We start from the raw sequence: 55,223 nt of genomic DNA, 5'->3' as shown, positions 1-55,223 counted from the left end.
AGACCAGCAGCAGTATGCCGCCGGACACCGTGCGGCGGCGAGGCGAGTGGCTCATGGTCCAACCGTAGGAAGGTTCCCGTGGGGCGGCCCGTGGGGTGACTGCAAACGGGTCACGCCGGCCCAACGCAAAGGCCCCGCACACTCCCTGAGGGGTGTACGGGGCCCGGAAAGCGGAACCTACTGGTTCTGGTTCTCGCCGCGGTAGAACTCGAAGACCCAGCCGAACAGGCCGACCAGGATCAGCGGAGCCGAGAAGTACAGCAGCCACCAGCCCATGGCGAGGGCCAGGAAGGCGAACGCACCACCGATGGCCAGCAGCAGCGGCTGCCAGCTGTGCGGGGCGAAGAAGCCCAGCTCACCGGCGTCATCGGCGACATCCGCGTTCTTGTCGTCCTGGGCCCCGGCGTCCACCCGGCGTGCGGTGAACGCCAGGTAGTAGCCGACCATGACGCACAGGCCGAAGGCGAGGAAGAGCGCGGTGGCACCCGCGGGTTCCTTGGCCCACACGCCGTAGACGATCGCCATCGCGAGGATGAAGACGGAGAGCCAGAGGAACATCCGGCCTTGGATCTTCACTTGCCGGCCTCCTTGCCACCCGCGAGGGCCTTGTCAGCGAGGTTCTCCTCGAGTTCGAGCGCCGCGATCTCGGGGTGGTGCAGGTCGAACGCCGGGGATTCGGAACGGATCCGCGGCAGGGTGAGGAAGTTGTGCCGCGGCGGCGGGCAGGACGTCGCCCACTCCAGCGAACGGCCGTAGCCCCACGGGTCGTCGACCTCGACCTTCTTGCCGTACTTGGCGGTCTTCCACACGTTGTACATGAACGGCAGCATCGACAGGCCCAGCAGGAAGGAGCTGATGGTCGAGATGGTGTTCAGCGTGGTGAAGCCGTCGGCGGCCAGGTAGTCCGCGTAACGGCGGGGCATGCCCTCGGCACCCAGCCAGTGCTGCACCAGGAACGTGCCGTGGAAGCCCACGAACAGCGTCCAGAAGGTGATCTTGCCCAGACGCTCGTCCAGCATCTTGCCGGTGAACTTCGGCCACCAGAAGTGGAATCCGGAGAACATCGCGAACACCACGGTGCCAAAGATGACGTAGTGGAAGTGCGCGACCACGAAGTACGAGTCGGAGACGTGGAAGTCCATCGGCGGCGACGCCAGGATGACACCGGTCAGACCACCGAAGGTGAAGGTGATCAGGAAGCCGACGGCCCAGAGCATCGGAGTCTCGAAGGACAGCGAGCCCTTCCACATCGTGCCGATCCAGTTGAAGAACTTCACACCGGTCGGGACCGCGATAAGGAACGTCATAAAGGAGAAGAACGGCAGGAGCACACCGCCCGTGACGTACATGTGGTGCGCCCACACCGTCACCGAGAGACCGGCGATGGAAATCGTCGCCGCGATCAGACCCCAGTAACCGAACATCGGCTTACGGGAGAAGACCGGAATGACCTCGGAAATGATGCCGAAGAACGGCAGGGCGATGATGTACACCTCTGGATGGCCGAAGAACCAGAAGAGGTGCTGCCAGAGCAGTCCGCCGCCATTGGCCGGGTCGAAGATATGGGCGCCGAATTTGCGGTCCGCCTCCAGGGCGAACAGCGCGGCGGCCAGCACCGGGAAGGCCAGCAGGACCAGCACACCGGTCAGCAGGACGTTCCAGACGAAGATCGGCATGCGGAACATGGTCATGCCCGGCGCACGCATGCAGATGATCGTGGTGATGAAGTTGACCGAGCCGAGGATGGTGCCGAAGCCGGAGAAGGCCAGACCCATGATCCACATGTCGGCGCCGACACCCGGCGAGTGGACCGCGTCCGAGAGCGGGGAGTAGGCGAACCAGCCGAAGTCGGCCGCACCCTGCGGGGTGAGGAAGCCGCCCACCGCGATCAGCGAGCCGAACAGGTAGAGCCAGTAGGCGAACATGTTCAGCCGCGGGAACGCCACATCCGGCGCACCGATCTGCAGCGGCATGATCCAGTTCGCGAAACCGGCGAACAGCGGCGTCGCGAACATCAGCAGCATGATCGTGCCGTGCATCGTAAACGCCTGGTTGAACTGCTCGTTCGACATGATCTGCGTGCCGGGACGGGCGAGTTCGGCGCGCATCAGCAGCGCCATCACGCCACCGATGCAGAAGAACGCGAACGACGTGACCAGGTACATCGTACCGATGGTCTTGTGGTCCGTGGTGGTCAGCCACTTGACCACCTGGTTGCCTGGTTGCTTGGTGCGTACAGGCGGTGCTGCCGTGGCTGATCCGGCGGCACCCTGGGGTTCGTTGAGGATGCTCACTTGTTCTTGGTCTCCGCGTTCTTCGCGTGATCCGTCTGCGCGATGCCGGCCGGGATGTACCCGGTCTGACCCGCCGCGGCCAGGTCCTTCAGGTGCTTCTGGTAGCGCTCAGGAGAGACGACCTTGACATTGAAGAGCATCCGCGAGTGGTCCTGTCCGCAGAGCTCGGCGCACTTGCCCCGGAAGGTGCCTTCCCTGGTCGGGGTCACCGTGAAGCTGTTGGTGTGACCCGGGAAGACGTCCTGCTTCATCAGGAACGGCAGCACCCAGAAGGAGTGGATGACGTCCCGCGAGGTGAGCACGAACTCGACCGACTCGCCCTTGGGCAGCCACAGCGTCGGGCCCGGCATGTTGTTCTGCGGGTTCCGGGTGCCCGGAATGCCGTAGTCGTAGACACCGTTCGCGTTGGCCGGAGCCTTGTTCAGGAACCGGTCGGGGACCGCGTCCAGCTGCTTGACCTGACGGAGCGGCTTGCCGGCGGGCTGACCCTGGACGTTCTCCAGGTAGTTGAAGCCCCAGCTCCACTGGTAGCCCACCACGTTGATGACGTGCTTGGGCTTGTCCGGATTGGTGAGGAGCTTGTTCTCATCGCGAGCGGTGAAGTAGAAGAGCACCGAGACGATGAGGATCGGAACCACGGTGTACAGCGCCTCAAGGGGCATGTTGTACCGGGTCTGGGTGGGAACCTCGATCTTGCTCCGGCTGCGCCGGTGGAAGACGACGCTCCACAGGATCAGACCCCACACCAGCACGCCGATCGCGAGGGCGGCGGCCCAGGAGCCCTGCCACAGAGAGAGGATCCGCGGCGCCTCTTCCGTAGCGGGAGTGGGCATTCCGAGGCGGGGGAAGTCCTTCGATGTGCAACCGGTTGCGGTCGCCAGGACAGCGCCCGCGGCCAGCGCCTGCAGCAGCTTCCGCCGCACCGGGCGCCGCGACGAGCGGTCGGAGCCGTTGGGACTCACGTAGCGCCTTCCCGAGAGTCTCGCCCGCACGGCCGGCTGCGGCCGTCTGATCGGTCGCCGGCCCGCTGCGGGCAGGGTTTGGATGTTTATGCGGACCAAACCCTACTGGACGCTATTTGGGGCCGCGCGGGGAGGGTGCCCAACGCGCCGGACCGATGCCCGAAGAGATGGAATGTCCCGCTCCGGGGGCCATCTGGAGGGTCGTCAGCAGGTGGGGCGACAGCCGTGACGTGGGGAGTTAGCGTTCCCACGTGCCTTACTTCGATGCCGCTTCCGCCGCTCCCCTGCACCCCGTGGCCCGCCAGGCGCTGCTCGCCGCCCTGGACGAGGGCTGGGCCGACCCGGCCCGGCTCTATCGCGAGGGGCGCCGGGCCCGGCTGCTGCTGGACGCCGCGCGGGAGGCCGCCGCGGAGGCGGTGGGCTGTCGCCCGGACGAACTCGTATTCACTCCTTCGGGGACGCGCGCCTTGCACGACGGGATTGCCGGGGCGCTGGCCGGGCGCCGCCGGGTGGGCCGCCATCTGGTGGTCTCGGCGGTGGAGCACTCCGCGGTGCTGCACTCGGCGGAGGTGCTGGAGGCGGCGGGCGGCACCGTGACCAGGGTGGGGGTGGAGCGCACCGGCCGGGTCGGGGTGGGCGCCTATGCCCAGGCGCTGCGGCCGGACACCGCGCTGGCGGTGCTGCAGTCCGCCAACCATGAGGTGGGCACCGAGCAGCCGGTGGCCGAAGTGGCCGAGGCCTGCCGGGCGGTGGGGGTGCCGCTGCTGGTGGACGCGGCGCAGTCGCTGGGCTGGGGGCCGGTGAGCGGGGACTGGTCACTGCTGACGGCCAGCGCGCACAAATGGGGCGGGCCTTCGGGGGTGGGGCTGTTGGCGGTGCGCAAGGGGGTGCGGTTCGCGGTGACCGGTCCGTCCGACGAGCGGGAGTCGGGCCGGGCGCCGGGCTTCCCCGACCTGCCCGCCGTCGTGGCGGCGGCGGCCTCGCTGCGGGCGGTGCGGCAGGAGGCGGCCCAGGAGGCCGCGCGGCTGCGGGAGTTGGTGGAGCGGGTACGGGTCCGGGTGCCGGAGCTGGTGCCGGATGTGGAGGTGGTCGGCGATCCGGTGCGGCGGCTGCCGCACCTGGTGACCTTCTCCTGTCTGTATGTGGACGGGGAGGCCCTGCTGCATGCCCTGGACCGGGCCGGGTTCTCGGTTTCGTCCGGATCGTCCTGTACGTCCAGCACCTTGACGCCCAGCCATGTGCTGCGGGCGATGGGGGTGCTGTCGGAAGGGAATGTGCGGGTCTCGCTGCCGCGGGGGGTGAGCTCCACGGACGTCGAGGCGTTTCTGGAGGTGCTGCCGGGGGTGGTGGCCTCGGTGCGGGAGCATCTGGGTGCGCCCACGGGTTCCGTCGTATCCCCCGCCGAGGGTTCGGAGCTGGTGCTCGACACGCTCGGGAAGCGGTGCCCGATTCCGGTGATCGAGCTGGCAAAGGTGATCGGTTCGGTGGCGGTGGGGGGTGTGGTGCGGGTGCTGTCCGATGACGCGGCCGCCCGGTTGGACATCCCGGCCTGGTGCGAGATGTGCGGCCAGGAGTACCTGGGCGAAGAGGCCGTGGAGGGCGGGGTCGGGTACGCCGTGCGGCGTCGCGTCTGATGCCCGCCGCTCCGGGGCGGGCGACGCCCCGGAGCGGCGTGCCCGCCCACCGGCGGTCAGGCGGTCAGCTCAGGTGGACCTGGACCTCGGCGGCGGCCTCCTGGCCGTACGCCTTGGCGAAGCGCTCCATGAAGTGGCCGCGCCGCAGCTCGTACTCCTGGGTGCCCAGCGTCTCGATGACCAGCGTGGCCAGCATGCAACCGACCTGGGCGGCCCGCTCCAGGGACAGTTCCCAGGTCAGCCCGGCCAGGAAGCCCGCGCGGAACGCGTCGCCGACCCCGGTCGGGTCGACCTTGGCCTCCTCCTGGGCGGAGCCGACCTCTATGTCGGGGTGCCCCACCCGCTCGATGCGCACCCCGCGCGCCCCGAGCGTGGTGACCCGGATGCCCACCTTGGCCAGGATCTCGTCCCCGGTCCAGCCGGTCTTGGACTCGGTCAGCGCCCGCTCGTACTCATTGGTGAACAGATAGGTGGCGCCGTCGATCAGCTGCCGGATGTCGTCACCGTCCATCCGGGCCAGCTGCTGGGAGGGGTCCGCGGCGAAGGGGATGCCCCGGGTGCGGCACTCCTCGGTGTGGCGCAGCATCGCCTCGGGGTCGTCGGCGCCGATCAGCACCAGGTCCAGGCCACCGACCCGCTCGACCACCGGCTGCAGCTCGATCTGGCGGGCCTCGCTCATGGCACCGGTGTAGAAGGACGCGATCTGGTTGTGGTCGGCGTCCGTGGTGCAGACGAAGCGCGCGGTGTGCAGCACCTCGGAGATATGCACCGAGGCGGTGTCCACGCCATGCCGGTCCAGCCAGGCCCGGTAGTCGGCGAAGTCCTGGCCGGCCGCGCCGACCAGCACCGGCCGCAGGCCGAGCACGCCCATGCCGAAGCAGATGTTGGGGCCGACGCCGCCGCGGCGGACGTCCAGCTCGTCGACGAGGAAGGAGAGGGAAACCGTGTGCAGCTGGTCCGCCACGAGCTGATCGGCGAAACGGCCGGGGAAAGTCATCAGGTGGTCGGTGGCGATGGAGCCGGTGACGGCGATACGCACGAGGGTCTGCTCCCTGCGGGGCGAGTCGGTGGACGACGGAGGAAAAATTCACCCCACGCTACAGCCTCGGCACTGGAGCAGCGCTCGAGGCTGCGGAACAGACTGCGGAACGGCTGCCAAGACTGGCCGATTCTGCCTGACGGGCGCCCTTTCTCCGGGCCGCGGGCGGTGAGTACGGTGCGCACATGCCGAAGCCTGTGAAGCACATCACTCCGGTCCTCGCCGAGCCCGAGTCGCTGGCGGAACTGCGCAGGGACTGTGCCCGGATGGCACCGCACTGGGGCCATGACGCCGGCCATGGCCCGTCCGCCCCGGCGGGCGCCCGTCGCGAGGGCACTCCGCTGTCGCAGATCCGGGGGGTCTTCGTCCCGCCGCGCTCGGCCCGGCTGCTGGACGGGATGTCGGAGTACGGCGACTGAGTCCGGCCGGGCCCTGGAACCGGCCGCTCCCGTCCTCCGTCCAACCCGCGTTCTGCACATGGGCGGAGTGAAGGAGCGATGCGGTGAGCACCGAGGGCGGCACCCCGGCGGAACGGCGGCGCAGGCACTCACCTTGGGTGGTGGCGTCGGTCACAGCGGCGGTGCTGCTGGCCGGGGGCGGCGGCGCGTACTGGGCCGCCACGGCGGACGGCGGTGCCGGCGGACGGGCCGCCGGCACCGGGGCGGCTCCCCCGCCGCTGGCGCTGGACGACTACGGCCGGGACGGCGGGCCGCGGGGCATCGCGGTGGGCGAGCCCGATCCCAACGGAGTGCGCTACCGGGCCGAGGGCCGGCTGCCGGACGGCCCGCGCAGCGCCCCGGTCTACCGGCCGGCCGGGGTGTCCCGGGAGGCGGTGGCGGCGCTGGCCAGGGCGCTGGGGGCGGAGGGTACGCCCCGGCAGGCGGCGGGCGTCTGGACGGTGGACGGCGGGTCGGGGCCGGTACTGCGGGTGGACGGGCGGGGCCACTGGTCGTACGCCCGTTCCGGTCTGCCCGCCGGCAAGCCCTGTGAGCATCCGCCGGGTGCCGGGCCGGCGGGGCGCACCGGGGACGCCTGCCCGGACCGGCATCTTCCGCCGGGCGGTCCCGCGGAGCCGGCGGCGGCCCGGCCGGTGAGCGAGGACCGTGCCAGGAGCGCGGCGCTGCCGGCGCTCAGGGCGCTGGGCCAGGACGGTGCCGCGCTGGACGCGCACCGTACCTTCGGGCCGGTGCGGCTGGTGGACGCGGATCCGGTGCTGGGTTCGGCGCCCACCCATGGCTGGCGGACCACGCTGGAGATCGGTCCGGACGGCCGGCCGTCCGGCGGCGGCGGGCAGCTGGGGCTGCCCCGGAAGGACGCGGTGTATCCGCTGGTCCCGGCGAGCCGGGCGCTGGCGGAGCTCAACGAGGGAGCCGGTACCGGACGGCCGGTGGGCATCGGTGGCTGTGCCACCCCGGTGCCGCTGGGGCAGGATCCCGGGGACGGCCGCCCGGCCTGCCCGGCCGTCCCGGACCCGGTCACGGTGACGGGCGCCCGGTACGCGCTGGCCGCGCTGGATGTCGGCGGGCGCCCGGCTCTGGTGCCGTCCTGGCTGTTCGAGGTGCGGGTGCCGGGCACCGCGAAGGGGGCGGGCACGGTCACCGTGGTGCAGCCCGCGGTGGACCCCCGGTACATACGACGGCCGTCCGCGCCGTCCTCCGCCCCTGGCGGCGGGTCCTCCCGGCCGCCGGAGGTGACCCCGATGCGGGTGGAGTCCTATGGCGTGGACGGCAGGCGGCTGACCCTGCGCTTCTGGGGCGGGGTGTGCGCCGACTACTCGGCCTCCGCCCAGGAGTCCGCGGCCGCGGCGCTGGTGCGGGTGACGGGGGTGCGGCAGCGGCCGGAGCGGCCGTGCGTCCTGATGGCCAAGCGGTTTGAGCAGGTGGTGAAGCTGGACCGGCCGCTGGACGGCCGGAAGGTAGTGGACGCGGAGACCGGGGAACCGGTGCCGGAGCGGGCCTGAGCACGCCCAAGGGCGGCCGCCCGGGGATCCGGGGGGCCGCCCTTGGGCGTGCTACGCGGCTTGGCTGGTGCGGCGCGGCTCAGCTGAAGGAGTCGCCGCAGGCGCAGGAGCCGGTGGCGTTGGGGTTGTCGATGGTGAAGCCCTGCTTCTCGATGGTGTCCACGAAGTCGATGGAGGCGCCGCCCAGGTACGGGGCGCTCATCCGGTCGGTGACGACCTTGACGCCGTCGAAGTCCTTGACGACATCGCCGTCGAGCGAGCGCTCGTCGAAGAAGAGCTGGTAGCGCAGGCCGGAGCAGCCACCGGGCTGAACGGCCACGCGCAGGGCGAGGTCATCCCGGCCTTCCTGCTCCAGCAGGCTCTTGACCTTGGCGGCCGCGGCGTCGGACAGGAGGATGCCGTCGCTCACAGTGGTCTTCTCGTCCTGAACGGACATCTGCTTCACTCCCGGGTTGTTGCGGACTGCTTGGGACTGCTTGCCCTCGGCTGCAACCGGCGGTGCCGCGGATTCATTCCGGGCTCGGACCGTTCTTCCGCAGTCGTTTTCCGTCGTCCATGCTCGCACACCAGGGCTGCGGACAGGAATGCGTCACATCGACGCAATGGCCATCGTCAAACTGACACGAAGCGGTTATGATAAATAGCGTCAAATTGACGACAAGGCCCTCTCGGCCGTCCCGCAGAACAGAAAGGGTGCGTGTCGTGACCACCGCCCACCCCTTGGATGTCCAGCCCACCCCCCTCGCCCTCCTGCTCCTGGGCCGGGAGTCCGACCCCCGGAGCGAGCGCGGCGTCGAGTGCCCCGGCGACCTGCCGGCGCCCTCCGACCCGGACCTGGTGGAGCGGGCCCGCGCGGCCAAGGCGAAGCTCGGGGACAAGGTCTTCATCCTCGGCCACCACTACCAGCGCGATGAGGTCATCGAGTTCGCCGATGTCACCGGTGACTCGTTCAAGCTGGCCCGGGACGCGGCCGCCCGGCCGGAGGCCGAGTACATCGTCTTCTGCGGTGTGCACTTCATGGCCGAGTCCGCCGACATCCTGACCAACGACCGCCAGCAGGTGGTCCTTCCGGACCTGGCGGCCGGCTGCTCGATGGCCGACATGGCCACCGCCGAGCAGGTCGCCGAGTGCTGGGATGTGCTCACCGAGGCGGGCGTGGCCGAGGTGACGGTGCCGGTCTCGTATATGAACTCCTCGGCCGACATCAAGGCGTTCACCGGCAAGCACGGCGGCACCATCTGCACCTCCTCCAACGCCGAGCGGGCGCTCAACTGGGCATTCGAGCAGGGCGAGAAGGTGCTCTTCCTGCCCGACCAGCACCTGGGGCGCAACACCGCGGTGCGCGACCTGGGGATGTCCCTGGACGACTGTGTGGTCTACAACCCGCACAAGCCGAACGGCGGGCTGACCGCCGAGGAGCTGCGCGGCGCCAGGATGATCCTCTGGCGTGGCCACTGCTCGGTGCACGGGCGCTTCTCGCTCGACTCGGTCAACGATGTGCGCGAGCGCATCCCGGGCGTCAATGTCCTGGTGCACCCGGAGTGCCGGCACGAGGTGGTGGCCGCGGCCGACTACGTCGGCTCCACCGAGTACATCATCAAGGCCCTGGAGGCGGCCCCGGCCGGTTCCAAGTGGGCCATCGGCACCGAACTCAACCTGGTGCGCCGGCTGGCGAACCGGTTCGCCGACCAGGGCAAGGAGATTGTCTTCCTGGACAAGACGGTCTGCTTCTGCTCGACCATGAACCGGATCGATCTGCCGCACCTGGTCTGGGCGTTGGAGTCGCTGGCCGACGGCAAGGTGGTCAACCGCATCGAGGTCGACCCGGAGGTGGCCGCCTTCTCCAAGCTGGCGCTGGAGCGGATGCTGGCGCTTCCGCAGGGCTAACCCCGAGGCCGCACCAGGCCCGACTCATAGGCGATGACGACGAGTTGGGCCCGGTCGCGGGCGCCGAGCTTGGCCATGGCCCGGTTGACATGGGTCTTGACGGTCAGCGGGCTCACCGAGAGCCGGAGGCCGATCTCATCGTTGGAGAGCCCGGCCGCCACCTGCGCCAGCACCTCGCGCTCCCGGCCGGTGAGCACCGTCAGCCGGGCGCCCGCCTCCTGCTCCACGGCCCGGTCGCCCTGGGCCAGGAAGCTGGCGATCAGGCCCTTGGTCGCGGCGGGCGAGAGCAGCGCCTCCCCGCCCGCCGCGATCCGGATCGCGGCCAGCAGCTCGTCCGGTTCGGCGCCCTTCCCCAGGAAGCCGCAGGCACCGGCGCGCAGCGAGCGCACCACATAGTCGTCGATCTCAAAGGTGGTCAGCATGACCACATGCACTCCGGCCAGTTGGGGATCGGAGCAGATCTCCCGGGTGGCGGTCAGCCCGTCCGTACCCGGCATCCGGATGTCCATCAGCACCACGTCCGGCCGCTCGGCCCGGGCCAGCCGTACCGCCTCCGCGCCGTCGGCGGCCTCCGCCACCACCCGCATATCCGGCTCGGAATCCACCAGGACCCGGAACGCGCTGCGTAACAGCGCCTGGTCATCGGCTAGCAGGACGCGGATGTGCGAGGGGGACTGGTCGGTCATGGGGTCAGCCTAGGCAGCCGGTGAGAAGGCAACTCCCCCGGGTCAGCGGCGGGTTGCGGCCGGAACCGGAAGACGTACTTCCACTTGGAAGCCGGGGGTGTCCCGGCGCGGACCGGTCTCGATCCGCCCGCCCAGCGCGGTGACCCGCTCCCGCATCCCGGTCAGCCCATGCCCGCCGGCCGGCAGCGCCATCGCCGCCCCGGCCTGCCCCCCGTCGTCCAGCACCATCAGCACCAGCTCCAACAGACCGCGCCGGATGGCGACTTCGGCCCGGGCGCCGGCGCCCGCGTGCTTGTGCGCATTGGTCAGCGCCTCCTGGATCACCCGGTAGGCGGTCAGGTCCACGGCCGCGGGCAGCTGGTCCATGGGCCCCTCGGTACGCACCGCCACCTCCAGCCCCGCCCGGGTGAACCCGTCCACCAGCTGCCCCAGCATGTTCAGGCCGGGGGCCGGTTCGGTGGGCGCCTCGGGGTCGCCGTACTGGCGCAGCAGCCCCACCGTGCTGCGCAGTTCCTCCAGCGCCGAGCGGCTGGCCTGGCGCACCTGGGCCAGTGCCTCCTTGGCCTGGTCGGGGCGGCTGTCCATGACATGCGAGGCCACCCCGGCCTGCACATTGACCAGCGCGATCAGATGGGCGACCACATCGTGCAGTTCCCGGGCGATGCGCAGCCGCTCCTCGGTCACCCGGCGGCGGGCCTCCTCCTCCCGGCCGGCCTCGGCCCGTAACGCCCGTTCCTGTATGGCCGCCACAAAGGCGCGGCGGCTACGCGCGGCGTCCCCGATCGCCGCGGCCATCCCGGTCCAGGCGACCAGGCCGATGTTCTCCTGCGAGTACCAGGGCGGCGGTCCCAGCAGCATCACCGCGGGGGTCAGCGTGCCGACCGTGAGCGCCGCGATCCACCAGGCGGCGGGCCGCTCGGTGCGCGAGGTGACGATGTACAGCGCCACCGCCACGGTGACCGCGATCTGGGTGTGCGGCCGGCCGTCCCCGGTGGCCACCGCGGCCAGCACGGTGCAGCCGCAGGTCAGGACCAGCACCAGGCGGGACGCCCGGCGGTGGGCGAGCAGACAGGCCGAGGCCGCCACGGACAGCGCCACAAAGGACGGGCGCAGCGGGTCGCCGGAGACACCACGGCCCAGCACCGAGCCCGCCAGCACGGCCGCCAGGACCGCCAGCGCCAGCAGGGCATCGGCGGCCGGCGGGTGGCGGCGCAGCCAGTTCATCAAGGTCCCCTCCGGGGCATACGGCAGCGCCCCCGCTCCGGGCGGAACACCGGAACGAGGGCGCGAGGGTGCGGGAGCCGGGTGGCCGGCCCGGGATCAGGCCGTCAGCCCGGAATCAGACCGTCAGCCCGGGATCAGACCGTCGTCGCTGAGCATCTCCCGGACCTCGTCCAGGGAGGCGTCCGGCGCGGGCAGGATCAGCTCGGAGGGCTCCAGGGCGTCGTCCGGCAGCGGGCCGCCCAGCCGGCGCACCGCGTCCAGCAGGGCGCCCAGGACCCGGCGGAAGCCCACCTCGTCACCGCTCTCCATCTCCGCCAGCAGCTCGTCGTCCAGCGCATTGAGCTCGGCGAAGTGGTTGTCGTCCAGCTTCCACTGGCCCTCCCCCATGATCCGTACGATCATGACGGTCTCCTGTCTGCTGTCGGCCGGAGGATCACTGCTTGTCGAAGTGCGGGCGGTCCTGGGGCTGGGCGGCGTGGTGCTGGCCGGCCTGGCCGCCCTCGATGGCGGGCTTGGCGGTGCTGCCGCCGGCCAGCTCGGCCTTCATCCGCTGCAGCTCCAGCTCCACATCGTTGCCGCCGGACAGCCGCTCCAGCTCGGCGGTGATGTCGTCCTTGCCCATCCCGGAGGGGTCGTCCAGGGCGCCGGACGCCAGCAGCTCATCGATGGCACCGGCACGCGCCTGCAGCTGCGCCGTCTTGTCCTCGGCGCGCTGGATGGCCATGCCGACGTCACCCATCTCCTCGGAGATGCCGGAGAAGGCCTCCCCGATCCGGGTCTGCGCCTGGGCGGCGGTGTAGGTGGCCTTGATGGTCTCCTTCTTGGTGCGGAAGGCATCCACCTTGGCCTGCAGCCGCTGGGAGGCGAGGGTGAGCTTCTCCTCCTCGCCCTGCAGCGTCTGGTGCTGCGTCTCCAGGTCGCTGACCTGCTGCTGGAGCGCGGCGCGGCGGGTGAGCGCCTCCCGGGCCAGGTCCTCCCGGCCCAGGGCCAGCGCCTTGCGGCCCTGCTCCTCCAGCTTGGACGACTGGCTCTGCAGCTGGCCGAGCTGCAGCTCCAGGCGCTTGCGGGAGGTGGCCACATCGGCGACGCCACGGCGCACCTTCTGCAGCAGCTCGACCTGCTTCTGGTACGAGTAGTCGAGGGTCTCGCGCGGATCCTCGGCCCGGTCCAGGGCCTTGTTGGCCTTCGCGCGGAAGATCATCCCCATACGCTTCATCACACCGCTCATGGGCTTCGCGCGCCCCCTTCTGACGGACTTCGGCTCCAGCACCATCTAACAGAACCCACAGTACGGGCCCTGTCCCCATTACCGCACTGTCCGGGCACCGATGCGCTCCTCCTCGAGGACGATCGCGGGTGCCCGCTTCTCCCGCCCGAGAAGTAGACGGCCCTGGCGGGGAGAGCCCGGTCACCACTCCGCGGGGCACGACCACGGCCGCACCCCGTACCCTTGGGTCCCGTGTTCCGAAGCCGTTCCAAGGAAGAGCGGTCCGCCAAGACCACCGATGCCAAGGTGACCGCGGACCAGCCCCAGCAGCCCCGTGACCCGCAGGCCCCCAAGGGCCGCCCCACCCCCAAGCGCAGCGAGGCCAACGCGCAGCGCCGCAGCACGGCCGGGACCCCGGCCAACAGCAAGGACGCCACCCGGCGGGCGCGCGATGTGCGGCGGGCCGAGCTGGCCAAGCAGCGCGAGGCCCTGGCCAGCGGGGACGAGCGCTTCCTCCCGGCCCGGGACAAGGGCCCCATCCGCCGGTACTGCCGCGACTTCGTGGACGCCCGCTATTCGGTGGCGGAGTTTTTCCTGCCGCTGGCCGTGCTCATCCTGGTGCTGAGCATGATCAACCGCGGTGCGTTCCAGTCCTATGTGCTGCTGGCCTGGCTGGTGGTGATCCTGCTGATCGTCATCAACTCGGTGATCACCGCCGTCACCCTCAAGAGCGCCCTGAAGAAGAAGTTCCCCCATGAGAACCTGCGCGGCGCCGTGCCGTACGCCCTGATGCGCACCCTGCAGATGCGCCGGCTGCGGCTGCCCAAGCCCAAGGTCGCGCGCGGGGAGAAGCACTGAGCGGCTTCCCGCCGGGCTACCCCCAGGGGCACTCACCGGGCGCCCCGTCGGGTTTCGGCGGCGGCGCCGAGGGCTGGCTGCGGGGGCTCGGAGGGTTACGGAACACCGTCCGCCAGGAGCTGGTGGCACGCCAGGTGGAGGAGCAGATAGCGGCCCGCTTCCCGGTGGGCCGCCGGCTGCGGGTGCTGGACGTGGGTCCCGGCCAGGGCACCCAGGCGCTGCGCCTGGCCCGGGCCGGGCACCAGGTCACCGGCCTGGAGCCGGATCCGCGGATGCTGGCCGTGCTGCACGAGACGCTGGCCGCGGAACCGGCCGGCATCCAGGAGCGGGTGCGGCTGGTCCAGGGCGACGGCCGGGACACCGGCGCGCACTTTCTGCCCGGCGCCTTCGATGTGGTGCTCTGCCATGGGGTGCTGATGTACCTGGCGGAGCCGGACGCCATGCTGGCCGGGCTGGCCCGGGTGCTCGCCCCCGGCGGGCTGCTCTCCCTGCTGGTGCGCAACGCCGACGCGCTGGCGCTGCGGCCGGGGCTGCTGGGCGACTGGGACACCGCGCTGGCGGCCTTTGACTCCCCCGCCTACACCAACCGCCTCGGTCTGCCGGTGCGGGCCGACCGGCGGGAGGTACTGACCGCCACCCTGGCCGGGATCGGCGCCCCGCTGCACGCCTGGTACGGGGTGCGGGTGTTCACCGACGCGGCCGGCGACGAGCGGCCGCCGCCGCACCCGGAGGAGCTGCACCGGCTGCTGGCCGCCGAGGAGCGGGCCGGGCGCACGGATCCCTATCGGGCGGTGGCGGCGTTGCTGCACCTGTGCGGGGTGCGGGGCGGTTGACCGGGGGGTTGCGTTTCCGGGTACGCCCTTAGGGGCGCGGGGAACTGCGCGATCAGCCACCCACGGCCCGCGGCCGAATGACGGCGGTGACTTGCGGTTTCCATGCCGGGTGCCGGCCGGCTGTAGCTCGTCGCGCAGTTCCCCGCACCCCCGGCGGCAGCCCGCCGCGGCGCTTGCGGTTTCTGTGCCGGGTGCGGGCCGTCTCTGGCGGCTCGCGCAGTTCCCCGCGCCCCTGAGGGGGCGCACCCGTACGGCTCCGTGGCGGGGACAAGGGGCGCACCGCGCCGGATACTCCGAGGCATGGATCTCCTCCGCCGGTTCCTGCCCTCACTGGCCGCCCTCGCGCTGCTGCCACTGGCCGGCTGCACCGGGCCGGCGGCCGGACCCGCGGCGCCGGCGAGGACCGGCTCCGCACCCGCCCCCTCGGTGAGCGGTCCGGCCGGCGATCTGCAGACCGCCTACCAGCGGGTGGTCAAGGAGGTGCTGCCCTCGGTGGTGCAGATCACCACCGCGCAGGGCCTGGGCTCGGGTGTGGTCTACGACGACAAGGGCGACATCGTCACCAACGCCCATGTGGTCGGCGACTCCACCGCCTTCAAGGTCTCGCTGGCCACCGGCGGCACCACGGTGGGCGCCCGGCTGGTCTCCAGCTATCCGGACCAGGATCTGGCGGTGGTGCGGCTGGACTCGGTGCCCAAGGGGCTGCACCCGGCCACCCTGGGCGACTCGGCCAAGGTGGAGGTCGGCCAGATCGTGCTGGCCATGGGCAATCCGCTGGGGCTCTCCAGCAGCGTCACCCAGGGCATTGTCTCGGCGGTCGGCCGCACCGTCAGCGAGGGGCGCGGCGGGGGCGGCACCGGGGCGACCATCGCCAACATGGTGCAGACCTCGGCCGCCATCAACCCCGGCAACAGCGGCGGAGCGCTGGTCAACCTGGCCGGGCAGGTGATCGGTATCCCCACCCTGGCGGCCGTGGACCCGGAGCTGGGCGAGGGCGCCGCGCCCGGCATCGGCTTCGCCATCCCGGCCGCCACGGTGAGCCGGATCGCCGGCCAGATCGTCAGCAGCGGCCGGGTCACCGACTCGGGCCGGGCCGCGCTGGGCATCACCGGACGGACCGTGGTGGGCCCGGACTTCAGCCCCAACGGGGTGGCGGTGGCGTCCGTCAACCGGGGCGGCCCCGCGGACAAGGCCGGGCTGCGCGCCGGCGACATCATCACCCGGGTCGGCCGGACGGCCATCACCACCCTGCAGTCCCTGTCCGAGGCGCTGGCCGGGATGAATCCGGGCGACCGCACCGAGGTGACCTACGACCGGGACGGGGCGGAACGGACCGCGAACGTCACCCTGGGCGAGATGTGACGCCCGCGGCCAGCCCGGCTAGCCCTCGGCGGCGGCGTGCAGGCTCATCGGCGCCGGGTAGATCTCCTTGCCGTCCTCGAACAGCCTGACCTGGTCGACCCCGCCGTCCAGCAGGGCCTGCCACTCCTCACCGATCCAGGACTCCGCGTCCCCCTGAGTGGTGAACTCCTCCGGCTCCACCGCCGGCGGGACCTCCGTGCCATCGGTCTTCTCGAACCGCCACACCCACGCCATGTCCGCCTCCCGTGTGCTGTCCTCTGCCAAGCCTCTGCTGATGTGGCGCAGCCTAACGGCCCGTCACCCGCATGGCAGGGGGATCCCCGCGCGCCCGCCCGGGCGGGACGCGAGACGATCGGGGCGTGGAACTGACACTGCTCGGCACCGGGGCCCCCGACGGGCTGCCGCGCCCCGGCTGCCCCTGCGCGGCCTGCGCCCTGGCCGTCGGCGAGGACGCCCGGGCGGCCACCGCGCTGCTCGTGGACGGCGCGCTGCTGCTGGATCTGACCCCGGGGCCGGCCTTCGCCGCCGCCCGCGCGGGGCGCTCGCTGGCCGGGGTACGCCAGGTGCTGCTCTCGCACCCCAACCATGGCCCGCCGCTGGAGTTCCCGGCCGGGCTGCCCGCGCCGGGGCGGGTGCCGGACGGCCGTGAGCTGTCGGTGATCAGCGGGCACCGGGTACGGGCGATGGCGCTGGACGCCCCGGGCACCGGCTACGAGGTGCAGGGCCCGGAGGGCGGCCGGCTGCTGTACCTGCCGCCGGGCGGGGCGCCGGCCGGGCTGGTGGCGGTGACCGCCCCGTACGACATAGTCCTGCTGGATGTGACCGGCCGGCCGGACGCGCTGGCCCGGCTGCGCGAGGCGGGCGCGGTGGGGGCCACCACCGATGTGCTCGCGGTGCACCTGGACCATGAGGTGCCGCCGGGCCGGGAGCTGCACCGCCGGCTGGCGGCGGCGGGCGCCCGGGCGGTGCCGGACGGGACCACGCTGACCGTGGGCGACTACCACGCGGTGCCCGACCTGCCGCGCCGCACCCTGGTGCTGGGCGGGGCGCGCTCGGGCAAGTCGGTGGAGGCCGAGCGGCGCCTGGAGTCCTTCCCGCAGGTGCTCTATGTGGCCACCGGCGGCACCCGGGAAGGCGACGCGGACTGGGCGGCGCGGGTGGCCCTGCACCGGGAACGCCGGCCGGCCTCCTGGCGCACCACCGAGACCTGCGACCTGGTGCCGCTGCTGGCCGCCGAAGGCCCGCCGCTGCTGATCGACTGCCTGGCGCTGTGGCTGACGCATGTCATGGACGAGGCCGGGGCCTGGTCCGACGCCACCTGGGACGGCGGCGGGCGGCAAGCGGTGACCGAACGGGTGCGGGAGCTGGTGGCGGCGGTACGGGCCACCGGCCGCACGCTGGTGGCCGTCAGCAACGAGGTGGGCTCGGGCGTGGTCCCGGCCACCTCCGCCGGGCGGCGGTTCCGGGACGAACTGGGGCGGCTGAACGCGGCGTTCGCCGCCGAGTGCGAGCAGGTGCTGCTGGTGGTGGCGGGGCAGGCGCTGCCGCTGCGGGGCTGAACGGCCGGCGGGCCGGGGGCTGGGAACAGGCACCGGCGACCCAGGGTTACCGCACCTCTCACGGCGGTAGTGTGTGGCGGATGAGCGGTCTGAATCTGGATGACTTCGCCACGCTGATCGAGCGCCCCGACCCGGGCGTGCGGCGTGAGGCCGAGGAGCGCCGGGAGCGGCTGGTGCCGCGGCCGGGTGCGCTGGGACGGCTGGACGAACTGGGCGAGTGGCTCGCCGCGGCACAGGGGACGGTGCCGGTCAAGCCGGTGGAACGGCCCAGGGCGATCCTGTTCGCGGGCGACCACCAAGTGGCCTCGCTGGGCGTCTCGGGCGGCCCCAAGGACGGGGCCGCCGAGCTGGTGCGGGCGGCGCTGGACGGCGGCAGCACGGCGGCGGTGCTGGCCCGCCGCTTCGGGGCCGGGCTGCGGGTGGTGGACATGTCGCTGGACTGCGACCCCGCTCTGCTGCCCGAGGAGGTCACCCGGCACCGGGTGCGCCGGGGCAGCGGCCGGATCGACATCGAGGACGCGCTGACCGCCGAGGAGGCGGAGCAGGCGTTCCGGGCCGGCATGGCCATCGCCGACGAGGAGGCCGACTCCGGCACCGACCTGGTGGTGCTGGGCGACCTCAGCGTCGGCGGGACCACCGCGGCCGGCGCCCTGATCGGCGCGCTGTGCGGCACCGATGCCTCGGTGGTCACCGGGCGCGGCGGCGCCGGCATCGACGACCTGGCCTGGATGCGCAAGTGCGCGGCCATCCGGGACGCGCTGCGCCGGGCCCGCCCGGTCCTCGGCGACCAGCTGGAGCTGCTGGCCACCATCGGCGGCGCGGACCTCACCGCGATCACCGGCTTCCTGCTGCAGAGCGCGGTGCGCCGCACCCCGGTCATCCTGGACGGCGTGGTCTCGGCGGCCTGTGCCCTGGTGGCCCAGCGGATCGCCTTCCGGGCGCCCGACTGGTGGCTGGTGGGCCAGGCCAGCGGCGATCCGGCGCAGGCCAAGGCGCTGGACCGGCTGGCGCTCAACCCTCTGCTGGACCAGGGCGTCACCGTGGGCGAGGCGACCGGCGCCCTGCTCGCGCTGCCCCTGGTACAGGCGGCCGCGGCCCTGGCGGCGGAACTGCCCGAGCGGCCCTGAGGTCCCGCGGGGCCGGGCCGCCGTCAAACCACGCCCATACCTTCACTCTTCAGGGGAGAAGTCCGCTTGACTCCGGATGACGAGGCGAGCAGCGGCGGCGCCTGGCCCAGCCGCTCGGCCACCTTCGCGGTGTGGTACCTGCGTGCCGTCACCTTCCTCAACCTGCTCAGCGCGGTCTGGGTGTCCCTCGGCGCGGGCATCCGCCGGCACAGTATCGACGAGTACTTCACCCCGTATCTGCTGGACGCCGGCTTCACCTCGGCGGTCACCTCCTTGTTCATGGCGGTGACGCTGGGCCGGCGCAAGCGGGCGGCGTGGATCCTCAACCTGGCGCTGGCCGGCCTGGTGCTGCTGGTGATGGTCTTCTACCTGGCCGACCCGCAGATGCGCGGGCACCTGCAGAACTGGGCCTCCGCCCTGGTCACCGCGCTGTTCGTGGTGGCCCTGCTGGTGGGCCGGAAGGAGTTCTACGCCAAGGGCGACCGCTCCAACCCCAAGCTGGCGGCGGCGGTGGCGGCCGGCGGCCTGCTGGTCTGCTCGCTGATCGCCGCACTGCTGGTGACCGTCACCAACCAGGCGAGCGACGAGTACCGCTCCACCTTCCTGGACCGCTGGCGCTACGGCGCCATGCGGTGCATCTGGCTGGTGGTGGACGAGAGCCACTACACCGGCATCGACGCCCCGGGCTGGGTGGACGTGGCCATCAATGTGCTGAGCACCGCCCTGCTGGTGCTGGTGGTGTACGCGGCCTTCCGCTCCCGCCGGGCCACCGACCCGCTGACCGCCGAGGACGAGTCCCGGCTGCGCGCCCTGCTGGAGAAGTACGGCGACCGGGATTCGCTGGGCTACTTCGCGCTGCGCCGGGAGAAGAGCGTGGTGTGGTCCCCCTCCGGCAAGGCGGCGGTCACCTACCGGGTGGTGGGCGGGGTCTCGCTGGCCTCCGGCGACCCGCTGGGCGACCCGGAGGCCTGGCCGGGCGCCATCGAGCCCTGGCTGGCCGAGGCCCGGGCGCACGGCTGGATCCCGGCGGTGATGGGCGCCGGCGAGGAGGCGGGCACCATCTACGCCCGGCACGGTCTGGACGCCCTGGAGCTGGGTGACGAGGCCATCGTGGAGACCGCCGAGTTCACCCTGGAGGGGCGCGCGATGCGCACCGTACGCCAGGCGTTCAACCGGGTGAAGCGCGCCGGGTACACCGTGCGCATCCGGCGCCATGACGAGATCCCCGAGCCGGAGATGGCCGAGCTGCTGCGGCGCGCCGACGACTGGCGCGACGGGGCCACCGAGCGCGGCTTCTCCATGGCCCTGGGCCGGCTCGGCGACCCGGACGACGGGCGCTGTGTGATGCTCGAATGCCACGACGGGCAGGGCGAGTTGCGGGCGATGCTGAGCTTTGTCCCCTGGGGCCCCAAGGGCCTGTCGCTGGACCTGATGCGGCGTGACCGGGACTCCGAGAACGGCCTGATGGAATTTATGGTCATCGAACTGCTGCAGCGCGGCAGGGAGTTGGGCATCACCCAGGTCTCGCTCAACTTCGCGATGTTCCGCTCGGTCTTCGAACGCGGTTCCAAACTGGGCGCGGGACCCGTGCTGCGCGCCTGGCGCTCGCTGCTGTCCTTCTTCTCGCGCTGGTGGCAGATCGAGTCCCTCTATCGAGCAAATGCGAAGTACCGCCCGATCTGGGAGCCTCGTTTCATGCTGTTCGAGAAGAGCAGTGACCTGCTGCGGATCGGCATCGCCAGCGCCCGCGCGGAGGGCTTCCTGGAGGCGCCCGGCCTGCCCAAGTGGCTCAACCGCAAACACCTGGAGAGCCGGCGATGAACCGCGCGGCGCTGCGACGCGCCGCGCGCACCGAATGGGGACCGCTCCTCGGCACCATGGGGCACGCGCTCACCGCCAGGCGCTGGCGCGCCATCCCGATGACGCTGACCGCGGTCGCCCTCACCGCGCTCTTCCAGATCGTCCAGAACCAGCCCTGGGGCTTCCACCATGTCCAGCGGCTGGGCTCGGTCCAGGCGCAGCTGCCCTGGTGGCTGGCGCTGCTGCGCACCCCGCTGTCCCTCTTCGTCCCCGCCCTGGACCTGCCGGTCTGGGGCGCACTGGCCCAGTTACTGATCGTCTTCGGGATCGCCGAGCTCTGCCTGGGCCGCCGGCAGACCCTGGCGGTGGCCTATCTGGCCACCGTGGCCGGGACCATGTACGCCCGGCTGGGCGTCTGGCTGGGCCCGGGCGGGCTGCTGGGCCTGCCCGCGGAGGCCGCCCAGGTCATCGACACGGGCCCCTCGGCGGCCGTGGTGGGCCTGGCGGTGTACATCTGCTGGCGCTACCGCGCCTGGCTCACCTGTGCGGGAGTGGTGCTGGCCATGGTGGCGGAGGCGGTCGTCAAGCCCAATCTGGCCGGCAAGGAGCACATCGCCGCCATGCTGGCCGTGCTGCTGCTGTGCACGGCGGAGGAGCTGCGCCGGCGCCGCAAGCCCCGTCAGGATCTCTACCGGGACCGCGATCAGCGGTCCGGAGCGCCGGCCACCAGATCGTGAAGCCGGTTGCGCACCGCAGCCCAGCGGGCGTCGTGCCGGTAGGCGCGCACCCGGGCCTTGCGCCGGGCACGCGGACGGTGCCGGTAGAAGCGTCGTGCCCAGGGCGAGCCGGGCCGGGCCAGCCGCACCGCGCCCACCAGCGCCACCAGCGGCACCACCGCGCCGATCAGGGCGATCCGGGGCTTGCCCTTGGCCAGCGCGAACAGCGCCACCAGAAAGTTGATCAGGGTGTTGGTCACCACGATGCTGCGGCTCTGCAGCTCGTCCGGGGTCAGCTCGTTCACCCCGAACGGGGCGAAGCCGGCCAGCACCAGCCCCACCAGCGCGGCCGTGAGCACCACGATCTCCACGCTCTTGCGGCCCTGCTCGGTCCAGTAGACATCGTCCAGGTGCAGCACCAGGGCGAACTCGTCCAGCACCAGCCCGGCGCCGCAGCCGAAGAGCACCGCCGCGACCACCGCCCCCGGACCGTGCCCGCGCACCGCCACCGAGCCGAAGCCGCCGATCACCATCAGCACGATCCCGGGCACCACATGGTGCACATGCAGCCCGCCGGGGCGGATGTTGCCGAAGGGGCCCCGGCCCGCCCGGATCAGCCGGGTGATCACCCGGGTGACCAGGAAGGTCAGCACAAAGGCGGCCAGTGCCAGCAGCAGCGGCAGCTTGCCCGGCTCGACGATGTTGCGGTCCAGCCAGTGACCCATGGAACTCCTAGCCCCCACTTCCGTAATGCACCAAATCTACGATTGACCGCCCTCACCGGCGGGATACCCTCCCGCGGTGACCGACACCACTCCCGCCCGGACAACCCCCGCGCACGCCCTGCGGTTCGCCTTCGGCACCCTCACCGTGCTGCCGGTGCCGCTGACCCGCTGGGACCGGCCCACCGCCCGCGGCGGCATGCTGGCCGCCCCGCTGGCCGGGCTGGCGGTGGGCGCCTGCGCGGCGGCGGCCGGCGGGCTGTTCCTGCTGCTGGGCGGGGGGCCGCTGCTGGCCGCGGTGGCCACCGTGGCGGTGCCCGCCGTGCTCACCCGGGGGCTGCACCTGGACGGGCTGGCCGATGTCGCCGACGGGCTGGGCAGCGGCAAGCCCGCCGAGCAGGCCTTGGCCATCATGAAGCAGTCGGACATCGGCCCGTTCGGGGTGATCACCCTGCTGCTCACCCTGCTCGGCCAAGTCGCCGCGCTCACCGCCCTGTTCACCACCGGGGGCGCGTACGGCGCACTGGGCGCCGTGACCGCGGCGCTCACCGCGCGCTGCGCGCTGACCCTGGCCGCCCGCGCCGGGGTCCCGGCGGCCCGCCCCGAGGGGCTGGGCGCGGCGGTCGCCGGGGTGGTGCCGGTGCGCGCCGCGCCGGTGGTGGCGGCGGCCGCCTGCTGTCTGGCGGGCGGGGCGGGCGCGCTGCTCGGCCCGTACCGGGCCGCGCACTTCGCGCTGGCCGCGCTACTGGGCCTGGCCGGCGGAGAGTTGATGCTGCGGCACTGCCGGCGCCGGTTCGGCGGCATCACCGGGGATGTGTTCGGGGCGCTGGCGGAAACCGCGTTGACGATCACGCTCATCGGCCTGACCCTGGGCTGAACGCCCACCCGGGGATAGGCTCTCGGGTTACCCGGTGGCCCGGTAGGACGCCAGCGAATTCACGGCGCATACGATGCGCTCAGTGCGGCCGGACCGGCCCCCGCTCGCGCACCCCAGTCTCAGAAACGCCACCACAACGGAAGTAGGGACACCCACCACCGTGACTGCTCTCACTCTCAGCACCTCCAGCGCGGCGACGCTGCGCGCCGATGCCGTCGTCATCGGTGTGGCCAAGGGTCCCAAGGGCCCGGTCGTCGCCCCCGGCGCCGAAGCCGTTGACCAGGCGTTTGACGGCAAGCTGGCCGCCGTCCTCGAGACCCTCGGCGCCGGCGGCGACGAGGGTGAGGCCACCAAGCTGCCCGCCCCGGCCGGCGTCAAGGCGCCGGTCGTGCTGGCCGTGGGCCTGGGCGAGGTGCCCGCCAAGGGCGAGGTGTACGCCGAGGAGGCGCTGCGCCGGGCCGCCGGTGTGGCCGCCCGGACGCTGACCGGTGCCAAGAAGGCCGCCTTCGCGCTGCCGGTGGCCGACGCCGGGGCCGCCGCCGCCATCGGCGAGGGCGCCCTGCTCGGCGCGTACACCTTCACCGCCTTCCGGGGCGAGAAGAACAACGGCAAGTCCGGCAAGGGCGAGCCGCTGGGCGAGGCCGCCATCCTGGGCGCCAAGCCGCGCGACAAGGCCTTCAAGGCCGCCGCCGAGCGCGCCGTGGCCGTGGCCGAGGAGATGAACCGGGCCCGCGACCTGATCAACACCCCCTCCAACGCCCTCTACCCGGCCTCCTTCGCCACCCTGGCCCAGCAGGCGGGCAAGGAGCACGGCCTGAAGGTCGAGGTGCTGGACGACAAGGCGCTGCTCAAGGGCGGCTACGGCGGCCTGATGGGCGTCGGCCAGGGCTCCGCCAACGGCCCGCGCCTGGTGCGCATGGCCTACACCCACCCCAAGGCGGAGAAGACCCTGGCCCTGGTGGGCAAGGGCATCACCTATGACTCCGGCGGCATCTCGCTCAAGCCGGCCGGCCACAACGAGACCATGAAGTGCGACATGAGCGGCGCCGCCGCGGTGTTCGCCGCCGTGGTGGCCGCCGCCCGCCTGGGCCTGAAGGTCAATGTCACCGGCTGGCTGGCCCTGGCGGAGAACATGCCCTCCGGCACCGCCACCCGTCCGGGCGATGTGCTGAAGATGTACAGCGGCAAGACGGTGGAGGTGCTCAACACCGACGCCGAGGGCCGCCTGGTGCTGGCCGACGCGATCACCCGCGCCTCGGAGGAGAACCCCGACGCCATCGTCGATGTGGCCACCCTCACCGGCGCCATGGTGATGGCGCTGGGCAACCGCACCTTCGCGGTGATGGCCAACGACGACGCCTTCCGCACCACCCTGCACGAGATCGCCGAGGAGGTGGGCGAGCAGTCCTGGCCCATGCCGCTCCCCGCCGACCTGCGCAAGGGCATGGACTCCCCGGTGGCCGACATCGCCAACATGGGTGAGCGGATGGGCGGCGGCCTGGTGGCCGGCCTGTTCCTCCAGGAGTTCGTGGGCGAGGGCATCACCTGGGCGCACCTGGACATCGCGGGCCCCGCGTTCCATGAGAGCGCCCCCTACGGCTACACCCCCAAGGGCGGCACCGGCTCCGGTGTCCGTACCCTCGTCCGGCTGGCGGAGCTCACCGCCGCCGGCGACCTCGGCTGAGTCCGCGCGTACGGCGCGGCCCCGGAATGCTCCGGGGCCGCGCCGTGTTCGCTATGGACGAAAACCCACATACGTACGCACGAGTAACCCCTTGAAGGTGACGCATCAGTCGTCCCTCAGCCCGGCCCGGCGTCCCGCCGTCCGTCAACAAGTGCGAAGATGTTGTCTCGGCAGGACAGGGCCCCCGTTAAGCACAGGGCCGAAGAAACAGCGGCCGAACTACAGCCGCCGCCCGGTCACCGCTGACCGGCAACGGCGTACCCATGCATGGAGGACGTGACGTGGCGAACGACGCCAGCACCGTTTTCGACCTAGTGATCCTCGGAGGCGGTAGCGGCGGTTACGCCGCTGCCCTGCGTGGCGCGCAGCTGGGTCTTGACGTCGCCCTGATCGAGAAGGACAAGCTGGGCGGCACCTGCCTGCACCGCGGCTGCATCCCCACCAAGGCGCTGCTGCACGCCGGCGAGATCGCCGACCAGGCACGCGAGGCCGAGCAGTTCGGTGTCAAGACCTCGTTCGAGGGCATCGACATCGCGGGCGTCCACAAGTACAAGGACGACGTGATCTCCGGCCTCTACAAGGGCCTGCAGGGCCTGGTCGCCTCCCGCAAGGTCACCTATGTGACCGGCGAGGGCCGCCTGTCCTCCCCCACCTCGGTGGACGTCAACGGCCAGCGCTACACCGGCCGCCACGTCCTGCTGGCGACGGGCTCGGTGCCCAAGTCGCTGCCGGGTCTGACCATCGACGGCAACCGGATCATCTCCTCGGACCACGCGCTGGTCCTGGACCGGGTGCCCAAGTCCGCGATCGTGCTGGGCGGCGGCGTCATCGGCGTCGAGTTCGCCTCCGCGTGGAAGTCCTTCGGCACCGACGTCACCATCGTCGAGGCGCTGCCCCACCTGGTCCCGGTCGAGGACGAGAACAGCTCCAAGCTGCTGGAGCGCGCCTTCCGCAAGCGCGGCATCAACTTCTCGCTCGGCTCCCGCTTCTCCGGTGTGGAGTACACCGACGCGGGCGTGCGGGTCTCGCTGGAGAACGGCAAGACCTTCGAGGCCGAGCTGCTGCTCGTCGCCGTCGGCCGTGGCCCGGTCTCCCAGGGCCTGGGCTACGAGGAGGCCGGGGTCGCCATGGACCGCGGCTATGTCCTGGTCGACGAGTACATGCAGACCAATGTGCCGACCATCTCGGCCGTCGGTGACCTGGTCCCGACCCTTCAGCTCGCGCACGTCGGCTTCGCGGAGGGCATCCTGGTGGCGGAGCGGCTGGCCGGGCTCAAGCCCGTCCCGGTCGACTACGACGGTGTGCCGCGCGTCACGTACTGCCACCCCGAGGTCGCCTCGGTCGGTCTCACCGAGGCCAAGGCCAAGGAGCTGTACGGCGCCGACAAGATCGTCGCTCTGAAGTACAACCTCGCGGGCAACGGCAAGAGCAAGATCCTGAAGACCGCGGGCGAGATCAAGCTCGTCCAGGTGCGGGACGGTGCCGTGGTCGGCGTCCACATGGTCGGCGACCGCATGGGCGAGCAGGTCGGCGAAGCCCAGCTGATCTACAACTGGGAAGCCCTGCCCGCCGAGGTCGCGCAGCTCATCCACGCGCACCCGACGCAGAACGAGGCTCTGGGCGAGGCTCACCTGGCCCTGGCCGGCAAGCCGCTGCACTCGCACGACTGAGTCCCGAGCGCATCACCATCCGCACTACTCGTAAGGAGCAACCGCACCATGGCGGTTTCCGTAACCCTGCCGGCGCTCGGCGAGAGCGTGTCCGAGGGCACCGTCACCCGCTGGCTCAAGGCCGAGGGTGAGCGAGTGGAGGCCGACGAGCCGCTGCTCGAGGTCTCCACCGACAAGGTCGACACCGAGATCCCCGCCCCGGCGTCCGGCATCCTCGCCTCCATCAAGGTGGCCGAGGACGAGACGGTCGAGGTCGGCTCGGAGCTGGCCATCATCGACGACGGCACCGGCGCCCCTGCCGCTGCCCCGGCCCCGGCCGCCGCCGAGGCCCCCGCCCCGGCCCCGGTCGCCGAGGCCCCCGCCGCCGCCCCGGCCCCCGTGGCCGAGGCTCCGGCCGCCCCGGCCCCCGCCGCCGCCCCGGCCCCGGCCGGCGCTGCCACCGGCACCGACGTTGTGCTGCCCGCGCTGGGCGAGTCGGTCACCGAGGGCACCGTCACCCGCTGGCTGAAGGAGGTCGGCGAGACGGTCGAGGCCGACGAGCCGCTGCTCGAGGTCTCCACCGACAAGGTCGACACCGAGATCCCGGCCCCCGTCTCCGGCACCCTGCTGCAGATCCTGGTCGGCGAGGACGAGACCGCCGAGGTCGGCGCCAAGCTGGCCGTGATCGGTGCCGCCGGTGCCGCTCCGGCCGCCGCTCCCGCCCCGGCCGCTCCGGCGCCCGCCGCCGCCCCGGCCCCGGCTCCGGCTCCGGCCGCTGCTCCGGCTCCCGCGCCCGCCCCGGCGCCGGCTCCGGCCGCCGCCGTGGCCACCGCCGAGGGCGCGTATGTCACCCCGCTGGTGCGCAAGCTGGCGGCCGAGAGCGGTGTGAGCCTCTCCTCTGTCCAGGGCACCGGTGTCGGTGGCCGCATCCGCAAGCAGGACGTCATCGCCGCCGCCGAGGCCGCCAAGGCCGCGCCGGCCCCGGCCGCCGCCGCTGCCCCGGCTCCGGCCGCCAAGGCCGCCCCGGCGCTGGAGGTCTCGCCGCTGCGCGGCCAGACCGTCAAGATGCCGCGGATGCGCAAGGTCATCGCCGACAACATGATGAAGGCGCTGCACGGCCAGGCTCAGCTGACCTCCGTGGTCGAGGTGGACATCACCAAGATCATGCGGATGCGCGCCAAGGCCAAGGACAGCTTCGCCGCCCGCGAGGGCGTCAAGCTTTCCCCGATGCCGTTCTTCGTCAAGGCCGCTGTCCAGGCGCTGAAGGCCCACCCGGTCATCAACGCCCGGATCAACGAGGACGAGGGCACCATCACCTACTTCGACTCGGAGAACGTCGGCATCGCCGTCGACTCCGAGAAGGGCCTGATGACCCCGGTCATCAAGGGTGCGGGTGACCTCAACATCGCGGGCGTCGCCAAGAAGACCGCGGAGCTGGCCGGCAAGGTCCGCACCGGCAAGATCAGCCCGGACGAGATGTCCGGCGCGACCTTCACCATCAGCAACACCGGCTCGCGCGGTGCGCTGTTCGACACGGTGATCGTGCCCCCGAACCAGGTCGCCATCCTGGGCATCGGCGCCACCGTCAAGCGCCCCGTGGTCATCGAGACCGAGGAGGGCACCACCATCGGTGTCCGCGACATGACCTACCTGTCGCTGTCCTACGACCACCGCCTGGTGGACGGTGCCGACGCGGCCCGCTACCTGACCACGGTCAAGGCCATCCTGGAGGCCGCCGAGTTCGAGACCGAGATCGGTCTCTGATCCTCGCGACGATCCCCGCAGGTCAAGGGCGCGGCCCCGGCTTCGTACTCGCTACGAGCCGGGGCCGCGCCCTTTTCCTGGTCGTTTTCCCGTTCCCTGGCCGGTTTTCCGGGCCGGGATAATGGCCCCGTACATCCGCCCGCTAGGAGCGCCCCATGTCACCACCCGTCGTCCACTCGCTGCGCGAACAGATCCGCGAGCACATCCTGGAGGGGATCGTCAGCGGCCGCTGGCAGCCGGGCGAGCGGATCGTCGAGCGCCGGATCGCCGCCGAACTCCTGGTCAGCCAGACGCCGGTCCGCGAGGCGCTGCGCGAGCTGGAGTCGCTGCGCCTGATCGAATCCGCGCCCAACAAGGGCGTCCGGGTGCGTGAGCTGACCGCCGACGACCTGCGCGAGAGCTACCCGGTACGGGCCGGTCTGGAGCAGGTGGCCGCCGAGCTGGCCGCCGGCGCCCTGGCCGAGGACACCACCGCCCTGGACCGCGAGGTCGAGGCACTGCGCGAGGCCGACCGCACCGCCGACGGCGAGGCCCAGGTGCGGCACACGGTCGCCTTCCACCGGGAGATCGTCCGCGCCTCCGGCAACAGCGTGCTGCTGCACACCTGGGAGTCGCTGGGCATCGAGGTCTGGACCACCCTCTCCATCCGCTGGCTGAGCCCGGAACCCTGGCTGCAGGCCGAGGACCACGCCCAGCTGGTCGCCGCCTTCCGCCGGCGCGACCCGGACATCGGCGAGCTGCTCAAGACCCATGTCCTGGGCTGCGCCCCGCGCATCTGAGGAATTTCCCCGGTTCCGCCGGTTCTCGCCGGTTCCCTCCGCCAGAAAATCTTTACGCGGGATTGATCGATCATCGATCAGAGGCGTATCGTCTCCGCCGGAGCCGCATTCGACCGCCCTGTCCTGTGTCGAGGCGCGGCTCAGGGGTACCGACGACAGGGCCCGTACGTCATCCGTTGCCCTGGCCGGCGCACGGAGTCCTGTCGTCCGCCCCCATCATGGGGGGATGCGAGCGGCCCGTCTGATCAAGCTGGTGCTGTTGCTCCAGTCCCGGTCGTCCCTGACGGGCGCCGAACTGGCCCAGCAGCTGGAGGTCTCCGAGCGCACCGTCGCCCGGGACGTCCTCGCCCTCTCCGAGGCCGGCATCCCGGTCTACGCCGACCGCGGCCGCGCCGGCGGCTACCGCCTGGTCGGCGGCTACCGCACCCGGCTCACCGGCCTGGGGCGCACCGAGGCCGAGACCCTCTTCCTCTCCGGCGTGCCCACCGCGCTGCGTGACATGGGACTGGCCGACGCCGCCTCCGCCGCCCGCCTCAAGGTCTCCGCGGCCCTGCTGCCGGAACTGGGCGACGCTCCCGCCAGTGCGGCCCAGCGCTTCCACCTGGACGCCCCCGGCTGGTGGCAGCCCGCCGAACCGCCCGCCCTGCTGCCCGCCATCGCCGACGCCGTCTGGGACGACCGTGCCCTCACCGCCGCCTACCGCCGCCGTGACCAGGAGGTGGAGCGCCGGCTGGAGCCCTACGGCCTGGTCCTCAAGGCGGGCGTCTGGTACCTGGCCGCCCGGGTGGACGCCGCCTTCCGCACCTACCGGGTGGACCGCTTCACCTCGGTGGCCGCCTCCGGCGAACGCTTCCGCCGTACCGAGGACTTCGACCTGGCCGCCTTCTGGGAGGAACACGCCGTCCGCTTCACCCGCTCCCTGCTCCGCGAACGGGTCCGGCTCCGCCTGACCCCGGACGGCGCCCGCCGCCTGCCCCAGGTGACGGACCGCACCGCCGCGGCGGAGGCGGTATCCGCTGCGGAGGCCCCCGACGAGCGGGGCCGGATCACCCTTACCCTGCCCGTGGAGTCCCTCGCCGTGGCCTATGAACAGCTCCTGTCCCTGGGCCCCGAGGCGGAGGTTCTCGATCCCCCCGCCCTCCGTGCCCGTTTCGCCGAGGCGGCGGCCCGCGGCGCGGAGCTGTACGGGGACGCCCCGTAAGGGGCGCGGGGAACTGCGCGACCAGCCCCGGACGACCCGCAGCCGAAACGCGACCGGGGCGCCCCGCCCGGCGGCGGACTACCGGTAGTCCGCCGCCGAAGCCCGCTTCCCACCGTGGACGACATCCACGAAGTACCCGCCCACATCCGGCCGCGACCCATCCACGTCCGTGAAGCCATAGACCTTGGCGAGGTCCCCGCTGAAGACCGACTTCCCGCTCCAGCGCTGCCGTTCCGGATCCGAGGCCAATGCCACCACCGCCCGGCCGATGAACGCCGGCGACTCCGCGATGGCGAAGTGCGGTTCCTTGGCCACCGCGTCCCGCCAGGTCTCCTCCGTCACCCCGAAGTGCTCCAGCATCTCCTCGGACCGCAGGAAGCCCGGGCTGAGGCAGACGGCCGTCCCGCCGTACTGCCGCAGCTCATGGGCCAGGCTCCAGGCCATCCGGAGCGGGCCGGACTTGGCCAGGTCGAAGAAGAACATCTCCCGGTAGTACGCGGTGTTGAACTCCTCCGTGCCATCGGTGATCTCCACCACCAGCCCGCCCGGCCGCCGGATCAGCAGCGGCAGGGCGTAGTGGCTGGTGATGGCGTGCGCGTCGATGGCCAGCCGGAGCATCCGCAGGCCGTCGCGCAGCTCGCCCTCCCACGCCCGCTGCCCGAACTTCAGCAGATGGTCGCCGCCCCAGACATCATTGACCAGCACATCCAGCCGTCCCTGCTCCCGGTCGATACGCTCCACCAGCGCCGCCACCTGCTCCGGCTCCAGGTGGTCCACCGGCACCGCGATCCCCGTGCCGCCCGTCGCCGTCACCAGTTCGGCCGTCTCCTCGATGGTCTCCGGGCGGCCGACCTCGCTGCGCCGCTCCCGGGTGGTGCGCCCGGTCGCGTACACCACCGCCCCGGCCCGGCCCAGCTCCACCGCCATGGCCCGGCCCGCGCCCCGGGTGGCGCCCGCGACGAGCGCCACCTTTCCCCGCAACAACTGTTCGCTTGAGTTCATGCGGCGCACGCTGTCATCGATACCGGACATCTCCTGTCGGGTATTCCGGGAGAGGTTCCGGAAGGCCGACTTCCCACCCCCTCCGCGTGCGGCCACCGCCCCCAGGACGGATGCTGTTGGCGTGATGGACGAGACGGAGTTCTGGGAACTGATCGACAGCACCCGCGAGGCCGCCGAAGGCGATGCCGAGGAGCAGGCGGACCTGCTGGTCGAGAGGCTCATCCAACTCGATCCGGACGGCGTGCTGGACTTCGCCCGGCACTTCGAGGCGCGCTACAACCGCGCCTACCTCTGGGACCTCTGGGCGGCGGCCGCCGTCCTGCTCAACGGTGCCAGTGACGATGTCTTCGACTGCTTCCGCTGCTGGCTGATCGCCCAGGGCCGGGAGGTTTTCGAGGGCGCGGTACACGATCCGGACAACCTGGCGGAACTCCTGGAGGACTTCGACGAGGAGGTCGACGGCGACGGTGAGGACCTGGGATACGCGGCCGACGAGGCCTATGAGCAGCTCACCGGCGTCGAAACCCCGGATCTGGGCCTGCCCTCCCCACCGCCGGAGCCACTGGGCACCCCCATCGACCTGGAGGACGACGCCGCGCTCGCCGAGCGCCTGCCCGCCCTCTGGGACCGGTTCAGGGAATGAGCCGGGGAACGGACCGGAGAAGGGGCCAAGGAAGGGACTACAGCAGCCGCCGCCCCATCAGCACATCGTCCACATACGCCCCGTCCAGGCAGAACTCCCCCGGCAGCAGCCCCTCCTGGACGAAGCCCTCCGACTCATAGAGCCGCCGGGCGGCCGTATTGCCGCCCAGTACCCGGAGCGTGAGCCGCCGCGCGCCCTGCCGCCGCGACTCCGCCACCACCGCCCTGAGCAACGCGCGCGCCACTCCCCTGCCCCGGAACCGTTCATCCACCAACAGCCCCTGGATCTGCCGCACATGGGCATTGCTGGGCACCGGTACCGGACGGGCGAACCGCACATACCCCGCGACAACCCCCGCCACCTCCCCGACCAGCAGCTCCTCGGGCGGGTTGCGCTCGCTGAAGAACGGCGGGTGGGGCGCCACCGGCCGGGGCCCCACCGCATGCAGCGGGGACCAGCACCGCCGGTCCATCTCGGCCAGCGCGCCCTCGTCCGCCAATGCGGCTGTCCTGACCGTCAGTTGTGTCATGCGGCCAGTGTTTCCGGCGGGGCCCGGCCCCGCAACGAAGATCTCCGCGCCGCATGCGCCGTACGCACGGCGCTCCTTGAGCTCCGCCGTGCGACCACCATGCGACCGTGCTCTTCTGGTGCGCGACTGTTATTGACCGGATTTCTCTCTACGGTCGAGGCGAACTCGCGCATCGCCCCCGCCGGTTGAGGGCATCAGGCCCCCGAGCGAGCGGACCGACCCCGGGAGGGCACGTGGCACACCACGCCGATGTCGTCATTGTGGGAGCCGGGCTGGCCGGCCTCTCCGCGGCGCATCAGCTCACCAGCGCCGGCGTCACCGTCACGGTTCTGGAGGCCGCCCCGCAGCCGGGCGGCCGCATGGCCACGGACCAGGTGGACGGTTTCCGCCTGGACCGCTCCGGCCAACTGCTCAACACCTCCTACCCGGACCTGCTGCGCGCCCCCGGCCTGGGCGGCCTGACGCTGCGTCCGTTCATCCCCGGGGTGCTGGTGCACGCGGACGGCCGCAACCACCGCATCGGCGGTGCCAAGCGGGCCTTCAGCACCGCCCGGGCGCTGGCCCGCTCCCGCACCACCGGCCTGGACCAGGCCCGGCTGAGCACCGCGCTGGCCCGGCTGGCCGCCCAGCCGGTGGAGCGGATGCTGGCCCGCCCGGACCGGCCCACCGCGGCCACCCTGGCCGGCCGGGGGCTGCCCGCCCGCACCGTGGACGGCTTTCTGCGCCCGCTGCTCGCCTCGCTGCTCTCCGACCCGGACCTCACCACCTCCAGCCGCTGCGCCGACCTGGTGCTGCGCGGCTTCGCCCGCGGCCGGCTGTGTGTGCCGGCGGGCGGCGCGGCCACCCTGCCCGCGCTGCTGGCGACGCTGCTGCCGCCGGAGACGGTGCGCACCGGCGTCCAGGCCACCTCGGCCTGCACCACCTCGGTGAGCACCGCGGAGCACGGTGAGTTCCGCTGCCGCTCGGTGGTCATCGCCACCGGTGCCCGGGCCGCCGCCGAACTGCTGCCCGGACTGCGGCTGCCGGGCTTCCACCCGGTGACCGTGCTGCACCACACCACCGCCGCCCCGCCGGGCCGGGACGCCTCGCTGATCCTGACCGCCGGCCGGGGCGGGCCGGTGGCCCACACCACCGTCGCCAGCGAGGTGGACCCCGCACGGGCCCCCGCCGGACGGACCCTGGTGACCTCCACCGTCCTGGGAACGGCCGCCGGAACCCCGCTCACCGAGCTGGACCGGGCGGCCCGGGCCCAGCTGGCCCGGGTCTACGACCTGTCCCCCGGCGACTTCGAGCTGCTGGCCGGGCACCACGACCCGGACGCGGTTCCGGCCATGCCCGCACCCCATGACGCCCGCCGGCCGGTACGGCTGCTGTCCGGCCTCTATGTCTGCGGCGACCACCGGGACACCAGCACGGTCCAGGGCGCGCTGTTCTCCGGCCGCCGGGCGGCCCACGCCCTGCTGCGGGACCTGGGCATCCGCCCGGGATACGGGGCACCGACCCTCCGCGCGGCCTGACCCGAGCGCCCCGCAAGGGGGGGCGCCCCCTCAGGGGCGCGGGGAACTGCGCGACCAGCCACAGCCGACCCGCAGCCGACAAGCACCCACCCGCCCAAGAACCCCCGGGCCCCGCCCGGCAGGCGGAGGAGGCGGCCAAGCCGCCCCCTCCCCTAAAGCGCCGCCACCTTCTCCCGATACGCCCGCACCGCCGCCGCGTCCCGGTACGGCTCCAGCCGCCGCTCGAAGTCGCGGACGTACTCCACGGCCCGTACCGAGCGCATCTCCGAGGCCGCCGCGGCCGCCTCCGCCCCCAGGGCGCAGGCCTGCTCCAGCTCGCCCAGCCCCAGCCGGGCACAGCCCAGCACCACCCGGCAGAACAGCCGGCTGCGCGCATAGGCGGGGCCGCGCAGTTGCAGGGAGCGCTCGGCGTGCTGGGCCGCCGCGCGCCACTGCTGGAGATCCCGGTGGCAGTGCCCGAACTCGTCGGCCAGCTGCGCCTCGTCATAGCTGCGGATCCAGTACGGCACCTCGTCGCCCGGCCGCGCGGCCTCCAGCGCCCGCTCGGCCCGGGCCAGCGAGGCGGAACAGGCCCGTACCTCGCCCAGCACCGCGTGCCCGCGTGCCTCCACCGCGTGCAGCAGTGACTGCACCACCGGCGGGGCCCCGGAGCCCACACCCTGCTGGGCGACCCGGGCCAGTTGCACCGCCTCCCGGCCGTGCCCCAGATAGACCGCCTGCCGGCTCATGGTCACCAGGACATAGCTGCCATAGGCCCGGTCCCCGGCGGCCTGGGCCAGCCGTAGCGCCTGTACGTAGTAGCGCTGGGCCAGGCCGTGCGCGGCGATGTCATAGGACGTCCAGCCGGCCAGCCGGGTGAGGTCCGCCGCGGCGCCGAACAGCCGCCGCCCGGTGGTCTCCCCATAGGTGCCGCGCAGCATCGGTTCGGCCTCGTGCTCCAGGTAGCGCACCAGGGCCTGGCGGGCGTGCCCGCCGCCATAGGCGTGGTCCAGGGTGCGGAAGAGCTCGCCGACCGAGCGCAGGGCCGCGATGTCCCCCATCGTGACCCGCCCGCCGGGCGAGCGGTCCGCCCGCTGCCGCGGCACCGTGCCCCGGACCGCCGCCGGGCCGGGCGGCGCGGCGCCGGGGGTGCCCGGCGCCGGTGTGGCATTGCGCGCCACCCGGTCGTCCGCCCGTCCGATCAGCCAGTCCCGGCTGGGCACCACCAGCCCGGCCGGGGTGAAGGCGATCTTCCGGAGCTCGGTGTGGCTGCCGGAGTCCTTGCGCCACAGCCCGCTGACGATGTCAATGGCCTCGGCCGGCGAGGCGGCGAATTCCAGCCCGGCGTACACCGGTGCGCAGGCGTCCAGACCGAGGTCCTGGGCGGACAGCCGCCGCCCCAGCCGCCGGGTGAAGACTTCCGCGATCAGCGCCGGTGTGGTGCCGCGCGGTTGCTGGCCACGCAGCCAGCGGGTGACCGAGGTCTTGTCGTAGCGCAGGTCGAGGCCGTGCTCCAGCCCTAATTGATCGACGCGACGTGCGAGCCCCGCGTTGGAGAAGCCGGCCTCCGCGATAAGCGCGGCGAGCTGGCGGTTGGGAATGCGCTGTGGGGGTCGTTCCGTCATCAACCTGCCCGGTCTCCCTGATCGCCATTCTGGGAACGGCGTGAATTTAGCGGTCGCCAACGCCCCGATCGCCGCCTTCGCCCCGCATTCATCCGATCGTGTGAGGACAGATCAAAGACAGATCAAATAGGCACGGAAACCGCCAGCAGCCGATCTTGCGACGGACGCGCCCGCAGCGCTTTGGGACCGCCGCCGTACAGTGGCAGGGTTCGAGAAGGTTCGAAGAGGAGCTGCCGTGAGTGAGCTGCGCTTTGTCCACCTGGGCTTCGGGGCGGACGCCGTCGAGTACCAGGAGGCCTGGCAGGAGCAGCGAAGGGTGCACGCCGCTCGCTTCGCCGATGAGATTCCGGACACCTGTCTGCTGCTGGAGCACCCGGCGGTCTACACCGCGGGGCGGCGCACGGAGGACAGCGAGCGCCCCCTGGATGGGACCCCGGTGGTCGATGTCGACCGCGGCGGCAAGATCACCTGGCATGGCCCCGGCCAGCTGGTGGGCTACCCCATCCTCAAGCTGCCCCGCCCGGTGGATGTGATCGCGCATGTCCGGCGCCTGGAGGAAGCCCTGATCCGCGCCTGTGCCGAGCTGGGCGTGGAGACCACCCGGGTGGAGGGCCGCAGCGGAGTGTGGGTGCTCGGCGACCCGCTGGACCAGCGCCCCGCCATCCCCGGTCTCGACCTGGACTTCGACCCCCGGCTCGCCGACGAGGAGTTCGACCCCCGCCTCAACGGCCCTGAGTACGCGCCCTCCAACGCGGGCCAGCGCCGCGAGGACCGCAAGCTGGCCGCGATCGGCATCCGTATCGCCAAGGGCGTCTCCATGCATGGCTTCGCCCTCAACTGCAACCCGGACAACACCTGGTTCGACCGCATCGTGCCCTGCGGCATCCGGGACGCCGGTGTGACCTCGCTCTCCAGTGAGCTGGGCCGCGAGGTGACCGTCCACGAGGTGGCGCCGCTGCTGGAGAAGCACCTGCGGGCGGTCCTGGAGTCCGCGGAGCCGCTCCCCCGGGCGGTCTGATCCGCACGGGAATGCGCCCGGCACCTCACAGGTTCCCTCAGCGCAAGACGTACGAACAAACGGGCGTACCCTGGTGTCCGCCGACGAATCGAAGCCATAGGGAGCCGGAGTGTCTGCTGTCGCACCCGACGGACGCAAGATGCTGCGCTTGGAGGTCCGCAACAGCCAGACCCCCATCGAGCGCAAGCCCGAGTGGATCAAGACCCGCGCGAAGATGGGCCCGGAGTACCGGGAGCTCCATGGCCTGGTGAAGCGCGAGGGCCTCCACACGGTGTGCCAGGAGGCGGGCTGCCCCAACATCTATGAGTGCTGGGAGGACCGCGAGGCCACCTTCCTCATCGGCGGCGACCAGTGCACCCGGCGCTGCGACTTCTGCCAGATCGACACCGGCAAGCCCCAGGCCCTGGACCGCGACGAGCCGCGCCGGGTGGGTGAGTCCGTGGTCACCATGGACCTCAACTACGCCACCATCACCGGCGTCGCCCGCGACGACCTGGCGGACGGCGGCGCCTGGCTGTACGCCGAGACCGTGCGCCAGATCCACCGGCAGACCGCCGGCCGCGAGGGCGGCCACACCAAGGTCGAGCTGCTAGCCCCCGACTTCAACGCGGTGCCCGAGCTGCTCACCGAGGTCTTCGAGTCCCGCCCCGAGGTCTTCGCCCACAATGTGGAGACCGTCCCCCGGATCTTCAAGCGCATCCGCCCCGGCTTCCGCTACGAGCGCTCGCTTGAGGTGATCACCAAGGCCCGTGAGTTCGGCCTGGTCACCAAGTCCAACCTGATCCTGGGCATGGGCGAGACCCGTGAGGAGATCAGCGAGGCGCTGCAGGACCTGCATGACGCGGGCTGTGAGCTGATCACCATCACCCAGTACCTGCGCCCCTCCGTGCGCCACCACCCGGTGGAGCGCTGGGTCAAGCCGCAGGAGTTCGTGGAGCTCAAGGAGGAGGCCGAGGAGATCGGCTACGCCGGAGTGATGTCCGGCCCGCTGGTCCGCTCCTCCTACCGGGCCGGCCGCCTCTTCCAGCAGGCGGTCGAGAAGCGCGGCCAGGCCACGGTCTGATCCCGTTCGGAAGTCCATAAATGCCCTTGACGCGGCCCTCGCCACCGGCGGGGGCCGCGTCAACATTTCATAGTGTTTGACCAACAGGTCATCCATTGGTAACACCGTTCGGTAACGATGGAAGCACGCACCGCAGCACTGAGCGCTCCCCCACCTCTCTCCGCATCCGCTCTTTCCGCTTCCGAGGGGACACCGACATGCAGGCCGCGCCCGGCGACCCGACAACGGCGACAGCCACCCGCGCTCCGTCCGCACTGCCTTCCACCCTCTTCGTGCGGCCGCCCACGGTCGCCGGGGCGCTGCGTGCCCTCGAAGAGCTGCTGATGCGCCGGGGCCAGCGCACCGCCCGCCGCAACGCCTGGACGGCCGTACTGGAGGACCGCCGCCGCGCCCGGGACCGCCGGGAGGCGCAGCACCTGCTGGAGGCCGCGGCGGCCCCGGGCCCGCAGGCCACGTAAACTTCGCTTTATGGCGAGGAAGGAAACATCCGAGAACCCCGGGCGACTGAAGCAGATCGCCCTGACCTACAGGATGACCAAGAAGGTCGATTCCAAGGTCGGTCTTGTCGTCGCGGCTGTGGGCATTGTCACCTTCGGTGTCCTTCTCGCCATCGGCTTCTGGATCGATCACCCGATCTACCTGGGCATTCTGGGCTTCCTGCTGGCCTTCCTCGCGATGGCGATCGTCTTCGGGCGACGAGCCGAGCGAGCTGCCTTCGGGCAGATGGAGGGCCAGCCGGGAGCCGCCGCCGCGGTGCTGGAGAACGTCGGCCGCGGCTGGACGACCACCCCCGCGGTGGCCATGAACCGCAACCAGGACGTGGTGCACCGAGCCGTCGGCAAGGCCGGCATCGTGCTGGTCGGCGAGGGCAACCCCAACCGGGTCAAGGGCCTGCTGGCCGCCGAGAAGAAGCGGATGGCGCGCATCGTCGCGGATGTGCCCGTGCACGACATCGTGGTGGGTGACGGCGAGGGCCAGGTGCCGCTGAAGAAGCTGCGCACCACCCTGCTCAAGCTGCCCCGGGTGCTGCCCGGGCCGCAGGTCACCACGGTCAACGACCGGCTGCGCGCGCTGGGCGACCTGATGAGCAATATGCCGATTCCCAAGGGGCCGCTGCCCGGCAAGGGCATGCGGATGCCCAAGGGCCGCTGAGCGCGGAACCAACGAGCCAAAGGAGGGGCGGGACCGTTCAGCGGTCCCGCCCCTCCCCCATACGCACCATCGTCCCTCAGCCGCGTACCTGGACCGCCCGGGAGAGCCGGTCGTGCAGCCCCCGCGAGTCCCGGTCCCAGATCAGCGCCGGAAGGCCCAGGGCCAGCAGCACACTGCGCAGCACCGCCCGGGGGAACGGCAGCCGGCCGCCGGTCTCGCTGACCACCCGCAGGCCCAGCAGTCGCTTGCCGGGCGTACAGCCGACCGTGCCCACGGTCAGCAGGCTGAGCACCAGGAAGATCAACAGGGCCCAGTTGCTGGCCCGTTGCATATTGCCGCCGGCGAACAGCCCGAAGGCGATCAGCAGGCACAGGGCCCAGTCGATGAAAATCGCCCCGAACCGCCGGCCGAGCGGGGCGACGGAGCCCGGTCCGCTCTCCGGCAGTCCCAGGCGCTCGCCCCGGTAGCCGAACTCGACGCCCATCTGCTCCGCGGCCGCGCGGGGGCCGGAGAGCCACGAACCGATTGCTTGCCTTTTGTCCACCCGACAACGGTACTGCGACCGCATACGCTTCCCCGCTGCCGGGTCGCCCGCCCGCTGTCCTGACCACATTCCGGCCACGGCTCGCTTAACCTCGTCGAAACAAATGGGTCATGCCCGGGAAATCCGCTCTCTCTAGGGTCGGCCGCAGCACCACCGAAGCAATCCCCGACCGATGGTGGCCGGGCTAGGAGGGTTGGATGTTCCAGAACGCCGACGACGCGAAGAAGTTCATCGCGGACGAGGACGTCAAGTTCGTCGATGTACGGTTCTGCGACCTGCCGGGCGTCATGCAGCACTTCACCGTGCCGGCGGAGGCGTTCGACCCGACGGAGGAGCTGGCCTTCGACGGCTCGTCGATCCGTGGCTTCCAGGCCATCCACGAGTCCGACATGGCCCTGCGCGCCGACCTCTCCACGGCCCGCGTGGACCCGTTCCGCCGCGACAAGACCCTCAACATCAACTTCTTTATCCACGACCCGATCACCGGCGAGCAGTACAGCCGTGACCCGCGGAACGTGGCCAAGAAGGCCGAGGCGTACCTGGCCTCCACCGGTATCGCGGACACCGCGTTCTTCGGCCCCGAGGCCGAGTTCTACATCTTCGACAACGTCCGTTTCGAGACCACCGCCAACCGCTCGATCTACGAGATCGACTCCGAGGCCGGCGCCTGGAACACCGGCTCCGAGGTCAACAACCGCGGCTACAAGGTCCGTTACAAGGGCGGTTACTTCCCGGCCCCGCCGGTCGACCACTTCGCCGACCTGCGCGCCGAGATCTCCCTGGAGCTCAACAAGGCCGGCCTGCAGGTCGAGCGCCAGCACCACGAGGTCGGCACCGCCGGCCAGGCCGAGATCAACTACAAGTTCAACACCCTGCTCGCGGCCGCCGACGACCTGATGCTCTTCAAGTACATCGTGAAGAACGTCGCCTGGCGCAACGGCAAGACCGCCACCTTCATGCCCAAGCCGATCTTCGGTGACAACGGCTCCGGCATGCACGTCCACCAGTCCCTGTGGAGCGGCGGCGAGCCCCTCTTCTACGACGAGCAGGGCTACGCGGGCCTTTCCGACACCGCCCGCTACTACATCGGCGGCATCCTCAAGCACGCCCCCTCGCTGCTGGCCTTCACCAACCCCACGGTGAACTCCTACCACCGCCTGGTCCCCGGCTTCGAGGCCCCGGTCAACCTGGTCTACTCGCAGCGCAACCGCTCGGCCGCCATGCGCATCCCGATCACCGGCGCCAACCCCAAGGCCAAGCGCGTGGAGTTCCGCGCCCCGGACCCGTCCTCCAACCCCTACCTGGCGTTCTCGGCCCTCCTGCTGGCCGGCCTGGACGGCGTCAAGAACAAGATCGAGCCCGCCGAGCCCATCGACAAGGACCTCTACGAGCTCGCCCCCGAGGAGCACGCCGGCGTCCCCCAGGTCCCGACCTCCCTCCCCGCGGTCCTGGAGGCCCTGGAGGCGGACAACGAGTACCTGCAGGCCGGCGGCGTCTTCACCGCCGACCTGATCGAGACCTGGATCGACTACAAGCGCACCAACGAGATCGCGCCGATGCAGCTGCGGCCGCACCCGCACGAGTTCGAGCTGTATTTCGACATCTAAGTCGACGGTCGTCCGACGGGCTGCCGGTCACTCATGGAGTGGCCGGCAGCCCGTCGGCGTTGTGACTCGGTCTCCCGTAAGTAACCCGCATGATGATCGTGCCGTCGGTACGGCGTCCTCCAAGGAGTGCGCGCCGGCGCATCCACCCGGCCAGAACCCGAGGCCGCCCCGGCCCCCGCCCACCCCTACGATGACGTGGACGTATCAACGACGACACGCACCACAACAGGCACCACGGGGGAATTGCATGAGCTTCATGGACCGTCTACGCGGCGAGTTCATCGACATCATCGAATGGACCGACGACAGCCGGGACACCATCGTCTGGCGCTATCCGCGCTACGAGAACGAGATCAAGATGGGCGCCAAGCTCATCGTGCGCGAGTCGCAGGTTGCCGTTTTCGTCAACATGGGCCGGATCGCCGATGTCTTTGTGCCGGGCATGTACGAGCTGCAGACCGGGAACCTGCCGATCCTGTCGACCCTGCAGGGCTGGAAGTACGGCTTCCACGCGCCGTTCAAGGCAGAGGTCTACTTCATCACCACCCGGCAGTTCACGGACATGAAGTGGGGCACCCAGAACCCGGTCACGCTGCGCGACCCCGAGTTCGGCATGGTGCGGCTGCGGGCGTTCGGCGGGTATGCGGCGCGGGTCACCGACCCCGCCAGGCTGCTCACCGAACTCGCCGGCACCGACCCGCAGTTCCGTACCGAAGAGGTCGAGGACTACCTGCGGCAGCTGATAGTCGGGCGGCTCGGCGCGCTGCTGGGCAGTTCGGGCATTCCCGTGCTCGACCTCGCCGCGCGCCAGACCGAGCTGGGCGACCAGCTGGGCAAGGCGCTGACCGAGGAACTGGCGGCGTCGCACGGTATCTCGATCCCGAAGTTCGTCATCGAGAACATCTCGCTGCCGCCCGAGGTCGAGCAGGCCATCGACGCCCGCAGCCGGATGGGCATCATCGGGAACGTCGACAACTACGCCCGCATGCAGGCGGCGGACGCGGTCCGGGACGCGGCGAACAACCCCGGCGGCGCCGGGGAAGGCGTCGGCCTGGGGCTCGGCATGGCCGCCGGCCAGCAGATGGCGCAGGCGTTCATGCCCCAGCAGGCGTTCACGCCCCAGCAGCCTTACCCGCCCGCCGCCCCGGCACCCGGCGGTGCGGCCGTTCCGCCGCCGCTGCCCGGTCAGCAGCAGTACCAGTGGTACGTGGCCGTGGACGGACAGCAGCAGGGTCCCTACGACCAGGCGACGTTCACCGGACACATCCGCTCCGGAGCGGTACGGCCCGGCATGCTCGCCTGGCGGGAGGGCATGGCGGCCTGGCAGCCGCTGGAGCAGATTCCCGAGCTCGCCCAGCACCTCCGTGCCACTCCACCACCGCTGCCGCCGCAGGCGTGAACGACCGCCAGGATCCTGTGACCCCATGAACTATCAGCCACAGCAGCCGTATCAGCAGCCGCAGCCGCAGCAGCCCTATCAGCCTTACCAGCAGCCGCCCTATCAGCAGCCTTACCAACAACAGCCGTACCAGCAGCAGCAGTACCAGCAACAGCAGCCACAGGAACCCGCCCCGCAGCAGTCCTACGCCTGCCCCTCCTGCGGATCCACCGCCGAGTACGCCCCCGGCACCAACTCCCTCCGCTGCCCCCACTGCCGCTTCGAGCAGCCCATCGCCCCCGTCAACCGCGAGGTACGTGAGCACGCGTGGGAGGAGCTGGCGACGCTGCCGGCCAAACCCCGGGCGGCCGGCGGGCAGGTTCTGCGGTGCCCCGGCTGCGGCGCGTCCAACGAGACCAACGCCCTCTCCGGGCGCTGCCAGTTCTGCGCCACCCCCATGGTCGCCTCGGCCGCCGCCGACCGGATCGTGCCCGAGGGCCTGGTCCCGTTCCGGGTGGACAAGCAGGATGTGCACGACAACCTGCGCAAGTGGGCCCGCTCCCGCTGGTTCGCGCCGAACAGCCTGAAGAAGGTGAACTCGGCGGAGTCCCTGCATGGGACGTATGTGCCGCACTGGACGTACGACGCCGCGACCGCGTCCTCGTACAGCGGCGAGCGCGGCCAGGAGTACACCGTCGGGAGCGGCGACAACAAGGAGACCAAGGTCCGCTGGCGCCCGGTCCAGGGCACGGTCCAGCGGTTCTTCGACGACGTCCTCGTCCCCGGTGCCGGGCATGTCCCGGCCGACCGGCTGGAGGCGCTGGAGCCCTGGCCGCTGAAGCAGGCGGTGCCGTACCAGGAGGCGTATCTGGCCGGATTCCGGACTCTGCGGTACGACGTCGAGCCGGAGGCGGGTTTCCAGTGCGCCCAGCAGAAGATGGCCAAGGTCATCGAGAAGGACGTCAAGAAGGACATCGGCGGTGACCGGCAGCGGGTGCACGCGGTCAACACCAACTACGGGGCGGTGACATACAAGTTGCTGCTGCTGCCGGTGTGGTTCGTATCGTATGTCTACAACGGCAAGCAGTGGCAGGTCATGGTGAACGCCGAGACGGGCGAGATCACCGGTGACCGCCCCTACAGCCCCTGGAAGATCGCGTTCGCGGTCGCCCTGGTGGCGGTGCTGGTGACGCTCGCGGTCGTACTGGGCCGGCACCACCACCACTGAGGGCGCCACCGCCGGTTAACCGTCGGTTGACGTGCTCCCGGCTTGCGGGCCGGGGGCAGCCGGGGGCACGTCAACACGCGTGACCGGCCCACTCTGGACACCGGTCCCGCGCGTCGCCGGGCCGGCGTTCACCGTCCAGTGTCCGCCGGGCGGCAATCTGACCGCACCGCCCGTCACCGCCCCGGCACCTCCCCCGCCCGGTCCGCCGCGGCCCTGGCCAGGATCGCCGAGGAGCCGGCCACTGTCCCGGCCGGGCCCGCCGGACCCGGCTCGGTGAGCACCGTGCGTTCGCCGAGGAAGGCGTAGGTGGTCCGGTTGAAGATCCATTGGGTCTGCTGCCCGTGTGCCGTACGGGCGACGGCGATACCCTCGCGCCCGGCGGCGTCGACGGCCGTGCGGATCACGGTGACCCCGGGGATCTTCGCGGCGGCCCGGTAGAGGGCGGCGCTGACCTTCGGCGGTGCCCAGGTCTCGGCGAGCAGGTCGCCGATCGTGGTGAAGACCTGCTGGTCCGGGTCCTGGCCCCGGCCGCGGGTCTGTTCCCGGATCAGCCGCAGCAGGGCGTCGGGGTCGGTGGGCAGGGACGCGACATAGGTGTGGGTCGGGTTGCCGGCCGACGGGGCCTTCGCTCCCGGGCCGGCCGGCCGGGGGGTCGCCCCGGGACCGTCGAGGAGGTAGACGGGCGCGTCGGCGCCGAGCGGGGTGTCCGGCCCGCCCGCCTCGCGCAGCAGGCCGGGACGGCTGCCGTCGGCGGACAGCCACACCTGCCGCAGGTGGGCCGGGGGCACGGTCGCGGAGCCTCCGGCGGCGCTGCCCGCGGCGTAGGCGACCTGGCTCTCGACGTATACGAACTGGTCGGCGCGGACGGCCGGTTGGGGCGCCCTGGCGGCGGCGAGCGCGATGTGGTCCAGGAGCCGTGCCGTTTCGGGCACGCCGGGGGAGCCGCCGTCCGTGACGGCCGTGCCGCGGTCATGACGGGGCGAGTCCGCGAGGTTCACCACCACGAGCCCGCCGGCCACCAGGGTGCAGACGGCGATGGGCACCGCGAGCCGCAGCAGCGGCCGGCGGGGGCGCGCGATGGCCGCTTCGGGGCGCGCGGCCTCACGCAACAGCGCTTCCCTGAGCAGCCGTTCACGCCCGGGCTCCAGGCCGGGCACCGATGGAGGCGGCAACAGCTCGGCGAGGCCGGGCAGTTCGGCGTCCTCGGGCCGGCGGAACGGACGGCGCCGCGGGGTGGTGTTCATCCGTTGTTCTCCTGGGTCGACGGCTTGGCCACGGGGACGCGGCCCGGAACCGGAGTGCGGCCGGCGGGCCGCGAGCGGGCGGCCCGCGCCTCGGCGTCGGCGAGCTCGCGCAGCCGGGCCCGGGCACGGGACAGCCGGGAACGGACCGTGCCGACCGGCACGCCCAGCGCCTCGGCCGCCGCCGCGTAGTCCAGGCCCGCCCACACCACCAGGGTGAAGACCTCCCGGTCGCGGCGGCGCAGCCGGCCCAGCGCGGCATGCGCGGCGCGCAGTTGCTCGGTGTCCGTGAGGTGGGCGACAAGGTCATCGGCGAAGTCGGGAACCGAACCGCGCTCCGGAACGCGGGCGAGCGCGAACTCGCGGCGCCGGCGCGCCCGGGCGGCGCGGCGCATCACATTGGTGGCGATGCCCAGCAGCCAGGGGCGCAGCCCGGCCCCGTCGGGCCGTACCTTCTCCCGGCCGCGCCACGCCTCCAGGAAGGTCGCCGACACGACGTCCTCGGCCTCCGCCCAGTCGCCCGTCACCCGCAGCGCATAGCGGTACAGCACCTGGGCGTGCTCGTCGTACAGCTCCCCCAGGGCGTCGCGGTCCCCGCGGCGGAAGCGCTCCCTCATCAGTGAATCCACACTCCGCTCTGCCACTTCCGGCACATGGGTTCCGGTGATGTGGGCCACATGCCGCCCCCGCCCGCCCCGGATGTGACCTGGCTCACGGGAACTCCGGCGCCCGGCGGCGCAGTGCAGATCATGAACATTTCCTCCGCACCCCGCCGGAACACCCTCCGGACCCTGACGCTCCTGGCCGCCCTGGCCGGCGGCGCGCTGCCCGCGGGGCTGCCCGCGGCTCAGGCCGCCGGGCCCGCCACCTACACCCTCACCATCCGGCACCTCGACCGCGCCGGGCACCCGACGGGGTCCTACGCGACCAGCGTGACCGGGATCTCCGGGCCGGGTGCCAACCGGTCGGCCACACCGTACGACGCCTCGGGGACCACCACCGTGCGCCTGCCCAAGGGCCGCTATCTGCTGGACAGTTATCTGACCGGCCGCAGTGCCGCGGACGGCACGGACTGGGTGGTCCGGCCGCGCCTCGACCTCGACCATGACACCACCGTCACCGTCGACGCGCGGACCACCGCCCCGGTCGACGTACGGCCGCCGGACCGCTCCGCGGGCTTCCTCCAGGGCGCGATGTTCGTCCAGGTCACCCATGGCGGCACCACCCGGGTCGTCAACCGGCTCACCGGCCGGCCCAATCTGCGCGTCGCCCACCAGGGCCCCGCCACCGAGCCCGGATCGGTGAAGCAGTGGTACGACGCGTACTGGACGACCGACCGCTCGACCTACGCGCTCGGGTACACCATCACCGGCACCCGCGCCCTGACCGGACTCACCCGGCACCCCGCCGCCAAGGACCTGGCCACCTTGCGGGTCCGGGGCGGTGCCCGGCCGGGCACCGACGGGATGGCCTCCGTCGATGTGCAGCCCAGCACCGGCCCGACCATCGGCGCCTCGCGGCGGCTGCCGGTCCCGGGCACCACCGATTTCCTGGTGACGCCCGGACGCGGCACCTGGGACCTCACCTACTGGACCCCTGGGACGCCCTCGCACCGCTCCACCGCCGACCGCATCGCGGTACGCGCCGGTGCCACGGCCACCTACGGCTTCGACGGCGCCGGCCGGGGCAAGTGATCCGCCGGTAAGGGCAGGACCGGGTGCGGGCGGGCGCGGAGCCGTTGGGGGCCGACCCCAGGCCCCGTACCCGGGCACGGGCACGGTACCGGCGCCCCTGGCCTCCCCTCCACCCCCGTGGTTGCCTGGAAGCAGAGGCCGGCGCCGCGGGCGCCCTCCGCGGCGCCCCGCAGGAGGGAGCCGTCATGGCCGCCACCGTCAACCGCGGCGAGATCGAGGCCGACATCAAGCAGACCCTGGGCCTGGTGCCGCACTTCTTCTCCCACATCCCCACCGAGCTGCTCGGCCCCGAGTGGGAGATCTTCAAGAAGCTGGAGCTGGGCGAGACGCTGATCCCCAACAAGTACAAGGAGCTGATCGGCGTCGGCCTGCACGCCGAGACCAAGTGCAGGTACTGCAGCCTGTTCCACACCGAGGCCGCCCGGCTCTTCGGTGCCACCGACGAGGAGATCCAGGAGGCCGTCCACTACGCCAAGGCCAGCCTCGGCTGGAGCGCCTACATCAACGGCATGCAGGAGGACTACGAGAACTTCGCCGCCGAGCTGGCACAGGTCACCGACTATGTGCGGGCGCAGGCGAGTTGACCCATGGAGCTGGAGCGGGTGCGTCCGGCGGTGTTCCGGGCCACCTTCCACACCTATGAGCTGGCGGCCCTGATCGCCGCCGCCCGCTATGTCGCGCAGACGGCGCCCGAGGACGTACCGGAGGAGTCCCTGGCACAGCTGCGCCGGCTGCTGGAGGTCTACGACCGTCGGGTACGCGACCTGGCGCCGCCCGCCTAGGCCGTACACCGCGCGTACCGCGGTACGCACACGGTGCACGGCCCGGGCGGCGGAACGGTCAGATCAGCGACCGCACCAGCCGGCAGGTGGTCTCGGACGGCCGGTGCACCCCGATCTGCTCGGCGACCAGCCGTATCCGCCGGTCGGTGGCCCGGTCGGGGGTGTAGACGCCGGAGTGCAGCAGGGCGATGGCCAGCCGCATGGCCTTGAGCCGCCGGTTGTGCGACTCGTACCAGTCACGCGGCTGCCCGGCGGGCATGCGCTTCTTGGGCAGGGTGGGAAGGGTCGGCAGGTTCGGCAGGGGTATTGCTGCCACAGCCATCGGCATCCTCCAGACGCGGTGGTGCACGCTTGCTCAACTCCCCCCATTTTACTGCGGAGCACTGACAATCGCCCCAGCTCAGACGGTATTTGGCGGAGGTGCGCGGTACCGTTGCGGGCATGGAGATCTGGATCAACCCGGCCTGTTCCAAGTGCCGGAGCGCACTGTCCCTGCTGGACGCCGAGGGCGCGGACTACACCGTCCGCCGCTACCTGGACGAGGTGCCGAGCGCGGAGGAGATCCGCGCCGTGCTCGACCGCCTGGGCCTGGAGCCCTGGGACATCACCCGCACCCAGGAGGCGGCGGCCAAGGAGCTGGGCCTGAAGGACTGGCCCCGCGAGGCGGGCGAGCGGGACCGCTGGGTCCAGGCCCTGGCCGAGCACCCCAAGCTGATCCAGCGCCCGATCATCACCGCCGACGACGGCTCGGCGGTGGTGGGGCGCTCCGAGGAGGCGGTGCGGGAGGCGATGTCCCGGTCGCGTAGTTGATCACCACTCGTCCTAGGGCCGGGGCCGGCGACGGGTCCCGCCGGTCCCGCCAAGGTTCCGTATCAACAGTTCAGGGGGCTGCTGCCGGGCCGGGCCGCATGTTTCAATAGGGGGCATGGCCAGCCTCCAGAACTCCGCGAAGGGTCACAGCGACCTCGAGCCCTTCTGGCCTTCCCGCCAGCATCATGACTTCGACCGAGTGTGTTGTCGCGCGTCCCTCGCGCAGGCCCACTCCTCTCGCTGACCCCCGTCGAAGTCAGCCGCCGGTACGGATTACCGGCCAACGGCCCGCGCCAGCACGTCTTCTCGACGGCCTCCCGCGCGAAAGAGCTGAGCTCTCCATGACGAACCTCCGCACCCTGCCGACCGTTGCGCCCGCCGACCGTGCCGCCCACCGGCACCGGCTGCGAGCGGTCTCCCCCGGCGAGGTCCCCCCGGTCGCCGAGCTGCTGCACCCCGGGGCCACCTGGCTGCCCGCCCCGCAGCACTCCGTCCCCGCCCTGCCCGGCCGGCCGCCGATGGTCGGCTACCTGGTGCTGGTGCCGGCCGAGCAGTCCGTCCCCGAGCCCGCCGGCCGGGGGGACGCCCTGGTGAGCATCGACCCCGAGCAGCGCATCGCCAGGGTGGCCGGGCGGCTGCTGGACCTGACCTATCTGGAGTTCGAGCTGCTTGCCCATCTGGTGGCCCACCCCAACCGGGTGCACACCCGCGACCAGCTGGTCACCACGGTCTGGGGCTATGGCCATGTGGGCGACGGCCGCACCGTGGACGTCCATGTGGCCCGGCTGCGCCGCAAGATGGGACCGGAGCACCGCTCCTCGATCGTCACCGTGCGGCGGGTCGGCTACAAGTACACCCCGCCGGCCGCCTCCTGACCGCCGCCCCAGGGGTGTCGCTGGGTACACCCGCACCCTGGGGCTGCACCCCGTGACCCTCCAGCCAAGATCACGCACACTGGTGTTCCGGGAAACGGGGGGCACGGGCCCTCCGGCATGGTTTGGGGAGGGCTCCGTGAAGAGGATCCGTGAGGCGGGTATGGCCGCCGCACGCGGCCTGTGGCTGTCGGTCTACGGTGAGATCGGGGCGATCCTCGTGTACACCTTCGCCGTGGTGGCCATCTCCCTGATCCCGGTGGGGATCGGCATCCTGGCCACCCCGGTCGCGCTCAGGGCGGTACGCGCCTTCGCCGGGCAGCGCCGGGCCCAGGCCAGGGCGTGGTCGGGGGTAGACATCCCCTCCCCCTACCTGCCGCTGCCGGCCCGGCGCGGGAGTTGGGTTGCGCACCAGGCGGAGCTGTGCTGGGCCCTGCTCAGGGACAAGGCCACCTGGCGCGACCTGCAATGGCTGCTGGTGGACATGACCGCCGGCTATCTGCTGGCCGTGCTCAGCGTGACCGGCTTCCTCTACACCCTCTGGGGGCCGGTGCTGGCCCTGGGCGTCTGGAAGCCGATCGTGGACCACGGCGGCAACAACTGGTTCCTGTTCGTCCATGTCACCGGCCAGACCAGCGCCAACTTCGCGGCAGCGCTGGGTGTTTCGCTCGGCGTCCTCGGCATCTTCGTCAACCCCGCCCTGCTGCGGGCCGACTTCCGGCTCGCCAAGTGGCTGCTCGCCCCCACCCCGGAGCGGGCACTGGCCCAGCGGGTGGAGCGGCTGACCGAGACCCGGCATGACGCGGTGGACACCTCGGCCGCCGAACTGCGCCGCATCGAGCGCGACTTGCACGACGGCGCCCAGGCCCGGCTGGTGGCCGTGGGCATGAGCCTGGGCACCGTGGAGGCGCTGATCGAAAAGGACCCGGCCAAGGCTCGGCAGCTGCTGACCGCCGCCCGGGCCACCTCCGCCGAGGCCCTCAGCGAACTGCGCGACCTGGTGCGCGGCATCCACCCGCCGGTGCTGGCCGAACGCGGCTTCGGCGACGCGGTACGGGCGCTGGCGCTGCGCCTGCCACTGCCGGCCGAGGTGGATGTCCAGTTGCCGGGACGCCCCGCCGAACCGGTGGAGGCCGCCGCCTACTTCGCGGTCAGCGAGCTGCTCGCCAATGCCGTCAAGCACTCCGGCGCGGAGCGGCTCTGGCTGGAAGCCACGCATGCGGACGGCATGCTGCGCGTCACCGTCACCGACAACGGGCACGGCGGCGCGGACATCAAGGCGGGCACCGGGCTGGTCGGGGTGGAACGCCGCCTGGGCGCCTTCGACGGTGTCCTGGCCATCAGCAGCCCGCCGGGCGGCCCGACCATGGCCACCATCGAGATCCCCTGCACACTCACCGCCCGCACCTGACACAGTGGTTGCATGACCTCAGAACTCGTCACCCTGCTCGGCCTCCAGCCGCATGTCGAGGGCGGATGGTTCCGCGAGAGCTGGCGCACCGCCGCCACCGCCGATCCCGAGGGCTATCCGGGCGGCCGGGCCTATGCGACCGGCATCTATTTCCTGCTGCACCCCGGGGAGTCCTCCCGCTGGCACCGGGTCCGCTCCGACGAGGTGTGGCTGTGGCACCGGGGCGGCCCGCTGCGTCTGCGGCTGGGGGGCGACGGGGACCGCCCCGGCGACCCCGTCGAGATCACCCTGGGGCCGGGGGTGGAGCAGGGGGAGCGCCCCCAGTTCGTCATCCCCGGCGGGACCTGGCAGGCGGCGGAACCGGCGGGCGGCGAGCCGGTGTTGGTGACCTGTGTGGTCGCCCCCGGCTTCCACTTCGAGGACTTCGAACTCGACGAACGCTGACGGCCGTAGCCGAAGGCCGTAGCCGACGACCGATAGCGGGCGGCTGATAGGGGACGATGGGGCGACCGTCCCTTCCAGCCCGGAGCCCCCTGTGCGCGTAGTCCTTGCCGAAGACCTTTTCCTGTTGCGCGACGGACTCGTGCGCCTGCTGGAGGCGTACGACTTCGAGATAGCCGCCGCGGTGGAGAGCGGTCCGGAGCTCAGCCGGGCGCTGGCCGAACTGCGCCCGGATGTGGCCGTGGTGGACGTCCGGCTGCCGCCCTCCTTCACCGACGAGGGCCTGCAGTGCGCCCTGGCCGCCCGCCGCGCCGTCCCCGGCCTGCCGGTGCTGGTGCTCTCCCAGCATGTGGAGCAGCTCTACGCCCAGGAGTTGCTGGCCGACGGCAGCGGCGGGGTGGGCTATCTGCTCAAGGACCGGGTCTTCGACGCCGAGCAGTTCATCGACGCGGTGCGGCGGGTGGCCGCCGGTGGCACGGCCATGGATCCGCAGGTCATCTCCCAGCTGCTGACCCGCCGTTCACAGGACGCCCCGATGGCCCGGCTGACGCCGCGCGAGCGCGAGGTGATCGAGCTGATGGCCCAGGGCCGTTCCAACACCGCCATCGCCGCCCAACTGGTGGTCACCGAACGGGCGGTGGCCAAGCACACCTCGAATATCTTCGCCAAGCTCGGCCTGGAGCCCTCCGATGACGACAACCGCCGGGTGCTGGCGGTGCTGGCCTATCTGGACCGGGGCTGACCGGTGGCCGGCCGGGGCCGAACCCGGGCTGAACGGGGCCCCGGTGCTTCCTGGTCGCGGGTTCCGCTAGCCTTCGCCACAATAAAACTGAAAAGCGGAACAAAACCATAGAAAAACCATAAAAAGCGCCCGGCAAGGGAGATGCGCTCATGCCGCAGTTCGAGGCCTCAACCATCAGCAACCTCCGCGACCTCGGCGGTGTCGCGCTGCGCGGCAATTCCGCCGTACGGCCCGGCCTGCTGTTGCGTTCCGGGGCGCTGGACCGGCTGGACACGGCGGCCGACCCGGCCGTGGCGGCGCTGGGCATCCGCACCGTGGTCGATCTGCGCACCGAGCACGAGCGGCGGGAGCGGCCGGACCGGCTGCCGGCCGGGGCCCGGCTGATCGTCGCCGATGTCCTGCCGGACGGCGTCGCGGGCGAGGCGGTGCCGCCGACCCTGGCCTCGGTGCTGGGCAGCCCCCTCGCGGCCGAGGAGCACCTGGGCGGCGGCAAGGCGGAGAAGCTGATGTGCGAGTCCTACCGCGCCTTTGTCACCTCCGAGGCCGCCTGCCGGGCGTACGGCCTGCTGCTGTCCGCCCTCGCCGAGCCGGACTGCGGCCCGGTGCTGTTCCACTGCACGGCGGGCAAGGACCGCACCGGCTGGGCGGCCACCGTGCTGCTGCTGTTGCTGGGCGCGGACGAGGCCACCGCGGAGCGGGAGTACCTGGCGGTCGTGCCCGCGGTAAGGCTCGCCTTCGCTCCGCTGCTGGACCGCTTCCTGGCGGCCGGCGGCGACCCGGCCATCGCGGACGCGGTCTTCGGGGTGCGGCCCGCCTACCTGGCCTCGGCCCTGGAGGAGATGCGGCACCACTACGGCTCGGTGGAGGGCTATGTCCGCCTGGGCCTGGGCCTGCGGGGCGCGGCGGTGGACCGCATCCGGGCCCGCTGCGTGGCCTGAGCCGAGGCATGACCCCTGGCCCGGGTCATGACCTGATCCCTCGCCCCCAGGGGTGAGGTGACCATCCCACCATTCACTCGTTCTACGGACGTGTCCCTTTCCCTCGTCGATGTCGAGCAGGCCGAGGCCGCGCTGATCGAGCACTACCCGCGCCTGGTCCGTCTCGGGTATCTCGTCCTGCCGCCGACCCTGGGCCGCAATCGCCGGGTGCTCACCGCCCACGCCCTGGTGCAGCGCGCCCTGCCGCGCAACCAGGTGGACGCCCCCGAGCAGCCCGTCGTCCCCTCCCCCCGCGACCCCGACGACCCCGGTTACACCTATGTCCGCCAGCGGGTGCTCAAGGCGGCGCTGGCGGCCGCCCGTCCCCGCCGGCGCTGGCAGCCGCCCAGGCAGCTGCCGTCGGTGCTGCCCCAGGTGTGGGGCCTGCGATTGTTCCCGCGCTCCGGCGGGGCCGATGAACTCGCCCTGGACCAGGCGCTGTCCACCCTTTCCGCGCCCGCCCGCGCGGCCTTTGTACTGCGCGCCCTGGAGGTGCCCACCGACCGCGAGGTGCGGCAGCTGCTGGCCGCCGCCGGGGTGGACGATCCCGGCGCGGCGCTGGCCGAGGCCCAGGGCGTGCGCACCCCGCCGGGCAGCCGGGACGCCTGCCTGCTGGAGTCGGTGGAGTTCGACGCCTGCACCCTCCAGGCCCGGCCCACCGATCTGATGCGCCGCCGCCAGCACAGCCGGGCGATCGCGGCGGCGGTGGCCGCAGTGGCCGTCTGCGGGGTGCTGATCGCCCTGCCCGGCGACGGCTGGGGTCCCGGCGGCGCCGCCGCACCGCCCTACGCCCGTAATGCCGCCATCCAACAGGCCCTGGATCCCGGCGAGTTGACCCGTGCGTCCGCCACCGCCTGGAGCCATGCCGACCGCCCCGGCTTCGCCAGCTGGCCCGCCCGGGGCAGCCGGTCGGACGACCAGGGGCTGCTGCGCCGGGCGCTGGCCGTCTGGGCCAACCCGGGCAGCCGGGTCCAGGTCACCGCCACCCCCGGCACCCCCTCCGGCCCGGCCGCCGGCCCCCCGCAGCTGCTCTACGCGGGCGAGGTGGACTCGGCGGTGATCGTGCTGTTCCACGACGGGCTGCGCGTGGTGCGCTATGCCGAGGCCAGGAGCGGCGACACCTCCGCCGCCGCGCTGGACTTCGCCCGTACCGACGCCGCGGACGCCGACACCGCCGGCGCCGTGGTGGTCAGCCGCACCGATGGCAACGTCCGTTTCCTGACCGCCCCTTGGGTGCCCTCGGCCGCCACCCGCGATCTGCTCAACCCCACCGGCGAGGCGCAGCCGCTGCACCAGGGCCCCGATGGCATCACCGACCCGGTGCCCAGCCCCGCCGCGGCCGGCACCTGCCACAGCTGGCCCGCCCTCCAGCTGGGCAGCCGGCTGGTGACCGACCTGGGCGAGCTGGTCCCGGCCCGGCTCACCACCGGCACCCCCACCGCCGTCCATGATGTCAACTCCCCTGCGGCACGGGCCGCTTGGGCACATACCGCCTGCCATCTGCAGACCATGCGCTCCCAGGGGATGCGCTCGGTCAACATCTGGCCGTACGCCGGCCAGCAGTTGCCCGGCCCGGCGGGCGAGGCGCAGTGGTACTGCACCCGGGGCGAGACCTGGCGCGGAGCGGGCAGCCGGGTGCTGGCCCAGTTCCAGGCGCCGGACCTCCGCCCGGGAACGCCCGCCGCGATGGTGGCGCATGCCTCCGACTCCCCCGCCTGCGGCGCCCATGACCCGCATGTGCTGGCCGGGGCGCTGTGGAAGTCCCCGGCGGGCAAGTGGTTCGCGCTGGGCGCCGGCAGTGAGGATGTCACCACCATCACCGCCACCGGTGGCGCGCATGGCGCCGTGCAGGGCCCCGTGATGGCGCTGCCCGCGTCGGCGGGCGCCCATGTGCAGCTCGGCGCCCGGCTGCCCGGCGGACGCAGACTCGCCACCCTCAAGTGAGCCCCGGCCGCCCCGGGTCCCGCCCCAAGTCCCGCCCCGGCAAAGGCCGCTGAGGTCCGGAGTCTAGGATGCCCCCATGACGACCGGGGCCCGCCGCAGGATGGGTGTCGAGCAGCGCCGTGAGCAACTGATCGCGGTGGCACTGGAGCTGTTCGGCCGCCGCTCCCCCGAGTCCGTCTCCATCGATGACATCGCCACCGCGGCCGGGATATCCCGGCCGCTGGTCTATCACTACTTCGCCGGGAAGCCGGACCTGTACCAGGCGGCGCTGCGCCGGGCGGCGGACGAGCTGACCGCGCTGTTCGCCGAACCCTGCGAAGGGACGCCGGGCGAACGGCTGTCCCTGCTGACCAGCCGCTTCTTCGACTTCGCGGAGGCGCATGGCGCCGGGCTGTCCGCGCTGCGCCGGGCCACCGCGGCGGAGCGCCTGCTGGAGGAGGTGCGGCACACCGCGTACCGGCGGCTGCTGGACCGGCTGGAGATCCCGGCACCCAGCGCCCGGCTGGAGGTGGCGCTGCGGTCCTGGCTCTCCCAGCTGGAGACCACCGCCCTGCTCTGGCTGGATGGACGCCATATCCCGCGCCAGGAACTGGAGTTGCAGCTGGTGCAGGGCTTTGCCGCGCTGACGGCGGTGAGCGCGGCGCATGACGACGGCATGGCCGCGCTGCTGCGTGATCTGCTGGCCAAGGAGCCCCAAGACACCCCCTTCGGCCGGCTGGCCGCCCGGCTGGCACCCCTCGCCATCGGCTGACACCGGTCCCGCCAACGGGTCCCGAAAGTTTCTTGCAAACCCTTTCGCAAGAGATTTCAGACTGTTAACTTCCTCCTCAGCCCGGGCCGCCCGCCCCACCAGGACGGCCTTCGTGAAGAGGAGATCCGTATGCGAAGAGGCATATCGGTCGCCGCCGTCGTCGGTGTGCTGGCCCTGACCGCTACCGCCTGTGGGGGTGACGGGGGCGGCGGCAGTGACGGCGCCAAGGCGGCGAGCGACCCGGGCAGTGTCACCGGCACCGTCACCTGGTGGGACACCTCGGACGCCACCAATGAGGCACCCGCCTTCAAGAAGCTGGTCAAGGACTTCGAGGCCAAGTACCCCAAGATCAAGGTGGATTACGTCAACGTCCCCTTCGACCAGGCCCAGCAGAAGTTCAAGACGGCCGCCGCCACCGGCCAGGGCGCCCCGGACGTACTGCGTGCCGA

57 protein-coding genes and 1 pseudogene (2 of these 58 running past the window's edge) are annotated in these 55,223 nt (G+C 72.0%); 39 read left to right on the top strand and 19 right to left on the bottom strand.

Translation table 11 applies throughout. The features are described from left to right. The 4 genes from ACIHFE_RS03300 to coxB form a co-directional block, all read right to left on the bottom strand. A protein-coding gene (locus ACIHFE_RS03300) for an Ig-like domain-containing protein (RefSeq protein WP_400104048.1) crosses the window boundary here: on the bottom strand, positions 1-55 show its 5' end (the start). It extends 1,190 nt beyond the left edge of the window; only the first 55 of its 1,245 coding nucleotides appear in the window; its start codon is at positions 53-55; its stop codon lies off the left edge, out of view. Between the two features lie 122 nt (positions 56-177). Further along, positions 178-576: a cytochrome c oxidase subunit 4 gene (locus tag ACIHFE_RS03295; protein ID WP_400104047.1), complete on the bottom strand. Its 399-nt coding sequence runs from the start codon at positions 574-576 to the stop codon at positions 178-180. After that, on the bottom strand, positions 573-2,294 hold the full coding sequence (gene ctaD, locus ACIHFE_RS03290) for a cytochrome c oxidase subunit I (protein ID WP_400104046.1): 1,722 nt from the start codon (positions 2,292-2,294) through the stop codon (positions 573-575). Before ctaD ends, ACIHFE_RS03295 begins: the two co-directional genes overlap by 4 nt. Then, positions 2,291-3,256, bottom strand: coding sequence for a cytochrome c oxidase subunit II (gene coxB / locus ACIHFE_RS03285; RefSeq protein WP_400104044.1), 966 nt, complete (start codon positions 3,254-3,256; stop codon positions 2,291-2,293). The genes ctaD and coxB overlap by 4 nt, the downstream gene beginning before the upstream one ends. A 251-nt stretch (positions 3,257-3,507) precedes the next feature. Between coxB and ACIHFE_RS03280 the strand changes: the two genes are divergently transcribed. Then, entirely contained in the window at positions 3,508-4,890 is a 1,383-nt protein-coding gene (locus ACIHFE_RS03280; RefSeq protein ID WP_400104042.1) for a cysteine desulfurase/sulfurtransferase TusA family protein, read from the top strand. Between the two features lie 64 nt (positions 4,891-4,954). Here the strand turns inward: ACIHFE_RS03280 and ACIHFE_RS03275 are convergent, their stop codons facing one another. Beyond that, the gene (locus ACIHFE_RS03275; RefSeq protein WP_400104040.1) at positions 4,955-5,929 is read right to left on the bottom strand and encodes a carbohydrate kinase family protein; all 975 of its coding nucleotides are present in this window, start codon (positions 5,927-5,929) and stop codon (positions 4,955-4,957) included. A 185-nt stretch (positions 5,930-6,114) separates the two neighbouring features. Here ACIHFE_RS03275 and ACIHFE_RS03270 point away from each other — a divergent pair, with 185 nt between their 5' ends. Both ACIHFE_RS03270 and ACIHFE_RS03265 read left to right on the top strand, forming a co-directional pair. Beyond that, complete coding sequence (locus tag ACIHFE_RS03270; protein WP_400104038.1) at positions 6,115-6,348, top strand: hypothetical protein; 234 nt, start codon at positions 6,115-6,117, stop codon at positions 6,346-6,348. 83 nt (positions 6,349-6,431) lie between these two features. Continuing rightward, the gene (locus ACIHFE_RS03265) at positions 6,432-7,889 is read left to right on the top strand and encodes a hypothetical protein (protein WP_400104036.1); all 1,458 of its coding nucleotides are present in this window, start codon (positions 6,432-6,434) and stop codon (positions 7,887-7,889) included. A gap of 79 nt (positions 7,890-7,968) precedes the next feature. On the opposite strand, the gene erpA is transcribed toward ACIHFE_RS03265, so the two are convergent. Next, positions 7,969-8,325 carry an iron-sulfur cluster insertion protein ErpA gene (gene erpA, locus ACIHFE_RS03260; protein WP_004946545.1) on the bottom strand — a complete coding sequence of 119 codons (357 nt, stop codon included), beginning with the start codon at positions 8,323-8,325 and terminating at the stop codon, positions 7,969-7,971. Positions 8,326-8,591: 266 nt separating this feature from the next. Here erpA and nadA point away from each other — a divergent pair, with 266 nt between their 5' ends. Then, on the top strand, positions 8,592-9,776 hold the full coding sequence (nadA, locus tag ACIHFE_RS03255; protein ID WP_400104034.1) for a quinolinate synthase NadA: 1,185 nt from the start codon (positions 8,592-8,594) through the stop codon (positions 9,774-9,776). On the opposite strand, the gene ACIHFE_RS03250 is transcribed toward nadA, so the two are convergent. From ACIHFE_RS03250 to ACIHFE_RS03235, 4 genes are all read right to left on the bottom strand, one after another. Further along, positions 9,773-10,462, bottom strand: a complete 690-nt coding sequence (locus ACIHFE_RS03250; protein ID WP_400104032.1) for a response regulator — start codon at positions 10,460-10,462, stop codon at positions 9,773-9,775. The genes nadA and ACIHFE_RS03250 overlap by 4 nt on opposite strands. Before the next feature lie 42 nt (positions 10,463-10,504). Further along, complete coding sequence (locus ACIHFE_RS03245) at positions 10,505-11,686, bottom strand: sensor histidine kinase (protein WP_400104030.1); 1,182 nt, start codon at positions 11,684-11,686, stop codon at positions 10,505-10,507. Between the two features lie 123 nt (positions 11,687-11,809). Continuing rightward, complete coding sequence (locus ACIHFE_RS03240; protein WP_400104028.1) at positions 11,810-12,088, bottom strand: hypothetical protein; 279 nt, start codon at positions 12,086-12,088, stop codon at positions 11,810-11,812. Positions 12,089-12,119: 31 nt separating this feature from the next. Then, on the bottom strand, positions 12,120-12,914 hold the full coding sequence (locus ACIHFE_RS03235; protein WP_400104026.1) for a PspA/IM30 family protein: 795 nt from the start codon (positions 12,912-12,914) through the stop codon (positions 12,120-12,122). 231 nt (positions 12,915-13,145) lie between these two features. On the opposite strand from ACIHFE_RS03235, the gene ACIHFE_RS03230 reads away from it, so the two are divergent. From ACIHFE_RS03230 to ACIHFE_RS03220, 3 genes are all read left to right on the top strand, one after another. Then, positions 13,146-13,751, top strand: coding sequence for a DUF3043 domain-containing protein (locus ACIHFE_RS03230; RefSeq protein ID WP_400104024.1), 606 nt, complete (start codon positions 13,146-13,148; stop codon positions 13,749-13,751). 122 nt (positions 13,752-13,873) lie between these two features. Next, the gene (locus ACIHFE_RS03225) at positions 13,874-14,584 is read left to right on the top strand and encodes a class I SAM-dependent methyltransferase (RefSeq protein ID WP_400104021.1); all 711 of its coding nucleotides are present in this window, start codon (positions 13,874-13,876) and stop codon (positions 14,582-14,584) included. A 300-nt stretch (positions 14,585-14,884) separates the two neighbouring features. Continuing rightward, positions 14,885-15,946 (top strand): S1C family serine protease, encoded by a 1,062-nt coding sequence (locus tag ACIHFE_RS03220; protein WP_400104019.1) that lies wholly within the window; start codon positions 14,885-14,887, stop codon positions 15,944-15,946. An 18-nt stretch (positions 15,947-15,964) separates the two neighbouring features. On the opposite strand, the gene ACIHFE_RS03215 is transcribed toward ACIHFE_RS03220, so the two are convergent. Then, positions 15,965-16,180: a hypothetical protein gene (locus tag ACIHFE_RS03215; protein ID WP_400104016.1), complete on the bottom strand. Its 216-nt coding sequence runs from the start codon at positions 16,178-16,180 to the stop codon at positions 15,965-15,967. A gap of 125 nt (positions 16,181-16,305) precedes the next feature. Between ACIHFE_RS03215 and ACIHFE_RS03210 the strand changes: the two genes are divergently transcribed. The 4 genes from ACIHFE_RS03210 (at position 16,306) to ACIHFE_RS03195 (ending at position 21,169) form a co-directional block, all read left to right on the top strand. Continuing rightward, on the top strand, positions 16,306-17,505 hold the full coding sequence (locus ACIHFE_RS03210; RefSeq protein ID WP_400104014.1) for a bifunctional adenosylcobinamide kinase/adenosylcobinamide-phosphate guanylyltransferase: 1,200 nt from the start codon (positions 16,306-16,308) through the stop codon (positions 17,503-17,505). Positions 17,506-17,585: 80 nt separating this feature from the next. After that, entirely contained in the window at positions 17,586-18,632 is a 1,047-nt protein-coding gene (gene cobT / locus ACIHFE_RS03205) for a nicotinate-nucleotide--dimethylbenzimidazole phosphoribosyltransferase (protein ID WP_400104012.1), read from the top strand. Positions 18,633-18,698: 66 nt separating this feature from the next. Beyond that, positions 18,699-20,453, top strand: coding sequence for a phosphatidylglycerol lysyltransferase domain-containing protein (locus tag ACIHFE_RS03200; protein WP_400104010.1), 1,755 nt, complete (start codon positions 18,699-18,701; stop codon positions 20,451-20,453). Beyond that, complete coding sequence (locus tag ACIHFE_RS03195) at positions 20,450-21,169, top strand: hypothetical protein (protein WP_400104008.1); 720 nt, start codon at positions 20,450-20,452, stop codon at positions 21,167-21,169. The genes ACIHFE_RS03200 and ACIHFE_RS03195 overlap by 4 nt, the downstream gene beginning before the upstream one ends. Here ACIHFE_RS03195 and ACIHFE_RS03190 read toward each other — a convergent pair. After that, positions 21,136-21,873 carry a hypothetical protein gene (locus ACIHFE_RS03190; protein ID WP_400104006.1) on the bottom strand — a complete coding sequence of 246 codons (738 nt, stop codon included), beginning with the start codon at positions 21,871-21,873 and terminating at the stop codon, positions 21,136-21,138. The two genes, ACIHFE_RS03195 and ACIHFE_RS03190, sit on opposite strands and share 34 nt — an antisense overlap. Before the next feature lie 76 nt (positions 21,874-21,949). Here ACIHFE_RS03190 and ACIHFE_RS03185 point away from each other — a divergent pair, with 76 nt between their 5' ends. From ACIHFE_RS03185 to ACIHFE_RS03160, 6 genes are all read left to right on the top strand, one after another. After that, positions 21,950-22,747, top strand: a complete 798-nt coding sequence (locus ACIHFE_RS03185; RefSeq protein WP_400104004.1) for an adenosylcobinamide-GDP ribazoletransferase — start codon at positions 21,950-21,952, stop codon at positions 22,745-22,747. A gap of 160 nt (positions 22,748-22,907) precedes the next feature. Then, positions 22,908-24,431, top strand: coding sequence for a leucyl aminopeptidase (locus ACIHFE_RS03180; protein WP_400104002.1), 1,524 nt, complete (start codon positions 22,908-22,910; stop codon positions 24,429-24,431). 281 nt (positions 24,432-24,712) lie between these two features. After that, positions 24,713-26,101, top strand: coding sequence for a dihydrolipoyl dehydrogenase (gene lpdA, locus ACIHFE_RS03175; protein WP_400104000.1), 1,389 nt, complete (start codon positions 24,713-24,715; stop codon positions 26,099-26,101). Between the two features lie 48 nt (positions 26,102-26,149). Then, positions 26,150-27,844 (top strand): 2-oxoglutarate dehydrogenase, E2 component, dihydrolipoamide succinyltransferase, encoded by a 1,695-nt coding sequence (gene sucB, locus ACIHFE_RS03170; RefSeq protein WP_400103998.1) that lies wholly within the window; start codon positions 26,150-26,152, stop codon positions 27,842-27,844. A gap of 155 nt (positions 27,845-27,999) precedes the next feature. Next, the gene (locus tag ACIHFE_RS03165; RefSeq protein WP_400103996.1) at positions 28,000-28,623 is read left to right on the top strand and encodes a GntR family transcriptional regulator; all 624 of its coding nucleotides are present in this window, start codon (positions 28,000-28,002) and stop codon (positions 28,621-28,623) included. Positions 28,624-28,849: 226 nt separating this feature from the next. Next, positions 28,850-29,824, top strand: a complete 975-nt coding sequence (locus ACIHFE_RS03160; RefSeq protein WP_400103994.1) for a helix-turn-helix transcriptional regulator — start codon at positions 28,850-28,852, stop codon at positions 29,822-29,824. Positions 29,825-29,902: 78 nt separating this feature from the next. Here ACIHFE_RS03160 and ACIHFE_RS03155 read toward each other — a convergent pair whose 3' ends face one another. After that, positions 29,903-30,826 (bottom strand): SDR family oxidoreductase, encoded by a 924-nt coding sequence (locus ACIHFE_RS03155; protein ID WP_400103992.1) that lies wholly within the window; start codon positions 30,824-30,826, stop codon positions 29,903-29,905. Positions 30,827-30,950: 124 nt separating this feature from the next. Between ACIHFE_RS03155 and ACIHFE_RS03150 the strand changes: the two genes are divergently transcribed. Beyond that, entirely contained in the window at positions 30,951-31,469 is a 519-nt protein-coding gene (locus ACIHFE_RS03150) for a DUF4240 domain-containing protein (RefSeq protein WP_400104400.1), read from the top strand. A gap of 37 nt (positions 31,470-31,506) precedes the next feature. On the opposite strand, the gene ACIHFE_RS03145 is transcribed toward ACIHFE_RS03150, so the two are convergent. After that, the gene (locus ACIHFE_RS03145) at positions 31,507-31,998 is read right to left on the bottom strand and encodes a GNAT family N-acetyltransferase (RefSeq protein ID WP_400103990.1); all 492 of its coding nucleotides are present in this window, start codon (positions 31,996-31,998) and stop codon (positions 31,507-31,509) included. A gap of 233 nt (positions 31,999-32,231) precedes the next feature. Here ACIHFE_RS03145 and ACIHFE_RS03140 point away from each other — a divergent pair, with 233 nt between their 5' ends. Continuing rightward, positions 32,232-33,515, top strand: a complete 1,284-nt coding sequence (locus ACIHFE_RS03140) for an NAD(P)/FAD-dependent oxidoreductase (protein WP_400103987.1) — start codon at positions 32,232-32,234, stop codon at positions 33,513-33,515. Between the two features lie 152 nt (positions 33,516-33,667). Here ACIHFE_RS03140 and ACIHFE_RS03135 read toward each other — a convergent pair whose 3' ends face one another. Further along, positions 33,668-35,119 carry a regulator gene (locus tag ACIHFE_RS03135; RefSeq protein WP_400103985.1) on the bottom strand — a complete coding sequence of 484 codons (1,452 nt, stop codon included), beginning with the start codon at positions 35,117-35,119 and terminating at the stop codon, positions 33,668-33,670. A gap of 235 nt (positions 35,120-35,354) precedes the next feature. Between ACIHFE_RS03135 and lipB the strand changes: the two genes are divergently transcribed. The 4 genes from lipB (at position 35,355) to ACIHFE_RS03115 (ending at position 38,352) form a co-directional block, all read left to right on the top strand. Continuing rightward, complete coding sequence (gene lipB / locus ACIHFE_RS03130; RefSeq protein ID WP_400103983.1) at positions 35,355-36,137, top strand: lipoyl(octanoyl) transferase LipB; 783 nt, start codon at positions 35,355-35,357, stop codon at positions 36,135-36,137. A gap of 109 nt (positions 36,138-36,246) precedes the next feature. Further along, positions 36,247-37,200 (top strand): lipoyl synthase, encoded by a 954-nt coding sequence (lipA, locus tag ACIHFE_RS03125; protein WP_400103981.1) that lies wholly within the window; start codon positions 36,247-36,249, stop codon positions 37,198-37,200. Positions 37,201-37,397: 197 nt separating this feature from the next. After that, positions 37,398-37,658, top strand: a complete 261-nt coding sequence (locus tag ACIHFE_RS03120) for a hypothetical protein (RefSeq protein ID WP_400103979.1) — start codon at positions 37,398-37,400, stop codon at positions 37,656-37,658. Positions 37,659-37,668: 10 nt separating this feature from the next. Beyond that, positions 37,669-38,352: a DUF4191 domain-containing protein gene (locus ACIHFE_RS03115; protein WP_400103978.1), complete on the top strand. Its 684-nt coding sequence runs from the start codon at positions 37,669-37,671 to the stop codon at positions 38,350-38,352. Between the two features lie 76 nt (positions 38,353-38,428). Here ACIHFE_RS03115 and ACIHFE_RS03110 read toward each other — a convergent pair whose 3' ends face one another. Beyond that, complete coding sequence (locus ACIHFE_RS03110; RefSeq protein ID WP_400103976.1) at positions 38,429-38,896, bottom strand: RDD family protein; 468 nt, start codon at positions 38,894-38,896, stop codon at positions 38,429-38,431. Between the two features lie 197 nt (positions 38,897-39,093). Here ACIHFE_RS03110 and glnA point away from each other — a divergent pair, with 197 nt between their 5' ends. The 4 genes and pseudogenes from glnA to ACIHFE_RS03090 all read left to right on the top strand — a co-directional run. Next, positions 39,094-40,503, top strand: coding sequence for a type I glutamate--ammonia ligase (gene glnA / locus ACIHFE_RS03105; protein WP_400103974.1), 1,410 nt, complete (start codon positions 39,094-39,096; stop codon positions 40,501-40,503). Between the two features lie 256 nt (positions 40,504-40,759). Continuing rightward, entirely contained in the window at positions 40,760-41,902 is a 1,143-nt protein-coding gene (locus ACIHFE_RS03100) for an SPFH domain-containing protein (protein ID WP_400103972.1), read from the top strand. A gap of 25 nt (positions 41,903-41,927) precedes the next feature. Beyond that, a complete protein-coding gene (locus ACIHFE_RS03095; RefSeq protein WP_400103970.1) occupies positions 41,928-43,109 on the top strand; it encodes a hypothetical protein in 1,182 nt (393 codons plus the stop codon). A gap of 88 nt (positions 43,110-43,197) precedes the next feature. Then, positions 43,198-43,269, top strand: a pseudogene (locus ACIHFE_RS03090) (RraA family protein); the annotation flags it as partial. Between the two features lie 13 nt (positions 43,270-43,282). Here ACIHFE_RS03090 and ACIHFE_RS03085 read toward each other — a convergent pair. Continuing rightward, complete coding sequence (locus tag ACIHFE_RS03085) at positions 43,283-44,353, bottom strand: CU044_5270 family protein (RefSeq protein ID WP_400103968.1); 1,071 nt, start codon at positions 44,351-44,353, stop codon at positions 43,283-43,285. Next, complete coding sequence (locus ACIHFE_RS03080; protein WP_400103966.1) at positions 44,350-44,967, bottom strand: RNA polymerase sigma factor; 618 nt, start codon at positions 44,965-44,967, stop codon at positions 44,350-44,352. The genes ACIHFE_RS03085 and ACIHFE_RS03080 overlap by 4 nt, the downstream gene beginning before the upstream one ends. Before the next feature lie 132 nt (positions 44,968-45,099). Here ACIHFE_RS03080 and ACIHFE_RS03075 point away from each other — a divergent pair, with 132 nt between their 5' ends. The 3 genes from ACIHFE_RS03075 to ACIHFE_RS03065 all read left to right on the top strand — a co-directional run bounded on the left by ACIHFE_RS03075 (position 45,100) and on the right by ACIHFE_RS03065 (position 46,826). Then, the gene (locus tag ACIHFE_RS03075; protein WP_400103964.1) at positions 45,100-46,044 is read left to right on the top strand and encodes a hypothetical protein; all 945 of its coding nucleotides are present in this window, start codon (positions 45,100-45,102) and stop codon (positions 46,042-46,044) included. A 185-nt stretch (positions 46,045-46,229) separates the two neighbouring features. Next, entirely contained in the window at positions 46,230-46,628 is a 399-nt protein-coding gene (locus tag ACIHFE_RS03070) for a carboxymuconolactone decarboxylase family protein (RefSeq protein WP_400103962.1), read from the top strand. A gap of 3 nt (positions 46,629-46,631) precedes the next feature. Next, entirely contained in the window at positions 46,632-46,826 is a 195-nt protein-coding gene (locus ACIHFE_RS03065; protein ID WP_400103960.1) for a hypothetical protein, read from the top strand. A gap of 58 nt (positions 46,827-46,884) precedes the next feature. On the opposite strand, the gene ACIHFE_RS03060 is transcribed toward ACIHFE_RS03065, so the two are convergent. Beyond that, complete coding sequence (locus tag ACIHFE_RS03060; RefSeq protein ID WP_400103958.1) at positions 46,885-47,148, bottom strand: hypothetical protein; 264 nt, start codon at positions 47,146-47,148, stop codon at positions 46,885-46,887. 119 nt (positions 47,149-47,267) lie between these two features. Here ACIHFE_RS03060 and ACIHFE_RS03055 point away from each other — a divergent pair, with 119 nt between their 5' ends. The 9 genes from ACIHFE_RS03055 to ACIHFE_RS03015 form a co-directional block, all read left to right on the top strand. Further along, positions 47,268-47,636: an arsenate reductase family protein gene (locus ACIHFE_RS03055; RefSeq protein WP_400103956.1), complete on the top strand. Its 369-nt coding sequence runs from the start codon at positions 47,268-47,270 to the stop codon at positions 47,634-47,636. Positions 47,637-47,977: 341 nt separating this feature from the next. After that, positions 47,978-48,511, top strand: coding sequence for a winged helix-turn-helix domain-containing protein (locus ACIHFE_RS03050; RefSeq protein ID WP_400103954.1), 534 nt, complete (start codon positions 47,978-47,980; stop codon positions 48,509-48,511). 160 nt (positions 48,512-48,671) lie between these two features. Then, the gene (locus ACIHFE_RS03045) at positions 48,672-49,919 is read left to right on the top strand and encodes a sensor histidine kinase (protein WP_400104399.1); all 1,248 of its coding nucleotides are present in this window, start codon (positions 48,672-48,674) and stop codon (positions 49,917-49,919) included. 12 nt (positions 49,920-49,931) lie between these two features. After that, complete coding sequence (locus tag ACIHFE_RS03040) at positions 49,932-50,363, top strand: cupin domain-containing protein (protein WP_400103952.1); 432 nt, start codon at positions 49,932-49,934, stop codon at positions 50,361-50,363. Positions 50,364-50,454: 91 nt separating this feature from the next. Then, positions 50,455-51,102: a LuxR C-terminal-related transcriptional regulator gene (locus ACIHFE_RS03035; RefSeq protein ID WP_400103950.1), complete on the top strand. Its 648-nt coding sequence runs from the start codon at positions 50,455-50,457 to the stop codon at positions 51,100-51,102. Between the two features lie 149 nt (positions 51,103-51,251). Beyond that, on the top strand, positions 51,252-52,040 hold the full coding sequence (locus tag ACIHFE_RS03030; protein ID WP_400103948.1) for a tyrosine-protein phosphatase: 789 nt from the start codon (positions 51,252-51,254) through the stop codon (positions 52,038-52,040). A 90-nt stretch (positions 52,041-52,130) separates the two neighbouring features. Further along, on the top strand, positions 52,131-54,023 hold the full coding sequence (locus ACIHFE_RS03025) for a hypothetical protein (RefSeq protein WP_400103946.1): 1,893 nt from the start codon (positions 52,131-52,133) through the stop codon (positions 54,021-54,023). A gap of 76 nt (positions 54,024-54,099) precedes the next feature. Next, the gene (locus ACIHFE_RS03020; protein ID WP_400103944.1) at positions 54,100-54,774 is read left to right on the top strand and encodes a TetR/AcrR family transcriptional regulator; all 675 of its coding nucleotides are present in this window, start codon (positions 54,100-54,102) and stop codon (positions 54,772-54,774) included. A gap of 129 nt (positions 54,775-54,903) precedes the next feature. After that, positions 54,904-55,223, top strand: partial view of an extracellular solute-binding protein gene (locus ACIHFE_RS03015; RefSeq protein ID WP_400103942.1) — the beginning only. 982 nt of this gene lie beyond the right edge of the window; the window shows 320 of its 1,302 coding nt (coding positions 1-320); its start codon is at positions 54,904-54,906; its stop codon lies beyond the right edge, outside the window.

The sequence above is a fragment of the Streptomyces sp. NPDC052396 genome (genome assembly GCF_044593195.1).
Lineage (GTDB): Bacteria > Actinomycetota > Actinomycetes > Streptomycetales > Streptomycetaceae > Streptomyces.
Note: the sequence above shows the minus strand (reverse complement) of the source record. Positions and strands in the feature narration are given on the sequence as shown.

Excerpts from the sequence above, each read along its gene's own strand:
- ACIHFE_RS03120 (WP_400103979.1), top strand. The coding sequence starts at position 37,398 with ATGCAGGCCGCGCCCGGCGACCCGACAACGGCGACAGCCACCCGCGCT.
- ACIHFE_RS03240 (WP_400104028.1), bottom strand. The coding sequence starts at position 12,088 with ATGATCGTACGGATCATGGGGGAGGGCCAGTGGAAGCTGGACGACAAC.
- ACIHFE_RS03060 (WP_400103958.1), bottom strand. The coding sequence starts at position 47,148 with ATGGCTGTGGCAGCAATACCCCTGCCGAACCTGCCGACCCTTCCCACC.
- ACIHFE_RS03065 (WP_400103960.1), top strand. The coding sequence starts at position 46,632 with ATGGAGCTGGAGCGGGTGCGTCCGGCGGTGTTCCGGGCCACCTTCCAC.
- ACIHFE_RS03030 (WP_400103948.1), top strand. The coding sequence starts at position 51,252 with ATGCCGCAGTTCGAGGCCTCAACCATCAGCAACCTCCGCGACCTCGGC.
- ACIHFE_RS03095 (WP_400103970.1), top strand. The coding sequence starts at position 41,928 with ATGAACTATCAGCCACAGCAGCCGTATCAGCAGCCGCAGCCGCAGCAG.
- ACIHFE_RS03145 (WP_400103990.1), bottom strand. The coding sequence starts at position 31,998 with ATGACACAACTGACGGTCAGGACAGCCGCATTGGCGGACGAGGGCGCG.
- ACIHFE_RS03155 (WP_400103992.1), bottom strand. The coding sequence starts at position 30,826 with ATGAACTCAAGCGAACAGTTGTTGCGGGGAAAGGTGGCGCTCGTCGCG.
- ACIHFE_RS03040 (WP_400103952.1), top strand. The coding sequence starts at position 49,932 with ATGACCTCAGAACTCGTCACCCTGCTCGGCCTCCAGCCGCATGTCGAG.
- erpA (WP_004946545.1), bottom strand. The coding sequence starts at position 8,325 with ATGTCCGTTCAGGACGAGAAGACCACTGTGAGCGACGGCATCCTCCTG.
- ACIHFE_RS03075 (WP_400103964.1), top strand. The coding sequence starts at position 45,100 with ATGAACATTTCCTCCGCACCCCGCCGGAACACCCTCCGGACCCTGACG.
- ACIHFE_RS03045 (WP_400104399.1), top strand. The coding sequence starts at position 48,672 with ATGGCCGCCGCACGCGGCCTGTGGCTGTCGGTCTACGGTGAGATCGGG.
- ACIHFE_RS03085 (WP_400103968.1), bottom strand. The coding sequence starts at position 44,353 with ATGAACACCACCCCGCGGCGCCGTCCGTTCCGCCGGCCCGAGGACGCC.
- ACIHFE_RS03070 (WP_400103962.1), top strand. The coding sequence starts at position 46,230 with ATGGCCGCCACCGTCAACCGCGGCGAGATCGAGGCCGACATCAAGCAG.
- sucB (WP_400103998.1), top strand. The coding sequence starts at position 26,150 with ATGGCGGTTTCCGTAACCCTGCCGGCGCTCGGCGAGAGCGTGTCCGAG.
- ACIHFE_RS03245 (WP_400104030.1), bottom strand. The coding sequence starts at position 11,686 with ATGAACTGGCTGCGCCGCCACCCGCCGGCCGCCGATGCCCTGCTGGCG.
- ACIHFE_RS03150 (WP_400104400.1), top strand. The coding sequence starts at position 30,951 with ATGGACGAGACGGAGTTCTGGGAACTGATCGACAGCACCCGCGAGGCC.
- ACIHFE_RS03135 (WP_400103985.1), bottom strand. The coding sequence starts at position 35,119 with ATGACGGAACGACCCCCACAGCGCATTCCCAACCGCCAGCTCGCCGCG.
- ACIHFE_RS03235 (WP_400104026.1), bottom strand. The coding sequence starts at position 12,914 with ATGAGCGGTGTGATGAAGCGTATGGGGATGATCTTCCGCGCGAAGGCC.
- ACIHFE_RS03250 (WP_400104032.1), bottom strand. The coding sequence starts at position 10,462 with ATGACCGACCAGTCCCCCTCGCACATCCGCGTCCTGCTAGCCGATGAC.
- ACIHFE_RS03270 (WP_400104038.1), top strand. The coding sequence starts at position 6,115 with ATGCCGAAGCCTGTGAAGCACATCACTCCGGTCCTCGCCGAGCCCGAG.
- glnA (WP_400103974.1), top strand. The coding sequence starts at position 39,094 with ATGTTCCAGAACGCCGACGACGCGAAGAAGTTCATCGCGGACGAGGAC.
- cobT (WP_400104012.1), top strand. The coding sequence starts at position 17,586 with ATGAGCGGTCTGAATCTGGATGACTTCGCCACGCTGATCGAGCGCCCC.
- ACIHFE_RS03055 (WP_400103956.1), top strand. The coding sequence starts at position 47,268 with ATGGAGATCTGGATCAACCCGGCCTGTTCCAAGTGCCGGAGCGCACTG.
- ACIHFE_RS03160 (WP_400103994.1), top strand. The coding sequence starts at position 28,850 with ATGCGAGCGGCCCGTCTGATCAAGCTGGTGCTGTTGCTCCAGTCCCGG.
- ACIHFE_RS03050 (WP_400103954.1), top strand. The coding sequence starts at position 47,978 with ATGACGAACCTCCGCACCCTGCCGACCGTTGCGCCCGCCGACCGTGCC.
- ACIHFE_RS03190 (WP_400104006.1), bottom strand. The coding sequence starts at position 21,873 with ATGGGTCACTGGCTGGACCGCAACATCGTCGAGCCGGGCAAGCTGCCG.
- ACIHFE_RS03080 (WP_400103966.1), bottom strand. The coding sequence starts at position 44,967 with ATGAGGGAGCGCTTCCGCCGCGGGGACCGCGACGCCCTGGGGGAGCTG.
- ACIHFE_RS03020 (WP_400103944.1), top strand. The coding sequence starts at position 54,100 with ATGACGACCGGGGCCCGCCGCAGGATGGGTGTCGAGCAGCGCCGTGAG.
- ACIHFE_RS03195 (WP_400104008.1), top strand. The coding sequence starts at position 20,450 with ATGAACCGCGCGGCGCTGCGACGCGCCGCGCGCACCGAATGGGGACCG.
- ACIHFE_RS03100 (WP_400103972.1), top strand. The coding sequence starts at position 40,760 with ATGGACCGTCTACGCGGCGAGTTCATCGACATCATCGAATGGACCGAC.
- ACIHFE_RS03165 (WP_400103996.1), top strand. The coding sequence starts at position 28,000 with ATGTCACCACCCGTCGTCCACTCGCTGCGCGAACAGATCCGCGAGCAC.
- ACIHFE_RS03220 (WP_400104019.1), top strand. The coding sequence starts at position 14,885 with ATGGATCTCCTCCGCCGGTTCCTGCCCTCACTGGCCGCCCTCGCGCTG.
- ACIHFE_RS03215 (WP_400104016.1), bottom strand. The coding sequence starts at position 16,180 with ATGGCGTGGGTGTGGCGGTTCGAGAAGACCGATGGCACGGAGGTCCCG.
- ACIHFE_RS03115 (WP_400103978.1), top strand. The coding sequence starts at position 37,669 with ATGGCGAGGAAGGAAACATCCGAGAACCCCGGGCGACTGAAGCAGATC.